Source organism: Halomonas sp. 72, from assembly GCF_052379785.1.
Taxonomy (GTDB): Bacteria; Pseudomonadota; Gammaproteobacteria; order Pseudomonadales; family Halomonadaceae; genus Vreelandella; species Vreelandella citrativorans.
In genome coordinates this window covers 1-57338 of sequence record NZ_JBQSYY010000003.1, presented here as the reverse complement: position 1 = coordinate 57338, position 57338 = coordinate 1, and the positions used below count along the sequence as shown (strand labels likewise).

The window sequence follows — 57338 nt, the reverse complement described above, 5'->3', positions numbered from 1 at the left end:
TGCTGCCCAATATGCAGCGCCGTTATCGGGAAACCGAGTCCAACATGGTGCGCGAAGACCTGGCCAAGTACATCGCCCTGCAGCCCTGCGCCACGTGTCACGGTACGCGATTGCGCAAAGAGTCGCGTCATGTGTTTGTGGATGACCGTAATATCGCCGACGTAGTGCGCACACCGATTGGCGAGGCGCAGCGTTACTTTGCAACGCTTAGCCTGCCTGGCCGCAAAGGTGAAATTGCCGACAAAATTGTTCACGAGATCCAGGCCCGCCTGGAGTTTCTGGTTAACGTGGGGCTTGATTACCTGAACCTTGAGCGTAGCGCCGACACCCTTTCCGGCGGCGAAGCCCAGCGGATTCGCCTGGCAAGCCAGATTGGCGCGGGGTTGGTGGGTGTCATGTACATTCTTGATGAACCCTCCATTGGCTTGCACCAGCGCGACAACGACCGGCTATTAAAGACCCTGGAGCGCCTGCGCGACTTGGGCAACACCGTGATTGTGGTAGAGCATGACGAAGATGCCATTCGCGCCGCTGACCACGTATTGGACATTGGCCCAGGCGCCGGTGTGCACGGTGGCGAGATTGTCGCCCAGGGCACGCCTCAGGACGTTATGGACAACCCCAACTCGCTGACCGGCCAGTACTTAACCGGCACCCGCGAGATCAGCGTGCCGCCCTACCGTATTCCCGGCAACCCCGAAAAACAGCTGGTGCTACGCGGTGCCACTGGCAATAACCTGCAGGATGTAACGCTCAGCCTGCCACTGGGGCTGTTCATTGCAATTACCGGCGTATCCGGGTCGGGTAAATCCACACTGATCAACGGCACGCTAATGCCGATTGCCGCGCGGGAGCTGAATCGCGCAACAACCTTGACGGCTGCGCCTTACGAGAAAATCGAAGGGCTCGATCAGCTTGATAAAGTGATCGATATTGATCAAAGCCCAATTGGCCGCACACCACGCTCCAACCCCGCCACCTATACCGGCATTTTCACACCTATCCGTGAGCTGTTTGCCGGTACCCAGGAAGCTCGCTCGCGTGGCTACAAGCCAGGCCGCTTTAGCTTCAACGTTAAGGGCGGGCGCTGCGAGGCGTGCCAGGGCGAAGGCATGATTAAGGTCGAGATGCACTTTTTGCCGGATATCTATGTGCCGTGTGACGTTTGTAAAGGCAAGCGCTATAACCGCGAGACGTTGGATATCCACTACAAGGGTAAAACGATCCACGAAGTGTTGGAGATGACGGTTGAGGATGCGCTTGAGTTCTTTAGCCCGGTACCGGCGATCGCGCGCCGCCTGCAAACGTTACTGGATGTAGGGCTTTCCTACATCCGCTTGGGCCAGAGCGCCACCACACTGTCAGGTGGCGAGGCGCAGCGGGTCAAACTTGCTCGTGAGCTTGCCAAACGTGACACCGGCAAGACGCTGTATATCCTGGATGAACCTACAACCGGGCTTCATTTTGAAGATATTCGTCAGCTACTGACCGTATTGCATCGTTTGCGCGACCACGGCAATACCATCGTGGTCATCGAGCACAACCTGGATGTGATCAAGACGGCTGACTGGATTGTCGACCTGGGCCCGGAAGGCGGTTCCGGCGGCGGGCAAATCATCGCCGAAGGCACGCCGGAACAGATCGTCAAGCAGCACGTTTCACATACCGGACGCTTTCTCTCTCCGCTACTTGAACGCGGCAACCGCGCCGCTTCGTAATCGGGCGTTTCAGGGTGGGCATGCGCCCACCCTGAACGTGATTTTATGCCATAATTTAGCCGATTCGCCCCTGTATCAAGGTCATCGGGCAGTGCAGTGCGCGATTAATTGCTTATCGTCATTCGCCAAATAACTTGATATTTGTTAGGCAACACTCATGGAGATCAAGCTGTGAGCGAAGATCAAAGCTGCATTCTTCACCACTTCAGCCACTACTGCTCATTAAGCACGGCAGATAAAGCCCTGTTAGCGTCCCTGGAAGAGAGCCCTACGGATATCACAGCGGGCTCACTGCTATGGGAACTCGGTGATCCGGCTGGCGAATTTTGCACCTTGAAAAGTGGTTGGGCCTACTCCTATCGCCACCTTGAAAACGGTGATCGACAGATTCTGGAAATTTATTTGCCTGGCGATATTATTGGCCTGCGTGAGTTCGCGTTTTCGCAACGTCTGGAAAGTGTTCGCATGATTACCGATGGCGTAATCTGTCATTTTCCGCACAAACGCCTGCTTGACGTATTTCGTCAGTCGGTGCCACTAACCTCGGTGGTATTTGCGATCACCAGCCGTCACCAGGCACTGCTCACCGAACGACTAGTAACGCTTGCCCGACGCAGTGCTCGGCAAAAAACAGCGCACTTCCTGTACGAAATGTATTTGAGACTGCGCCAGACCAATAGCCATACCGACGGGCAGCTTCGACTCCCGCTCTCTCAAGAGCAGCTAGCTGACATTCTGGGCTTAAGCCCTGTACATGTTAGCCGCACCTTTAGCTTGCTGAGCGAAGAAGGTCTGGTATTTCGTGATCGTCACAACGTTACGATTCCTGATCTTCAAGCACTGGCGGCAGTCGGCGAGTTTGATGACTGTTATCTTAATGACGACGTTAGGCCATTATTCGAACTTTCTGCCTAGTGGCCATTACCACTACCATTACCACGTGCTGCCACGGGCGGTAGTGGTTTATAGAAAGCACCCGGCGCCTTTGCTGCGGGCAAACCCGTCATAAACGCTGGGCTTTTCTTACCCAACCTTGATGTGCTGACATGACACCCTATTCAACAGCCTTGGCAAGCGCCACCCTTCTACTTATTGCACCGTTAACACAGGCGGCGAACTTTAATATGGAGGACATACAGTCGCATGGCCAGTGGCAATCAATGGCGTTAACGCTGGGTAATGAGCACCACTTTCGCGCCGTTGAAACCCATAGTTATTCCGACGCGACACTCAGCCTGAATGCCACCCAAAACGTGTGTGATTTACCGTGGCTTGAAGTGCGTGTCACGCTGGAGGAGCAGCAAGGCGAAAGTAAAACCGTCAACCTGGTGCCGACCCGGCTGCGTATCGATGAGCAGCCCGCGGTCGATACCATGGCAGAATTCATCACCGAGCGAGGCGATAACGGCTTTTACGTACACTTTTATCTTGCTGATATGCAGACGCTAATGCACCAGATGGAACAAGGCGAGCAACTTTTCCTGGGGTTTGATCGAGGCGAACAGCCCCCCTGGTACATGACGTTTCAGCTTGAAGGCGCCGATCAAGCGATTGAGCGCATGCAAACGCTATGTGAAACCGCGTCGCCCTGAAAGTCGCTGGATTAAACGCGTCCCCAGCAATTGGGTTAACGTTACCGATTGGCGTGAGAGTCCCATCAGCGCGGCCAGATTTGTACTGGTCGCCTGGATGCGCCGACGATCGACATCAAGCACCAACAGGGCAGCATACGACTGCAGCAGAAGGGGATGCTTAGGCACAACCCCAGCCTTGAGCAGTCCACTCACCCTTCTGGCTGTTGTCGTAACAACAGTTCAACGCGCCGGTTAGCAGCTCGCCCTTCAGGTGTTGCGTTGCTCTCCATAGGTTGAGTATCCGCATAACCAACGGCCCGCATTCGAGAAATCGCTATGCCCTGACCTTCCAGGTGGCGCATAACGGCAATCGCACGTCCGGCGGAGAGTTCCCAGTTGGAAGGGAACCGAGTGGTCGCAATAGGAAGATTGTCAGTATGTCCTTCAACGGAAACCTGACCATCAAAGGCCGCGAACACATCGACAAGACTTTCTATCACCTCTTGGCCTAGAGAGGTGAGCACTGCCTCGCCACTGGGAAATAAAAGGCTATCATCAATGCGTAGCGTTACGCCCTCCTGGCCCTGCGATACGCTGACGCCGGGAATATCCAATGCCGCCATCTGGGGCTGCAACCCGCTATGGCGCGGGTGAATACCGGTGGCAAGCGTTGCCAAGGGCAGTGAGCTAATCACGCTGGCCATGGACGCTTCCTCACCCTCAAGTGCTTCATTACCACCGGGGGGAGCCAAAGCCAGCAACAAAACAAACAGCGTAATCAGCAGGGTGAGCACGTCCAGATAACTGGTCAGCCAGCTCTCATCGCTTTCACCCTGCCCGGCGGGAAGCTCCAGCGCATGGCGCGTATTGTTATCCAGCATCGCCTTAGCCCTTTGCCGTCGCGCTTGGTGTATCAGGCCGGGGCTTTATAGTGGCATCGCGAATCTCATCGTTATAGTTGGCGATAAATGAATTGAGCGTTTCCTCAATAAAAGAGGGCAGGCGGCGCTTGGTGATCAGTGAAATACCTTCCAGCACCATGTTCATGGTAATCAGGCGCTCTTCTGTACGTCGTTCTAGCTTCACCGCGATGGGTTTAAACACCAGATTCGCCAGCAAAATACCGTAGAAGGTGGTGAGCAGCGCCACCGCCATACGGGGGCCAATGACATCCAGGTCACCGGCATCCATGACTTCCAGCATATTAACCAATCCCACCAGCGTGCCAATCATGCCAAACGCTGGCGCATAGGTCGCCATGGTGCGAAAAATCTGGGCTTCTGCGTGCTCGCGAGCCTTGAGCCGGGCAATCCGCCAACGCAGCATGTCGAAGATCTCATCTTCTTTGGTATTGGCAATGACTAACTGAATACCGGTACGTAAAAACGGATTGCGCGTATGCTCCAACTCTTGTTCGACTGCACGCACATCGCCTTTAAACCATAGCCGGGACATGGCGACCAGCTCGTTGATATCGTCGCGTATATAGGTATTTTCACGCCGAAAGACAAGCCCTACCAAGCGTACAACGCGTAACACCTCTTTTAGCGGATAGCTTATAAAAGTAGCGGCCAGAGTACCGGTTATAACAATCGCCAGGCCCGGCAGATTGATAAAACTTTCAGGGGACTCCGCAGTAAAGAACAGCACGCTTACTAGCAGCAGCATACTGGCGAATATACCTATCAACGTGGACGGGTTCATCAACGGCTCCTCGCCGGTTATTGTGAGTTAACGTATCGGTTGTTTAGGCTGAATCATGCAACCGGGCACGCAGACGGCTAATGGCTTGGCTATGCAACTGAGACACACGCGACTCGGTCACGCCCAGCACGGCGCCCACTTCTTTTAAATTCAGCTCTTCCTGGTAATAAAGTGCCATGAGCAGTTTCTCGCGCTCTGGCAACGCCTCAATGGCAGCAACCAATGTTTGGCGCTGCTGCTCATCCAGCAGCTTTTCAAACGGCAAGTTGCTCACATCAAAACTTACCGGCTCACCACCATCGGCAACCAACTCTTCAAACGGCAATAGCTGACCGCTATTGGTGTCGTTGAGCAGCTGTTGGTAATCACCCAGCGGCATCTCAAGCGCCAAGGCAATTTCACTCTCTTCCGGCGAGCGCCCGAGCTGCTGCTCTAGCCGCCGGATCGCGTCGTCCACAGCGCGCGCAGCGCGGCGCACGCTGCGTGGCAACCAATCCCGCGTACGCAGTTCATCGACCATCGCCCCACGGATACGCTGGCTGGCAAACGTCGCAAAGCTGGCACCATGAGCGGCATCAAAACGGCCCAGTGCTTCTAAAAGCCCTACCGTGCCCGCCTGAATAAGATCATCAAGTTCAATACTGGCTGGCAACCTGACCTGCAGTGTTAAGGCATGACGTCTTACCAGTGGCATGTATTGTGTGAATAGCTCGCCTTGCTTGATTCTGCCTTGTGCTGTGTACATCTTTTTGCCTCGCGGCTATACAACTTTTACTGATAGTTCACAATGACTTGCAGACCCTGAACACGAACAGGCCGCTGTCCAGGCAGTAACTTAAAACGAAACTGCAAAGGAGCACTTACCTGCCTTCCCGCCAGCTCGGTGACCGTTCCGCGCCCTCCCGAGAGAGCCACACACTGCTCCGGATGGCATAGCCATGCGTTGATAGCGCTGCCCGGCGGCGCCTCAAGCTGCCAGTGTATCCGATCAATCACACGATTGTGCACCTGTACAGAATCGGGTGGCGTCATTGACTGGCTACGGGTTTCCCGGTCACTCATGGCCACCATCACGCCCGGCACCGAGGTGCTCCAGCTGCCCGCCGCCTGAGCGCTACCGATGAGACCTATCAACCCGCAAACACCCATCATCTTGAATAGCTTGCTTAACATGTCGAATATTTCCTTATCAGCGCGCCAGCACCAGAAGATCGATGGCCAAATAGTGGCTAGCGGCTTCACGCAAGTTTTCCAACAAGCCTTGGCGCGACAAAGAGGGCTCGTGCAGTGCCAATAATCGGCGAGGCCCGCCATTGTCACGCGCCTGGCGAAGTAGCCGGTACATCTCGGCAAATGCGTCCGCATCGCTGTTAACCCAGAGCGCCCAACGCGCATGCCGAGCACTTAGCTGAGCCAGATCAGGCGCATTAACGCTAACCGCCTGTATATCCCAATCGTCAGGTGATCCTGCCCAGTGACGGCCCAGCGCAGACCATTGAGCCAGGCGATGTTGAGCCTGTTTGACAGCCTGCGCGCCCTGCCCTGGCAAACCAATAATATACAAGGGCTTTTTAGGTCGCGAAGGGGCTTTCGCAACCGGCTGCTCGTCAATCGTGGGGGTGGGCGAAACAGCACCTGGCGCGGGCGCAGGCGCTTCGCTCATCACCTCCATATCACTTGCCAACGGCGCATCAGGCTGGCTGGGTGCCTGCTTCTGACGCTGGCTGTCGGCCCATTGGCGCAAGCCCGCCGCCTGATCCTGACTCATACATTCACCTCTCGGCTAACGCTGCCCAATTGGCGAATGGCGTCGCGCGCCATAAAGGCGTACATCAACGCATCCAGCATGGCCGTATCGCGGCGTTTTCGGCGCGTGCCCAACAGGCTGAGTAGATCGCTACGCAGACTGGACGCCTCATCATCATCCGCGTTATCCAAATGCCCGACCACTGACGCGACGCCGCTGGCTAACAGTAGACGTACTTCTGGATCCACGTCCCCGCTATCGGCCTCTTTAAACTGCTGCAACGCGCGTTTGGTGAGCGCTGCCAGGCCCTCACTTTGCAGCTGAATGACCAGTTGGAAAAGTACATCGGCGCCTAAACGAGCCGGCGTCAACCAGTAGCGCCGGGCAACGACCTTGGCACTTTCGGGGTCACGAACCTCCCCATACCACGCAAGCAGTACACTGCCCGCCTCATTTTGCACTTCGGCATAAGCGGTCCATAACTGCATGGACTGGCCACGAAACCGCACGCTGACATGATGGCTGAGCGTGCTTTGTTCAAATAGTCCGCGTAGCGCAGAACGCTCGCCATGAAAGTATACACGCTGTGCGGATGTCACAAGGCTGACCCAAGTCAGCTGTTGCTCATTCAGCCACTGCACGGTTTCTGCCGGAGGCAGCACGGGCAATAGATGCACCGTGGCGCCCGCCTCCATTCGTGTCTCAAGCCTGGCCTGCCAACCCGCAGGTTGGCGATGTTGAAGCATGGGGACGGCATGCCAAGCGCCCCGTTCGTCCATGCTGATATCCGGCATCGACCAATCACAGCCACGCTCGTTACGGCGTGCCGCCCACACCACACCAGGGGCGGGTAACGCGTGCGGCAACAGACGAGTAAGCTGCGCGCTCTGTAGCTCGCTCGGCAAAGCGCTAACATCCCACATGGCTTCCAGCGTGGCGAAGCCTGCCAAACGCTGGCGCAGCCGCGTCAGTAGTAGCGACAGCCTCCGCCCTTGGCCAAGCACATCTCGCGACCAGCGAGGCATGCTAGCCGGTGCCGTGAAGCCAGGCTGCGGCGCTGCTTTCGCCTGGCTTTCCAACGCCTGGTTGATCAGCGCATCCGGCAGCGCCACGCTCATATCTTCGGGCACTTGCTGCCCATGAGAGCTAAACAGCACGCGCATACCATGACGGATAACAATATCCAGCACGGGGGCTAGTCGGCCGGCTTCATCCTGCTTGGTAATAATACAGTCATCAAGCTCAGCGCCTGCCGCCCGCGCGGCCTGACGATAACGCAGCACGACTTCTTCCAGGGTTTCTGGCTGGCTAGCCGCGTTCAACAGCAGTACCAGCCTTACCGTGGAACTTCCGCCCTGCAAATGAGCAATTTGATCAATAACACGCTGGTCACGCTGGCTCATCCCAACCGTATCAATCATGACCCACTGCTTGCCGTGAAGGCGGCCCAGCAGATCATCGACCGGCTGCTCAGCATCAAGGGCGTACATGGGGGTATCCAACAGGCGTGCGTAAATCCTGAGCTGCTCATGGGCGCCGATACGAAAGCTATCCGTGGTGACCAGCGCGACAGGGCGTGTGCCATGTCGCATCACAAAGCGCGCCGCAAGCTTTGCGGTGGTCGTGGTTTTGCCTATTCCGGTAGGACCGACCAAGGCGACGATGCCCGTTTGGTCAAAAAAACTGGCCTCGTCATTTAACACATGAAGCCTGCTTGTCAGCTGCTGGCGCAGCCAATCAAGCGGTTGCTCACTTTCAGGGCCAAGCGCTTTCAATGATGCTGGCAGACCCGCGAGTACTTCATCGCCAAGCTCGGCGCTAAAGCCAACTCGCGTCAACAACTGAGAAAGCCGCGCGCGCGTATCGGAGGCTTGTTGCACCGACTCGGCGGGCCGAGGCGCCTGCTGGCTCGTTACCTGTTGGTTAGTTAAAAGCGCGCGCATATCTTGCATTTCACGCAGTAGGCGCTCACTCATGGCCTGAAGAGGGTCCGTCGCTGTAGCGGGTTCTACCGTACTTGCGGTTACCTCTAACGCGGCGTCGACAGGCTCGACAGCCTCATCGGCCATCGCCATGATTTCAACGCCGTCATCAGTACGGCGGTTCGCCAAAATTAGCGCATCATCTCCCAGCGTTTCACGCACCTGGCGCATGACATCACGACTGTTTGCTCCCGTAAAACGCCTAACGCTCATGTCTTACCTTTTGTTTGTACACATAGCTGACACGTTCGCTGCTTGCGGTCATGGTTAGCGGCCACCCACTGTGGTGGTCACACGCAGCGTGCGGTCATCCGGAATTTCTGCTTGTGACATGACCACAAGATGCCGCAAACGACGGCGCAAAAAGCGTGATAGCACGCCACGCAGCGAGTGCTGAACCACCAATACCGGTGCCTCCCCGCTACTTTCATGCTGCTCCAGAGCCTGCTGCGCCTGATCCATCAAGGTTTCAGCCAAGCCTGGCTCCATCGCGCCATTCCCGTTCATCGCCTGTATCAGTACCTGCTCCAGTTGGGCATCCAGCCCCATCACATTGAGGGTTTCCTGTCCGGCAAACCACTGCTGCGTAATGGCCCGGCCTAATGCAATACGCACCAGCGCGGTAAGCTCATTAGGATCTTTTTGCTGACCGGCATGCTCTGCCAGGGTGTCCAGAATCGTGCGCATGTCACGAATAGACACATCCTCTTCCAGCAGATTCTGCAAAATACGTTGCAGAATGGTCAGAGAAATTGCCTTGGGCACTACTTCTTCTACCAGTGATTTCTGCTCTTCGCCCAGCTTGTCGAGCAGCTTCTGGACCTCCTGGCGGCCCAGCATTTCGGGTGAATGTCGATGTAGCAAATGATTAAGGTGAGTCGCAATAACGGTACTGGCATCGACCACAGTATAGCCATACACCTGGGCGTGCTCACGCTGATTGGTGTCGATCCAAACCGCGGGTAAACCAAAGGCAGGGTCGTGAGTGGCAGTCCCTTGCAGTTCCCCAGAGACCTGCCCCGGGTCAATGGCGAGCCACTTGCCTGTCTGCGCTTCGGCGCGACCTATTTCAGCGCCTTTCATGGAGAGCACGTAGGTATTAGGCGGCAGTTCCAGGTTGTCGCGGATATGCACCACCGGTGGCAGGAAACCGACCTCCTGAGCAAACTTTTTACGCACGCTTTTAATACGCCCCAGAAGCTCGCCTTTTTGGCGGGCATCGACCAGTGGGATTAAACGATGGCCCACTTCAAGTCCAAGGGTATCGACCAGATGGACATCTTCCCAGCTGGCCTCAGGAGTTTCCTGGGTAACAGGTGCTTCTGTAGCGATCTCCTCTTTCACTTGGACTTTCTGATTGTGACGCATCAAGAGCCAAGCCAAACCGCCCAGCAGTGCGGTAAAAAACAGAAAGACAAAGTTCGGCATGCCCGGCACCAGGCCCAGCAGCCCCATAACCGCGGCCGCCAGAATCATCACCTGAGGGTTCACGAACAGTTGGCTGATCATTTGCTGGCCAACATCCTGCTCGGTATTAACGCGCGATACCGTTACACCAGCCGCGGTGGAAATGACCAGTGCCGGAATCTGAGCGACCAGGCCGTCGCCAATCGTTAGCAGCGTATAAGTACGGCCCGCATCGGCGAAGCTCATATCGTGCTGCATCATACCAATCAACAGGCCACCGATAATATTAACCACCATGATGACCAGACCCGCCATGGCATCACCGCGTACAAACTTACTGGCACCGTCCATCGAGCCATAAAAGTCGGCTTCCTGGGCGACTTCTGAACGACGCTTTTTGGCTTCTTCTTCACCAATCAAGCCAGCATTTAAATCGGCATCAATGGCCATCTGCTTGCCAGGCATTGCATCCAGCGTAAAACGTGCGCCGACCTCAGCAATTCGCCCAGCGCCCTTGGTGATCACCATGAAATTGATAATGACCAGTATCAAGAAGACCACTAGGCCAACGGCAAAATTACCCCCTACCAGAAAGGTACCAAACGCTTCGATGACCTTACCGGCCGATGCGCCGCCCGCGTAGCCATCCATCAATACTACCCGCGTTGAGGCGACGTTAAGCGAAAGACGCAGTAGCGTGGTAAATAGCAAAACAGCAGGAAACGCAGCAAAATCCAAAGGCTTTTCGGCAAACATGCTGACCAACAACACCATGATGGCCAAGGCGATGTTAAAGGTGAACAGCATATCCAGCGCAAAGGGCGGCAAGGGCAGGATCATCATGCCCAAAATCATTAAAATCAGCACCGGCCCGGCAAGCAGCTTCATGCGTACCTCGCCCATCCAGCCACGCTGAGAGACCAGTTGGTTTAAACCTTTCATGGCGGTGCCTCATTGCCACTGGCCTGACGGCCAGGGGTTTGCATTTCCGGGGGTACCGGCAGATTATCGGGAGTTGGGGGCACCTCGCCTCCTTGTTGTCCAACATGCTTTAAGCGGTAAGCCCACGCCATCACTTCTGCCACCGCTGTATAAAGCTCGGCAGGCACTTCGGCCTCTAGATCCACATGATGATAAAGGGCGCGCGCCAGCGGTGCAGCCTCCAAGCGAGGAACGCCTGCCTCTATGCCCAGCTCGCGTATTTTTACCGCAACGGCATCCGCCCCTTTGGCCACCAGTCGCGGTGCTCCCATGCTGCCCTCTTGATACATCAAGGCCACGGCATAATGCGTTGGGTTGGTAATAATAACGTCGGCCTCTGGCACCTTGCTCATCATTCTACCCCGAGCCATCGTCTGCTGCTGTTGACGAATGCGTCCTTTAACATGGGGGTCACCTTCTGACTCTTTATGCTCGCGCTTCACCTCTTCTTTACTCATGCGCAGCTTCTTGGCGTTACTCCACAGCTGAAAAGGTACATCGATAAGAATGACGATCATTAGCGACAGTACGACCAAACCAGCCGCCTGGGCCGCCATATTAAGCGCACTGACCAGTGCTTGATGCACGGGCTGATCCATTAGCGCTAAAAACTTACCCAGGTTGAGATACAAAAACGTCCCGGCCACGCTACCCACCAGCACCGACTTGGCAATCGCTTTCGCCAGCTCAATCAACGCTTGGGTCGAAAATATCCGCTTAACCCCTGCGATAGGGTTTAGCTTGGAGAGCTTGGGCTGCATGGACTTTGCGGATATCAGCCACCCCCCCAGTAAGGCAGGAGCCGTTAACGCAATGACCGCCAGCAGTAGAAATAGCGGCATCATGGTAAACAGCGTCCGCTGCCCCAGGTTTAGCGCATTGACCAGCATGGGCATCTCTTCCATGGCTTGGCGCCGGTCAAACATGAAAGCCTGCTCCATGACCATTCCCAACTGGTCATAAAAAATCTGCCCCATGCCCCATAACCCACCGACACCGCCCAGCAGCAGCAAAAACGTGGTTAGCTCACGCGACCGAGGTACCTGCCCCTCTTCACGCGCTTTGCTTTTGCGCCTGGGCGTGGCCTCTTCGGTCTTTTCCTGATCGCTATCGTTATCTGCCATGCTACATCCGGCTTAGCGTGCGTGGCGCACCATAAAGTCAGCCGCCCCAAGGGACGGCTGAACAAAACGCTTATATTGCCAGATACGGCTTTTTACAATGCTCTAATAACGCCGCATTAAAAGCCCAATTCGTCCAATAAGTCGTCCACCTGATCCTGACCAGTGACGATATCGGGCGCACTCTCCTTGATTTGCGGGCCGTTCAACAAATCCTCTTTACGTCGTGCACTGTCGTTTTTCCACTGATCTTCGGCCTTGCGCTGCATCGATTCGCGTACCTGAGCACCCGGTACGTTGTCGATCAGCACCTGAACAAGCTGATATTCGATCTCACGGATCACGTCCATCATTTTCTTGATCACCTGGCCGGTCAGATCCTGGAAGTCCTGAGCCATCATGATTTCAAGAAGCTCTTTACTCGTCGCCGCCGTCATCGTAGGCACATCGCTTAAGTAGCTGCGCGTATCCTTAACGAGCGCCTTGGCATCTTCCAGATCCTTGGGCGCTTCAAACCACTCAGCCCACTGCTTATCAAGCCCTTCAGCACGCTCAGAGAGTTCATCCTGAAGTGGCTGAGCACGATCAATCGCATTCAATGCGCGGTCGGCTGCCTGCTCGGTCATCGTGGCAACATAGTGCAGCCGATCTCGCGCATCAGGAATGGCTTCAGCCGCTTTTTCGATCTCTTTATCCAATCCCAGCTCGCGCATATTATCGCGTAGCATGCGAGTAAGCTTGCCGATGCGATGAATTAGCTCTTCAGCGCCTTCCTCGGATAGCGGGCTAGAGTCGATCTGCTCATTCTGACTCATGGTATTATCTCCTCGCTCACCAGGCCCTTCGGCCCAGCCGCTTTATTTACCCATTTTTTCGAAGATTTTATTAAGCTTCTCTTCAAGGGTAGCCGCGGTAAATGGCTTAACGACGTAGCCGTTAGCACCCGCTTGAGCGGCCGCGATAATATTTTCTTTCTTGGCTTCTGCCGTTACCATCAATACCGGCAAATGCTTCAAGCCGTCATCCTGACGAATTTCCTTGAGCATTTCCAAACCGTCCAGGTTAGGCATATTCCAGTCAGAAACAACAAATTCAAAATCACCTGCACGCAGCTTATTAAGCGCGTCCTGACCATCTTCTGCTTCATCGACATTGGTAAAACCCAGCTCTTTAAGCAGGCTACGTACAATCCGGCGCATGGTAGGAAAGTCGTCGACTACCAAAAAGCTCATGTTCTTGTCGGCCATTGCTCATCCTCTTATCAATTCACGTCTTGATGACGAGTTATATAGTCAGGGTTAAAAAGCTTCCCACTCTGCGTGGTCGCTGTGGGTTGGCGTTGATCGTGGCGCGGAGGCCGCCGGTAAACTTTTTTCCGCAGCGCGAGGCGGCGTAGAATTCGTTTGCTTAGGCAATGAAGTGCGCTGAGGCGTCTGAGATCCTAGCAACTTAAAGACGGCAACCGCCTGCTCTAACTGATTGGCCTGCTCTTCCAATGAGGCAGCAGCCGAGGAAGCTTCCTGGACAAGGGCAGCGTTTTGCTGGGTGACCTGATCCATCTGCCCAACCGCATGGCTCACCTGCTCAATGCCATCGCTTTGCTCCTGTGAAGCGGCCGATATCTCATCCATGATGTCAGTCACACGGCGCACGGCAGTGACAACGTCTGACATGGTAGAACCTGCTTGCTCCACGAGCGTTGAGCCTTGCTTAATCTGGCTCACCGAGGCATCAATTAGCGTTCTGATTTCCTTGGCAGCATCGGCACTACGACTAGCAAGATTGCGCACTTCACCCGCCACCACCGCAAAGCCACGACCCTGCTCACCGGCACGTGCAGCCTCCACTGAGGCATTCAGTGCGAGGATATTGGTTTGAAACGCAATGGAGTCAATAACACTGGTGATATCGGCCACTTTTTGCGAACTTGTCGATATACCATGCATCGTTTGAACCACTTGGCTGACCACTTGGCCACCGTGCTCAGCAGTTGTCGAGGCATCTGCCGCCAGCGTGCTGGCTTGACGCGAATTATCTGCGTTCTGCTTCACGGTGGCCGTCATCTCTTCCATGCTGGCTGCGGTTTCCTCAATGGCCGCCGCTTGCTGCTCCGTACGTGAGGAAAGGTCGGCATTGCCGCTAGCGATTTCCCGCGTACCATAGTGGATTTCAGAACTGCCCTCTCGGACCCGAGCAACAATCCCCGTCAGGTTTTGCTGCATGGTGGCCATCGCCGAAAACAGGCGACCAATCTCGTTATTGCCCGCCTCAGGTAGTGGTTGGGTAAGATCCGCTTCGGCAATTTTATTTAACCGTTTAACCGCATCGTTTAAGGGCGTCGTCACGGTGCGGCGTAAGCCAATATAAATGGCAAGCGTAACCAGCAACGCTATACCCAATGCAATGGTGCTAACCAGTTTAAAAAAGTTGCCTTGGGCGTGCGCCTCTTGGCCAATACCATCAACCCGCTGGAAGCCATACTCAACGAACGCCGTCGTGCTGGCTGCAAGGCTCATCAGCGGTTCACTTAACGCATCGCGCAGGTCGTTATAGGTATTCATATCCATCTGCTCAAAGCTTTCGTGCTGCTGCTTTACCAATGTCATAACGGCGCGAAAACTTTCGATTAACTCACTTCCTAACACTTCACCCTGCGGCGTACGAGGAGTCGCCACAAAGTTCTCAAAACGCATCTCGGCACGCTCAATACGCTCGGCGGCAATCGCCAACTGCTCGTTGGTTTGGCTCATCTGGCCAACCATTAAGTAGTTTGAAGCCACCTCCATAGCCAGCATGGCCTGGTTGAGTAGCGAATCGGCCCGATTAATCTCATTCAACTGAGCGCTACTGATAAGCCCGTAAGTCGCCAGATTTTCCTGTGATCGTTCCTCTGATAGAAAACTGATGCTCGCCAGTATGATAATCAGCATGGTAAAACACAGTAATGCTGCCACAACAGCCGCATGGATACTCAGGTTACGCAGTAAACGTGTCATTCGATCATCCCCTTCGCCAAGCATTTTTATAGTAAAAAGGTTTATACCCGCTGGGAGCGACCGGAGGCAGCTACCATTGCCATCAACCGGGCGGGAATATCATCGAGTGCCGCAACTTCCACGGCGCCCCCCACGGCTATCGCTTCACGCGGCATACCAAAGACCACACACGTCGCCTCGTTTTGGGCAACGGTAGGCGCGCCAGCCTGGCGCATTTCCAAAAGCCCCGCAGCCCCATCTTTGCCCATGCCGGTTAGAATCACCCCGATGGCGTTACGCCCAGCCTGTTCAGCGGCGGAATGAAACAGTACATCGACGGATGGCCGGTGCCGGTTGACCGGCGGCCCGTTGTCCAGGCGTGCCACATAGTTTGCTCCGCTGCGTACGAGCTTTAAGTGCTGGTCGCCAGGGGCAATGTAGGCGTGGCCCGGCAGCATACGTTCACCATCAGTCGCCTCTTTGACGGTTATTCGACACAACCGATCCAGGCGCTCGGCAAACGAGCGCGTAAACCCTCCCGGCATATGCTGGGTGATCAAAATGGCAGGGGAGTTGGCAGGCAACGGCTCTAATACCGCACGGATGGCTTCCGTGCCGCCCGTGGATGCGCCGATGATAATCAGCTTTTCGCTTGAGACTAACGGCGCTTTTAACTGTGCAGGCGGTGGAGCATTTTTATGGCGCGCCTGACGCGGCCGTGAACGTGCGGCCGCACGCAGCTTTTCGGCGATTTCATTGGCGTACTCCATCATGCCATGCCGAATACCCAGGCTTGGTTTGGCCACAAAGTCCAGCGCGCCAAGCTCAAGTGCACGCAGCGTGATTTCCGAACCGCTTTGCGTGAGCGATGACACCATCAAGACCGGCATGGGCCGCAGGCGCATCAGGCGTTCCAGAAAATCGAGCCCATCCATGCGCGGCATTTCAACGTCAAGCGTGAGCACATCAGGGTTGTGTTGCTTAATTAAATCCCTGGCAACCAGTGGATCAGGCGCCACGGCAACCACTTCCATGTCCGGCTGAGAGTTGATAATTTCGGTTAACAAATCACGAATCAGCGCCGAGTCATCGACACACAATACTTTGATCTTGGCAGCGCTCAATGCACGCCTCCTTTGCAGTTAATGCCGGGTATACTGCCTTGTTTGCACGGATAACCACGCATTAGGCGTATGAAAAGCACGAAAATGGTTCCATTAAGCCCGCGTGTATACCGTCTGGCCCCGCAGCTTGAACGCATCACTAATATACGAAAAGTTTTCAGAGTGGCCGGCAAACAGCAGGCCATCCGGCTTCATAAGGGGCGCAAACCGCTTAAGAATCTTTGCCTGCGTCTCTTTATCGAAATAGATCATGATATTTCGACAAAAAATGGCATCAAACGGGCCTTTAATCGGCCACTGTGTCGACAGCAGATTAAGTGGCATAAACTCAACCAGCTCGGAAACTTCCGGGCGCACACGAGCGAGACCCTGTTGCTGCCCGGTGCCCTTCTGAAAAAAGCGCTTTACACGGGCTTCGTCTAATTTGCGCACCTGCTCTTGCGGATAAATACCGAGGCGCGCACGGCTTAGGGCATCGGTATCTATATCGGTGGCAATAACTTTCGCCTGCGCGGCTTTCGGCCCTAACGTTTCTAACAGCGTCATGGCCAATGAATAAGGCTCTTCCCCTGTTGAGGCAGCCGAGCACCAAATAGTGAACGGACCTTGCTTATGGCGAAGATGCTCTGCCAGAAGAGGGAAATGGTGCGCCTCGCGAAAAAACGCGGTCAGATTAGTCGTCAGCGCATTGGTAAACGCCTCCCACTCTTTTGCGTCAGGCTGACGCTCCAGACGCAACAGGTAATCGGTAAAACGCGTCAAGCCATGATGCCGAAGGCGCTTGGCTAACCGGCTATAAACCATCTCGCGTTTATGCTCGGCCAACACGATGCCAGCACGCTGGTAAATAAGCTCTCGTATTCGTAAGAAATCCGCATCCGTGAGCATCAGATCTCGTTCAATCTGATGACTAGACGCCCACTGATTGGCGTCGACACCTGGTTCGCGTTGTTCGCTCAAAATTCTTCCCATTCCTCTACAGGTGTCGCTTGTCGCTGCACAGCAGGCGCGGCTACTTTGTTGCGCGCTGCGGGGCTGGCAAGCGTTGTTGCTTGTTTAGCAGGTAACGTGTTCGCCAAGGCAACAGGGCGTTCTGGGCTCTTCTGGTTAAGCCGAACGGCTTCAACCGATAACGCCAGCAGGCTTGCCTGTTGCTCTAACGCGGCAGCCGCGCGGGCGGTTTCCTGGACTCGAACAGCATTTTGCTGCGTTGCTTGATCCATTTCGGCGACTGCCTGGTTTACCTCCGCAATACCACTGCTTTGCTCTTCAGACGCTGCCGAAATTTCGTGCATGATATTGGTAATACTGCGTGCCGCCTCAGCGACCTCACTGATCGCGGCTTCTGCTTTTTCAACCAGCCCAGCGCCCGCATTGACTTCCTTGTTAGAACCGTCAATCAACCCTCGAATTTCCTGGGCAGCGCCGGCGCTTTGTCCGGCTAAATTATGCACTTCTTCGGCCACCACGGCAAAGCCACGCCCATGTTCGCCGGCGCGCGCCGCCTCCACCGAGGCATTCAGCGCCAGGATGTTGGTTTGGAAAGCTATCGAGTCGATGGTATTGATGATATCGGCCATCTTTTGAGAGCTTTGGGTAATGCGTTGCATATTGTCTACCAACTGCGCCATTAGCTCGCCCGTTTGAGAAACCCGAGTAGAGTTATTATCGGCGAGTCGGCGGGCTTCTTGAGCGTTGTCGCTATTCTGACGTACGGTAGCCGTCATCTCTTCCATACTGGAGGCCGTTTGCTGTAGCGAAGCAGCCTGTTGCTCGGTACGTGAAGAGAGCGCTTCATTACCTGTCGCAATATCTTGTGCGGCAGGCGTTACGATATCTATCCCGCCTTTTACGTCGCCAATAATGCTGCTTAAGCTTTTACGCATGGCATTAAGCCCATCAAGTAGCTGGCCCACTTCATCGTGCTGACGCTTGGGCGCGGAAGCCGCCAGGTTACCGCCCGCGATTTGCAGCGTAAAACGTGATGCGCCCTTTAGGGGACGTATAATTGCGCGGAAGGTTAACCAACCAATCGCTATCAGCAGCGCCAACCCAACCCCCAGCACCACCGCTTGCGTTGCGATAATGGTGTTTTGCGCGTGCTGGGCATCAACCGCCATTTGTTCAGCCGCTTGCTGTTTTTGCTCAATGAGCTGATTCACGCTTTCAGAAAGTGCCCGCCCCTCATCAGACATGACGCTGATGACGGCGTCCAGCCCAGTAAACGCTTGGTAGGTCTCTTCGGCTTGCAGCACACGGGCCGCCTGACCCATTCCCTCCTCAAGAAAGGCCTGAAGTTGATCGTTAAACGCACTGGCAAGCGGCGTGTTATTGACCGCACGGGTGTAATAGCCCTGCCATACGGTGGCTACTTCTTCAGCACGCTGCTCAATGGTTTCACCTATTTCAAAACGCTGATTGATCAACTCCATACGCTCTGGTTCAATCATTCCCTGGCGCGTATTGGCGATCATTTGGTCAATTTGTTGCAGCCTGACGACGTCGCGCAAACCATCGCTATTAAGCCTCTCAAGCCGCTCACTTGACGCGTTAAGACCGTAAAGACCCAAGCCCCCGCTAATCAACAGCAACGCCGCAGCGACCACAATCATGCCAACCAGTTTGGCGCGGATGGTATTCAACTGAATCCTTTTCAGCCACTGGCCGACACCACGCTGTCGCAGACGCCCTTTGTCCAGGTAGAGATGCTTGTTACGTCCTTCCCGTATCTCAGCATAAGCCTGTTCAGCACGCTTTATGGCCTCACGTGAGGCTTGAACGCGCACCGAGGCGTAACCAACAACCTGTTCGTCTTCAATAATTGGCGTTACGCTGGCGTCCACCCAGTAGTGATCACCATTTTTACAGCGATTTTTAACCAACCCACGCCAGGTATCTCCGCCCTGTACGGTTTGCCAAAAATTCTCAAACGCGGCAGGCGGCATATCCGGATGGCGAACCAGGTTATGCGGAGCACCTATCAACTCGTCATGCGTGTAGCCACTTATCTCAATAAATGCCGGGTTCGTGTACGTAATACGACCTTTTAAATCCGTACGAGAGACCAGAAAATCGTCTTCTTTTAGCTCGATTTCACACTGCGAAATGGGTTGGTTATTGCGCATTTAGGGGCCTTATTGTTCAGTTCTTAAACTATCGTTGTTTATAGCGTTTGCTATTAAAATGCTTCCCAGGCTTCTGTTTCCACCTTTCTTGAAGCAGTGCCGATAGAAAGAGGCTTGGAAGTGACGGACGCGACAGGCCCCGCCGCGGATGAGGCGGATACAGGCGTTGGGTTATGAGCAACCTGAAAACGCTCAACGGTATTTCTTAACCGCGCCGCTTCATCTTCAAGCTCATTGGCGTTATGAGCGGCATGCTGAACAAGCTGGGCATTTTGCTGAACCACTTGGTCCATTTGTGCAACCGCTTGATTAACCTGAGCAATACCGTTGCTCTGCTCTTCGGAGGCTGCAGCAATTTCATCCATGATATCGCTGACCCGCTGCACTGCATCCACCAGCGCTTGCATGGTCTCACCTGCCTGATTGACCCGCTGCGTGCCGGTCTCTACTTTACCCAGCGAGGTATCAATGAGCGTACGAATCTCCTTCGCCGCGTTAGCACTGCGACTGGCCAGGCTACGCACTTCCTGAGCGACCACAGCAAACCCCTTGCCATGCTCACCCGCGCGGGCAGCCTCTACCGATGCGTTAAGCGCCAGGATATTGGTTTGAAACGCAATATTATCAATCAACGTGATGATATCGGCCACTTGATGAGAGCTGGCATTGATATCCTGCATGGTTTCAACAATGCCGCTCACTTCTTCACCGCTTCGCCTCGCTGTTAACGTAGCGTTTTGCGCAAGCTGGCTAGCCTGACGTGCGTTATCGGCATTGTGGCCCACCGTTGAGGCAAGCTGTTCCATACTGGAAGCGGTCTCTTCAAGCGAAGAGGCCTGCTGTTCAGTACGCGAGGAGAGGTCGTTATTACCGCTGGCAATCTGTTGAGAGCGCGCATAAATGGACGACCCACTGCCACGCACAACGCTCACTGTTTCTGATAAAGAAGCCTGCATATGCGCCATCGCAACGTATAACCGGCCTATTTCATTATTGCCCGGTACCGAGATCTGCTGGCTTAAATCGCCCTGAGCCATGCGTTCGAAATAGCCAACCAAACGATCCAGTGGCTTAAGTACATTGACCGTCACGCCCCAAATCACCACCACGACGGTCGTCACTGTGATCACCACAATGGCAATGAGCGCCCAGCGAATGCGGCCGGTAAAGTCCGAGAACTCTGCCTGTTGAACGTTGCCGTCACTGGCGGCCTGTATGATGGCTGCGCCATGCTGAAGGGCATAAAAACCGATGCCACAGGCCACAATCACCAGTAACGAAAAGGAAGCAAGCACCAGCCCCCAACTGAGCCGCACGGTCATGTTTCCCAACATCTGCCGCATTAGCTGTGTCACAATGTTTTCTCCAAACACAACGTCACTCGCAGGCGCATTCCTTGGCGCTAGAGGGGCCGTTCAACTTGGAAAGACACGTTCCGTGTGGCCTTTTTAGTACAAAGTAGCGGCAGTCGCCTTAACGATTGCTGGTGCTATCCACCAATGCCATCTCTTCACTGGTAAGCAGCTTATCGATATCGACAAGTACCAGCATGCGGTCATCCAGGCTGCCAAGACCGCTCAGGAAATCAGACGACAGGGTGACGCCAAATTCAGGCGCCGGTTTAATTTGCTCAGGGTTTAATGTCATGACGTCAGAAACGCCATCGACCACGATACCCACGACGCGATCGGCGACGTTAACCACAATCACCACGGTCTGGCCGCCGTACTCCACGTTGTCAAGATGGAATTTGATACGCAGATCGACAATCGGCACAATCACGCCGCGCAGATTGGTAACCCCTTTAATAAAGTCAGGCGCATTGGCAATACGCGTTACATTTTCGTAACCGCGAATCTCCTGTACCTTCAAAATATCAATGGCGTACTCTTCTTCGCCTAATGAAAATACTAAAAACTCACGGTTTTCAGCTTCATCCGCGGCGAGAACCGCCTCATTATTTGCTTGACTCATGACGGCTCAGCCTCCTTATATAAAGAGATAGGTTGATTATTAATCACTTTGCTCGCTTCTTTCTTGACCCTGCTCAAGCGATGCAGTCCTGTGATATCCAAAATTAGCGCTACGCTGCCATCCCCCAGGATGGTTGCCGCCGAAATCCCCGGCACCTTGCGGTAATTGTCTTCAAGGTTTTTCACCACTACCTGCTGCTGCCCAACCAGCTCATCAACCAGCATGGCGTAACGACGCCCTTCGCCCTGCACAATGACCGCGATACTTTGGGTAGGGTCCGTAATGGCGTTTTCTACATCCAGAACTTCATGAACCGCAATAACAGGCAGGTATTCGTCGCGCACCTTTAAGACAACGTCGTCTCCGGCCATCGCGTACATCTCGTCTTTGGTTGGCTGTAACGACTCAAGCACGGTAGAAAGCGGCAGAATAAACGTCTCCCCACCGACCTTAATCGACATGCCATCCAGTATCGCAAGCGTTAACGGCAGCACGATCCGCGTGTTGGTGCCTTCGCCTTTTTTGGACTGGATCTCAACACGACCGCCCATTCCCTGAATATTACGTTTAACCACATCCATGCCCACACCACGTCCGGAGACGTCGGTCACGGCCTCAGCGGTTGAAAAACCTGGCGCAAAAATAAGCTGGTAAACGTCTTCGTCACTCATGGTGTCAGAGACGCTAAGGCCATTTTCACGTGCCTTGGTTAGCAGTCGCTCACGATCCATTCCGGCGCCATCATCGCGCACCTCAATCAGGATATTACCGCCTTGATGGCGAGCAGAAAGTACAAGCTTGCCCATACGGGGCTTGCCAAGCGCTTCGCGCTTATCCGGCATTTCAATGCCGTGATCAAGGCTATTACGCACCAAGTGAGTTAAGGGGTCGGTAATCCGCTCAACCAGGCTCTTATCAAGCTCCGTGGACTTACCCTCGGTCACCAGCTCTATCTCTTTACCCAGCTTGCCCGCGGTATCGCGTACAACGCGCGGAAAACGGCTAAACACGAATTCCATGGGAATCATGCGGATAGACATGACCGCTTCTTGCAAGTCTCGGGCATTACGCTGCAAAAGGCTCATGCCATTTTGAAGCGAGCTGTTGCCCACCGACTGATCGTCCAAATCGCTAACCGTTTGATCAAGCATCGATTGGGTAATGATTAGCTCGCCCACCAGATTGATAATCTGGTCGACTTTATCCACCGAAACGCGAATGGAAGAGGACTCGGCGGCCGCCTTTTTCGACTTAGTACTGCTATCGGGTGCCTTTTTGGCCTCTGCAGGTGGGCGCGCAGCTTCTGGCTCAGGTGTTGCAGGCTCCGGTGTTACTGGAGCAGGCGGCGGCGTGCTTTTAGCCTCCTCTTGTGCAGTTGCAGGGGCACCACTCGCTACACGAATCTCAATCTGCTCTGGTTCAATGATGAAACACATGACGGCTTCAATATCGTCAGCGCTGACATCGCCACTCAGTATGACTTCGTAACATTTCTCATCGCCAGACTGCGACTGAACATCGCCCAGCTGCTCAAGCTCTTCAACCAGCAACGTACGCTCTTTTTCAACCACATTAAGCAGGGCGACAATCAGCTGGTTTTGACCGGCTGAGGCTTTCGCTGGTTCTTCAGCCTGGACGACCGGTGCAGGTGCCGCTGCCTCCACCGGCGCATCCAATGTTTGACCAATTTCTTCCAGAGCTATCTGCTGTAATACTTGGCAAATTCTTTCGTACGCCTCTTGATTGGGCGCTTCCTCGTTGCGATAGGCATCGAGTTGCTCATGCATGATGTCTTTAGCCTCTAAAAAGGTATCCACGAGCTCGGCACGCAGTACAAGCTCCCCTTTACGTGCATGATCCAGCAGATTTTCGAGTATATGCGTTGTCTTTTGTAGCACGCTAAAGCCGAAGGTACCTGCTCCACCTTTGATCGAGTGCGCCGCGCGGAAAATAGCGTTTAGCTGCTCAATGTCGGGATTATCGACATTGAGCTCCAGCAAGTGCTGCTCCATATCAGCAAGCAACTCTTCAGCCTCTTCAAAAAAGGTGTCAAAAAAATCCGCTATATCCATGCACCACTCCACTCTAACGTCATATTTTTGTCACAAGCCAACGCTAATCCGACGCATTTGTCGGCAGGGGCTCTTGCGTTAAGTCTTCGACCAGGTCATCCGCAGAAGCAGGCAGCGTGGCATCAGAACTCATCGTTCCCGGGTTGCGAATCGCCTCTGCGATTTCGGGTAGCAAGACGACAAGTTCAATACGGCGATTAACCGGATCCCGAGGATCCGTATCGGGTAACACGACACGGTTAGCAAAGCCTGATACGCGCAGCAGTTGATCAGGATCAAGCCCCCCGGTTACCAGCTCGCGGCGTGAGGCATTGGCACGATCATTAGAGAGTTCCCAGTTGCTATAACCCCGATATCCTCCGGCATAGGGCACGTTATCGGTATGTCCACTAATACTAAGATCGTTAGGCAATTCGTTAAGCAACGGCGCAATAGTACGCAGTAAATTGCGCATATACGGGGCTACCTGATCACTGCCCAACTCAAACATTGGGCGTTGCTCGGTATCCAGCAATTGGATACGAAGCCCTTCACGGGTTAAATCAAAGCGCATTTGCCTGCGTAGCTGACGCAGCTCGGGGTCTGCCTCAATTGCGCGTTCGATGCGCTCCTGTAGATCGGTGAAGAAACGTCGCTCCTGCATGCTTGGCCGGGTCTGCTGCATGGTATCGATGCGCGCTCTTTCACCATCACTGTGTGTCGGGTCCGGGCCACCGCCAGGAATAACCCTGGTACTGCCTGATTGATCACCACCAGTGATCGCCGTCACCAGTGGCGTACTGAAATATTCTGCCACGCCGCGCCGCGTTTCTTCACTGGAGACACTTAAAATCCACATTACCAGGAACAGCGCCATCAGCGCGGTCATGAAATCCGCTAGAGCAATTTTCCAGGCGCCGCCGTGATGCGCATGCACCACCTTTTTACGCCGGATAATAATCGGGCGCTTTTCACCGCCCTTACTCATGCAGTACCGCCCTTCCTGGCATTTTTCACATACTCTTCAAGCTCGAAAAAAGTTGGACGCTCGGCGGTATACAGCGCTTTACGGCCAAACTCAACGGCCAGCTGAGGTGCGTAGCCGTGCAAACTTGCCAATAATGTTATCCGAATGCATTGCATCATCTTTTCTGCTTCCTGGGCTTGCCGACCGGCGAAGCTGGCAATGGGGTTAATAAAGCCGTAACCCAACAAAATACCCAGGAAGGTTCCCACCAGCGCGTGGGCAATCATTTCACCCATCTGTTGCGCAGTGGCATCCGCATAGCTCAATGCCTTGATGACCCCCATTACTGCCGCCACGATGCCGAAGGCGGGCATGGCATCGCCCACTTTTGCAATCGCATCGACGGGGACATGAGCCTCTTGTTCAAATACTTCGATTTCGTGCAGCATCAGCTCATCAATTTCCATAGGCTCCATGCCGCCACTCACCATCAGGCGCAGGTAGTCCGTCAAGAACGTCATGACATGCGGATCAGCTAATACAGCAGGATGTTCTTGAAAAAGGGGACTTTCTTGAGGGTTATCAATATCTCGCTCTATGCCCAGCATTCCTTCACGGCGGATTTTTGACAATAGCTTGTACTGCATTGCCATCACTTCCATGTAAAATGCTTTGTTATATTTTTTTGCTCCCCTGAGCCTGGGCAGTAGCTTGAAGGTGGCTTTAATCGCTTTGATGTTGTTGGCAGCGATAAATGAGCCAACACCAGCACCGCCGATAATGACTAGCTCAAGTGGTTGGTACAGAGGGCCTAGACTGCCACCTGCCAGCACATAGCCACCAAATACACATAACAAAACGACTACATAGCCTAAAAGTATCAGCACAAGCAGGGTCCTTGCGGTGTTTCAGTATTAAGTAGGGAACCAAAACTTAGCCATCTGTTCAGATGGCTGAGTGGCGTTCCAGCTCAAGTACAAATTAGCTTTATCATACCAGGGCTAATGTACAGTCTAATTAAAAAGTAACGCCGCCTTTTAACGCTATCTATTCGTTAAAGGCGCATTTGATAATTCTTTTACCCTTCACTGATGCCGTGGCTATCTTCCTTGGCTTGCTGCGCCTTACGGGTTTTACCTGCCCGCGATGGCGGCTGACAAATACCACAGATATAGTCGTGGGACGGGCTATGGGCATGAGCCACAAACTGCCCACCACAGCGGGTACAACGGCTAAACTCAAGCAGGTCGCTTTCAAAAAAGCGCACTAACGTCCAGGCACGCGTCAAACCCAATACGGGCTCGGCGCCCTCCAACATCATCTGCTCGTTGTAAAGTCGATAGGCTTTTACAAACGCTTCGATTCTCTCGCAGCAGGTGTCTCGCAGCAGGCTGGCGTAGATATTGTAAAAAAGCGATGAATGAACATTGGGCAGCCAAGTAATAAACCAATCGGTCGAAAACGGCAGCATGCCCTTAGGCGGCGACATTCCACAGACTTCTTTATAAAGCTTGATCAGTCGCGTACGGCTTAATTCGGTTTCCGTTTCCAGCACCTGCAAGCGTGCGCCTAGCTCAATCAGCTCAATTGCCAGCTGCACTTGGTGCATTTCATCCACCAGGCTTTTCTGGGTCACCCCTTATCTCCTGATAATGACTCAAATGTATCGCCAGCTAACAGTAGCGAAGCGTGTAGACCAGCGAGCCCCTGATCGCGCGGATTCTCAGTGATCTGACGTAGCCGCTGAGCACTCGGCTGACTGAATCGACATATCAGCTGGTTAGTACGCGCCAATTTCGTCAATTGGCGAGCACTCAGCGAAGACAGCAGTTCAGCAACGTCATTATCTATTTTTAAACGAAATAGTGCTGTTTCGCGGTCTTCACTTAACAGGCGCTGCGCGAGAAGCAAATAGGCTAAATTAATTTCTTCAATTTCATCGAGATAGTTGGTGTGACTCATAGTGTTCCATCAAATGACACAGGCGCTATCTTGTAACCGTTATGCGGACGCCTTGATGACTTTTCTGCCCCTTCGCCATGGTTGCACACTATCTATATATTGGCTACTTGGCTCAATCATGGCGTTTTAGGCCCTCGTCTGACAGCTCAAATACCCACACCAGCAGCTCTGCCACTACTTGATAGAGGCGCGGGGGTATCTCTGCGTCTAAATCCAGCTGCATTAAAAGTGCTACGATCTCAGGTGCATCATGCACATAAATCCCTTGCCGGTGGGCTTCCGCCATAATGCGCTCGGCAAGCTCGCCGTACCCCTTTGCGATAACACGTGGTGCGCGTTCGCTTTCCTGGTAAGCAAGCGCAACCGCCTGGCGGTTACGCTCATTCGGCACGGACATCACTACTCTCCAGCGGTATATACCGCGCACGCACCTGCACTTTGTCCAAATCCAGCGCATTCAAACGCTGCTCTAAAGTAGGGATACCTTGCTCAAGATACTGATGCGTGGCTTTATCGGCCGTTGTTAAATCAATACTTAACACCGCTCGATAAAACCACAATGAGACGCTAAAGGCTCCTAAATTAGGCACATCCAACTGCATCTCAGAGCGCCACCCATCCTCCTTTTGGCTATTATCACCTTCACCGTCCCCCTCTTTTTCTTGAGCAGGCAGATGGATCACGAGCGCCATAAAAATGCCTGCCCAAACGTCACCCTCCCAACGAACCACAGGCATGACCAGCATGTCCAACTGCTGACGTACGATACTTTGCAAACTTTCATGGACCACTTCACGGTGCCCACGACTGCTGAGAGCTTCCATGCCGCGCTCATAGGCCATGGCATCGCGCGTCAACCTGGCATTATCCTCCATACTGGGCGGCGCACTTTGCGTAAAAGCTGCTGTATTCGGCATTGGGGCTGCACGCGTGGCGGCAGTCTGATCGTTGGATACATACTGCAAAGCGCTGCCGGGCACTATTGCTTTGGTCAAAGGCGACTCGGAAAAAGACGCCTTTAATAAAAACGGCACATTAGGCGATAACGGCTCGGCGGGCTGTAACGGCGCATGGAGCTGCAGCGGTACACTTGGCAGTGATGCACTAGGCTGTAGCGCAGCGCCTGAGGGCAGTGCGAGTGGGCGAGGGCCGGGCTGCATTTGCGGCTCTCGTAGCAGTTGCTGACGTGCCATATCGCCTTGAAACCAACGCTTTAAATGGGACTCATAAAACAGCCCGCTATCGCGTATGCTGGACTCCAAACGTTCCGCAACAACCGTCGCCGCTGGCGCCTCTTGCGCAGCCAACAAGGGCGCGGGTGGCCGAATGACAGCAGGTGGCGCAGGGAAGCGCAGTAACACATCCGCAATACTGCGCGCTGCTGGACTGAAATGGGTCTGTGTTGACCCCGGCGGCGCACCCTGCGCATCACCTCGCGCCAATAGCCTGTCACCGTTAAGTGACCCCGGCGCGCGCTTTAAATCATTCAGCAATGCCGGTTCAGTACGTCCATCAAGGCGTGAATCGCCCTGTAGAGCGCGCGGCCCCTCACCAGGAGGAATCGGCTTAACAGGTTCGCTCAGCGCATGCTTTAACGACACCTCCCCCTGTCGACCCAGCACTTGATGCATAAGCGTATCAATCAACGGTGTGATACCACTCACTTGGCCGCTTCTCCATCGTCAGAACCCAAGGCACTAAAAGAAGCGCCCTGCTGGGGTGCGTAGGCACGATGAAGATCTCGCTGACGCTGAGAAACACCAATTAGCTTGCCTAACTCATCTCGCCTTGCCATCAAGCGACGCCGAATTTCCACATCATATTCTAAAATGCGCTCAAGTAACTCTGCCTTACGCTGCTTGGCGGGATCATCCAGCACCACCACGCTATCGAGCTTGCGCACCTCCTCGACCAGCAAGACATAATGGGTGCGCTGCTCAATCAGTTCTACCCACTGCTCGGCGCTGGCCAGCTCATGCATTTGAGTAACATGAACCAGCAGCCCCTCATACGCATCTAACAGTACGTGCGGTGCGTGATCGTGGGCATTTATGGAAGCTGCCATGAGGGCCTCATACGCTTTGCTGTTGTCCAATTTCACGCCATGCAGAGGCAATATTTTCAAGCAGTTGCTCCGCTTGGTTTAAGCTTTCCTCGTCATTTCGCAAATTGGCGGTGAGTAATAAGCGAGCGATGTAGTCATAAAGTGACGCCAATCGCTCAGCAATATCGCCACCTTTTTCTTGGTCAAGGGCGGCGCCAAGGCCGTTATTGATAATATCCAACGCTTTGGATATTGCTTTGCCTTTCTCACTCGTGTTGCCGCTTTGCATGTGGATACGCGCAGCACGAATAGATGTTTGCGCTCCCTCAAACAACAAGACAATAAGCCTATGCGGATCAGCTGACATCACGCCACTTTCGACACCAACGCGCGCATAAGCGTTAGCACCTCTTCCGTAGGCAGCACTGCCGCGAGAGTATGTCACTAGCTTAAACTCCTAATTTATAGCGGTTACTGGTCAGACAACACGGTAACCGCCGCCCGTCTTTTCTCATTTAACACGAGCACACCATGCTCATCTATAAAATGATATCGGCGCAATGGCGCCTGACTTTAATGGCGCGGCCAACTTTCTTTGCAACAAAAAAGAATACGTGATCAAGCCATGTCACGTCGAAATAGCCACTTCCTGCGTTGGCTTACCGAGCCGCTCCTGCACATCACTACGCACCGTATTCCCAAGCGTATCGCGCATGGGAGGAACGGCCTGCTGAGTTAATACCACCTCGACGAGCATGCCATCGGCATCCAGCCGCAACACCCAAGCTAACTGCTCACTCGAAAAGCGGACCAAAGAGCCGATCGGCAATGTTGTGAAATGCTCGATATAGCGCTTTACCCAGCGCAAATCAAACTGATGCGAATGCTGTAACAAGTGTCGATAAATTTGCTGCGTAGTTTTAGCCGGACGATCAGCTCGGTCTCGGCGCATTGCCTCTACAACATCAACCACCGCACTGGCCTTGGCCAGCTCATTGATATCGCTCCCGCTCACGCCCTCTGGATAACCACTGCCATCCAGGCGCTCATTAATGCCACCAATTACCGCCTGAACAACGCTGGTCGAAAGCCATTGACAGTGCTGAAGGCGGCCCATCAGTAAGGACACATGCTCACTCATTGCCTGCCGATGGGGTGCTTCAAAACCAGGCACCCTAAACACAACCTGCGGCACCAGCGCCTTGCCCAAGTCATGAATCAAACCGCTAGCCACAATGGCTTTACGCGCCTCGCGAGGCATATTAGCGCCGACCAGATCAAGCAGGTGCACCGCCACCGCAATACCATGACGTACCAGCAAGGGCTCAAGTGACAGGCAACGCGAGGCAAACAACAAAGACTCTCGATCCTCCTCGTGAAGCAGAAGTACACGATCAGCGTTACGCGATAAGCGTCGCGCATCAATATCGCTACCCTGCTGTAACAGCAGGATTTGGGCATCCAGATAGGCAGCCACTTTCACAAGCCGCCGCGCCATGGGCGTCGCATAATGCTTGATATCTCGCCGACCAACACGCTCGCTACTCATACGTTGGCGAGACCGTTCAAACAGCGGTGATGACTGTCGGTCATTCGGACGATCCATTTTATAGCGGGCAGCCTCGCGCTCTATCTCACACACGAAGTACCAAATCTGGCGCTCTTGCTCTGCCGTAAAGCCAGAAAACTGAAACCCGATGCGCAGCAGGTGCTTTTCAGGATCAACCTTTTGGTGGCGAGCAACACCCTGCCCCTCAAAATAGGTGCCGTCAGGAAAATTTAGCATTAGCTTTAGAGGGCTATCCGTTTCCGGCAGTACACCACTCGCTGCCATCGGCAGCTCTAACTGACACCCCTCTTGGGAAAGATCGCGTAGCTCACCTATCACCTCTTCACCCAGCGCTCCAACAATAGAGGCCGTTACTATCATCCCCATACGCAGTTCGGCGCGAAAGGATTCGCGCCTCTGTAGGACATCAAGCGCCGCCGGGTAGTCACTGCAACATAAAAAACGCCCCCCAGAACGGCGCGCCTCAGTCAATGATAAAAGAGGGGTACGGATTAATTTCCCCTGCGTCTGACCGCGCAGGTAGAATTTTTCGCCCTTCTCCAGGCGCCCAAGCAGAAAATCAACAGACGACAGATCCATGACGAGTGTCTGGCCAACGTGCTGCTCCATAAGAACAACAGGCTCAGGGGTTGCGTCAGACGAAGCCATACAAAGAGACACACCACCACTTTCAATCATTGTATTTAGTAGCAACTCAATCGCCGCCGCATTGGCAATCGTTTCGTAATCGTCTCGCTGCGCTAGCATGCTCGCCTCACTTTTCCAACACGTTAATCAAAGGCTACTTTTTCAAAAACACCCCAAGAGCCTGTTCAAAGAGCTGTTTTAAATACCACTTCAAAACGGCAAAGCATAGCAGACGCGCTCTGGTTAGCGCAGATACTGCAAAGGGCCAGTCATCTTAAGGCACCCTTATAAAAGCCAGACATGACAGCTCACTGACACCGGCACTGTTAAGCCGGATCACATACAGAACGATTTCGTTATATAAAGTTTGTGGCGTATCAGCCGACAATAGTAAGGAGGCTCAGCTATAGAGGCAGGGTTGATGCTTTATCCAAACCGACTTATCCATGGGTTGTTACTACTGAATCACTAATACTTAGCCCTTATCTTTACGAGGAACGGCTGTCATGACATCACCGCTAACGGATACCATAACAACACTATCAGCCACACCCCGCCTAACGCCGCAACAACGCCTGGACAGCACGCTTGCCCAGCTGTCAATGACAGACAATAGCGGCGCTCAAACTGGCTCAGGAGCTGTCTCAGGAACTACCGCCGTAACAAAAGGCGAGCTGATTGAACCCATCCAGCGCATTAACGCGGCGATGCAAGCGCATGGAATAGAGTTCGATGTTAGCGATGAGTCATCACGTATTGTGACACGCGTTATTGACCGGGAGTCTGGGGATGTCATTCGCCAGATCCCTTCAGAAGAAGTGCTGGCCATTGCTGAGCGCCTAGAAGAAATGCAAGGACGCCTTATTTCACTGGAGGTATAAAGACTCGGCAAAGCCTTCTTCAAACAAGCGCCAGCTAACGCAACACTTACTTATTTCTGGCGCCTTGTTTGAAGGAAGCTTCAAGCCACTACACTTGCATATTCATTACGTCGCGATACGCAGTCACCACACGGTTACGCACCTGAAGCCCCATCTGGAAGGCAACGCTCGCTTTTTGCATATCCACCATAACGTCGTTCAGCTCAACGTTCGGCTCTCCTGCCTGAAACGCCATGGCTTTTGCATCAGCCGCTTTTTGAAGACGATTAATACGCTGAATTGATGCCTGTAGCTCGCTACCAAAACCGCCCTGCCCTACTGCCGTCGAGACATGCTCACCTTTTAACGGTTGCGCTGCCGCTTGCGTCGCGAGCCCTTGCATTTGTTGAAGCGCTGCTTGTATTGCCGGCGTACTCATACATAAGCCTCATCAGCTTTAAATAAAGTAATGGGCAAAGCCTAACACTGCTGGCACTGCGCTCATACGTACAATTGCGCACTAAAAGCCAAGCTTTTCGTTCATTTATGCTCGACACACCTCGGGATAATGGCGCCCATCACAATTCCGCCTTTTCTTCCAGGCGGATAACCGCGATTGACGGATATAGCCTATGCCTTCTTTGGTGATGCGCCTGGGCCGGCATCTGTTTTGCTTACCCCTTTGGAGGGATGCATGAGTGAAACCGGTGCAACGGCAGGCCGTCAAAATAGCACGACACAAAGCACTCCCCGTAATGGTCCAACAGACAGCGATGTAAAAAGCAGTCCTATGGTTGAGCGCCTGTTAAAACAGTTACGTGGTAACCCGCTGGTAGTGCTGCTGATTGCAGGAGCAGCCTCTATTGCTCTCGTCGCCGTACTATTCATGTGGGCAAGCAGCCCCGAGTACCGCGTTTTATACAGCAATCTTACCGAGGCGGATGGTGGCCAAATTATTGCAGAGCTTGATAGCCGCTCCGTGCCCTATCAGTTTAGCCAAGGCGGCCAGGCACTACTGGTACCAAGTGATCAGATATATACACTGAGGTTGCAGCTTGCCGAGCAAGGGCTGCCTCGTGGCGGCAACCTCGGCCTTGAGTTAATGGATACCCAAGCGTTTGGTATTAGCCAGTTTGCTGAACAGGTTAATTACCAGCGTGGCCTGGAGGGTGAGCTTGCCCGCTCAATTGAGTCACTAGGGCCTGTTGAGCGTGCTCGCGTTCACCTTTCGCTGGCCAAGCCATCCGTGTTTATTCGTGACCGCGAACCAGCCAAAGCCTCCGTCATATTGACGCTGCTACCCGGTCGAGTGCTCGGCGAGGGGCAGGTAAGCGCCATTATCCATATGGTATCCAGCAGTGTTCCCGAGCTTGCCGCAGAGGATGTCACGGTTGTTGATCAAAATGGTCGCCTTCTGTCTGCCAATACCTCGAAAGGTAATGATCTTGACGGCTCCCAGCTTGAGTATATCGCGGAAGTAGAGCGCTCTTATCAGCAGCGCATCGAGCATATTCTTACGCCTATCCTGGGCCAAGCCAATGTGCGCGCGCAGGTCGCCGCACAAATCGACTTTTCAAGCCGAGAGCAAACCTCTGAGCGCTATGGCCCGAACCAGCCGCCCAATGAAGCGGCCGTACGTAGTCGCCAGTTGAGCCTCTCCTTTGACGGTGACGACCCGTTGGCAAGCGGCATTCCTGGGGCACTAAGCAATACGCCGCCCGGCACGGCCCCCTCTCCCATTAATCAACAAGAAGGTGAGGAAGGCGACGGGGAAGTAGCCGATGACGTGCCGCCTGAAGCATTGCGTAGTCTGCGTCAGGAAGATGTGGTCAATTATGAAGTCGACCGTAGCATTGAACATGTACAGCATCGACTGGGGCAAATTCAGCGGCTTTCTGCGGCCGTCGTAGTTAATTACCGCGACACCGTTAATGCCGAAGGTGAGCTTGAGCGCATCGCATTAACGGACATTGAAGTTGCCCAAATCGAGCGTTTGGTACGCCAGGCAATGGGCTTCTCTGAAGTGCGAGGGGATCAAATTGAAGTGGTGAATTCACCCTTTGCCGATACCCGCGAGGATGCGGCTGAAACCGATTGGTGGAAAGATCCAGGCACACTCGCGATTGCCAGCACTCTGGGGCGCTACCTGCTTGTCGCGCTTGCTGCCTTGTTGCTTTATCTACTTATTTTACGCCCCTTGATCAAGCGTTATACGCAGACACCCGCTGTAGCACCAGCCCTGCCAGGCCAAACGCTTGCGACCAGCGTAGGTGGCGGAGTGGAAGACGAGGCTGAGGATGAAGCGCTTAATGAGGAAGGTAACACCTACAGCAACAAGCCCAAGCGAAACCGCAAAACGTCGCTATACGAACACAATCTTAATGACCTGCGTGACATGGCACAGGATGACCCACGCATGATCGCCATGATTATTCGCAGCTGGATGAATGCCAATGAGTAGCGAACTAGCCGACATGAGCGGCGCTCGCAAAAGCGCCATTCTTCTGCTCGCTCTTGATGAAGACAGCGCGGCAGAGGTGTTCAAGTACCTAAGTGCCAGCGAAGTACAAGATATCAGTATGGAAATGGCGCGCCTGAATCAAGTATCCCATGAGGATATGAAGGCCGTACTTGAAGCGTTCCATAAAGAGACCGAAGAGTTTGTCGCGCTCAATCTTAATTCCAGCGAGCATATCCGTTCTGTGCTCACCAAGGCATTGGGTAGCGAACGCGCGACCAGCCTGATTGAAGATATCATGGAGACAACCGGCGGCAACTCAGGTATTGATGCGCTCAACCTGATGGAAGCCACCATGGTTGCAGAGCTGATCCGCGATGAGCATCCGCAGATTATCGCGACGGTTCTGGTTCACCTTGACCGCCATCAAGCGGCAGATATTCTTGAGCACTTTGAAGAAAAACTGCGTAACGATGTCGTCTTGCGGATCGCCACGTTTAGCGGTGTTCAGCCCGCCGCACTGCAGGAACTCACCGAAGTGCTCACCAGCATGCTGGATGGTCAGAACCTTAAGCGCAGCAAGATGGGCGGCGTGAGAACCGCGGCCGAAATCCTCAACCTGATGAACTCTTCTCAGGAAGAGACAGCCATCGAAACCGTTCGCGCGCACAACGAAGACCTGGCTCAAAAGATTATCGAGGAAATGTTTCTGTTCGAAAATCTGCTCGACCTGGACAACCGCGCTATCCAAATGGTGCTTCAGGAAGTCGAAACCAATTCGCTGGTGGTGGCGCTCAAAGGTGCACAGGATGCATTGGTCGACAAGTTCTTGCGCAACATGTCCCAGCGCGCCTCAGAGCTCGTTCGCGAAGACATGGAAGCACGCGGACCCATTCGTGTTTCACAAGTTGAAACGGAGCAAAAAGCCATTCTACAAGTGGTGCGCCGCTTAGCCGATTCAGGTGAGATCGTGCTGGCCGGAGGAGATGACGAATATGTCTAATTCGTCGTCTCCTGAGTTTGACCGTCATCGTAGCTGGCAACGCTGGCAAATGGATGAGCTTGTCCCGCAACACAAAGAGGCCAACCAGGCGCCTGCGGTGCCGTCTGCGCACCAGCGCAAAGTGCTGGCTGCACAAAAAGCAGCCGAACAGGCACATCAGCGCGAACAGCAGGAGCGCGAGGAGCTTTATGAACGTCTTCGCCAGGAGGCTGAAGAGGCGGGCTATCAGGCTGGGTTACAACAGGGTCATGAAGAAGGGTTAGCAAAAGGTCTGGAAGAGGGTCGCGCCCAGGCAAAAGAAGAGCTCCAGGAACAGATTCATCAAGCGGTTACGCCTTTGCATACGTTGGCTAAACAGTTTGCAGATGCCCTGGAGCGTATTGATGAAATCGTTGCTCACGATCTTGTGGCGCTGTCATTGGCGACAGGCAAGCAGTTAGCTGGGGAAGCCCTGCAAGAAACACCCGAACAAATTCTGAATATTGTCCGTGAGCTTCTACATACGGAGCCACCGCTGGTTGGGCAGCAGCGTCTGTGGCTAAACCCTGAAGACCATACTCTGGTAGAAACTCACCTAGGTAATGAGCTTAGCGCCGCTAACTGGAAATTACAGCCTGACGACCAGCTGGCGCGAGGTGGCTGTCGCGTCACCAGCGCTCAAGGTGAATTAGATGCCACCTTTGAAAGCCGCTGGCAGGCGATCCAGTCCCAGGCCCGTAAGCGTCATTCACCCAATACTACGTCTTCATAGGCGGACCGCGCATGTCTGACTCAACATGTCCTCATCAACACCGCTGGCATAAAGCAATACGCCGCACCACGCAGCGGATAAGCCGCTTACCGCACCAGCGCAGTAGCGGCCGCGTAACACGCGCGACCGGCATGGTGATTGAGGTCGTTGGGCTGCGCGTAGCCGTTGGCAGCGCCTGCCGTATAGAGCTTCCTGGCCCTGATGGGCGCCTTACCGACAGCGACAAACATGCAGAAGCCGAAGTGGTCGGCTTTGCGGGCGACAAACTCTTCCTTATGCCGCTGGAAGAAATTTCCGGGCTGATGCCTGGCGCCAGAGTCTCTCCACTTGGCGATGGAAGCGGGCACAGCGCACGCCGTTTTCCCATCGGAGATGAATTATTGGGCCGCGTTTTAGACGGCAACGGCAACCCTTTGGATGATCGTGAAAGCGTTGAGGAAGTAACCCATGCAACGCTTAGCTCGGCGCCACTGAATCCGCTATCCCGCGCGCCGATTGAAGACCAGATTGATGTTGGCATTCGTGCCATCAATGCGCTTTTAAGTGTCGGTAGAGGCCAGCGAATGGGCCTGTTTGCAGGCTCCGGTGTCGGTAAATCGGTGCTACTGGGCATGATGGCTCGCTATACCCAAGCCGATGTTATCGTGGTGGGCTTAATTGGTGAACGTGGTCGAGAAGTACAAGATTTTATTGATCACATTCTAGGGCCGGAGGGCCGACGTCGTTCTGTAGTCGTCGCTGCGCCAGCCGACACCTCGCCGCTGCAGCGCCTCCAGGGGGCCGCTTATGCGACACGGCTGGCCGAAGGGTTTCGCGATGCTGGGCGCAATGTGTTGCTGATTATGGATTCGTTAACTCGTTATGCTATGGCCCAGCGTGAAATCGCCCTCGCCATTGGTGAGCCACCAGCAACCAAAGGGTATCCACCCTCCGTATTTGCCAAGCTACCAGGCCTTGTTGAACGGGCAGGCAATGCTGAGCGTGGCGGCGGATCCATTACCGCATTTTATACCGTGCTTACCGAAGGTGATGATCAGCAGGACCCGATTGCCGACTCTGCTCGAGCAATTCTGGATGGCCATATTGTGCTATCTCGCAGCCTTGCTGAAGCGGGCCACTACCCGGCTATTGATATTGAAGCCTCCATTAGCCGTGCGATGACGGCAATTGCCACACCGGAACAACTGCAGGAAGCCCGCGCTTTTAAGCAAATGTTTTCTCGCTATCAGCGTAATCGGGATTTGATTAGCGTCGGTGCTTATAGCCCAGGCCACGACGCAAGGCTTGACGAAGCGGTGAACCTTTTTCCCGCGCTTGAGCGCTTTCTTCAACAAAACATTAGCGAGTGTGCCACGCTTGAGGATTCACGCCAGGCACTGCATACCGTAGTGGGAGGTCGAACATGAGCCATTCACAGCTAGAAATGTTAACGGGTTTAGCCAAGGATGCTCGCGACCAGGCAGGTCAATTGCTTGCACATGAGCGACAAACCGAGCAGCAGACGGCCGCTCAGTTGCAGTCGCTTAGCCAGTATCGCACGGAGTATGCCGAGCGTTTGCAAAAGGCCATGCGTGAAGGTATTGACCCCGCTACCATGTACAACTATCAGCAGTTTCTGGCCTCACTTGACGCTGCGTTAAGTCGTGCTCGCCAAGCGTTAATCGCTCAACAGCAGCGCGTTCAACAGAGTCAACAGCACTGGCAACAAGAGCAGCGCAAGCTCTCTTCCTACGATACACTGGCCACCCGTCGGCTATCAGAAGAGCACCGTCGTCTTGAACGCCATGAGCAAAAAACCAATGATGACTTGGTGACCAGCCGCTTGGCTCGCCAGCACAATGAAAAACCGCATTAGTGGCACTGAGGAACGATAAATGAACATACAGCTATTGCTGTCAGGTGCACAGAATCAGGGTTCTGCCTCAATGGCCAGCTCGCCTCTCTCCGCGTCTGTAAACACGCCGGATCTTTTTCGCCAAGCGTTATCTCAAGCAGCTAATTTGCCATCAACTAATGCGCCATTACGTGCTACGGAAGTAGACAGCCAAACGCCAGTAGAGTCTCAAGAGCAGCTTGCCTCATTACAGGCCAGGTTATCACTCGCAACAAGCGACACGTTAGCGTCACAGCAGCCGGTTGATCCATTAAACAGCGAGTCATTAACGCCTCTTAATGAAATTGCTGCCCGCATGAACCTGCTTGCTTCCTTCGAAGAAACAGCTGAGTCTACTGAAGCGCTGCAAGGTGAAGCAGGCAGCCAAGCGCCAGCACAGGTTCAAAAACAGCTTGCCTCATTACAGGCCAGGTTATCACTCGCAACAAGCGACACGTTAGCGTCACAGCAGGCGGTTGATCCATTAAACAGCGAGTCATTAACGCCAGAGCTAGCGTCCAACAGCGAGCCATTAACGTTTCTTGATGAAATCGCAGCCCGCATGAACCTGCTTGCTTCCTTCGCAGAGCCAGCCGAGCCGGCTGAAGCGCTTCAAGGGGTAGCGCCCGAGCTTGAGGCACTGCTCCAACAGCTCGACCTGAGCCAAGAGCAGACCGCTGAATTGCTCAGTGCACTCGGCATAGACCCCCAGCCGGGTATGGCGTTAGAGCACTCAGACAACGCCATTGAATTACTCTCGCATCTTAGCGAAGAGGAAGCGGGTCAGCTTGTTAGCGCGTTAAGTGTCATGCTTACCGCTACGACACAAAGCAGTACTGGGGCATTAGCTACTCACAAAGGGCCGCAGAGCCAACCGTTGAGCAGTGGCGCCTATCGTCACGATGCCTCAAGCACTCTTTCTACAACCAACGCTATTGCGACAAAGCTGGGCACCGCTAACGGCCAACCAACCGTTGCCAACAGCCAGGATGTTTTGACAAAAATTGGCCCATTGACGCCCTCAGCGCCGCTGGCAACGCCAGACGAGCTTGAACCGCTTTTACGTGGTGGCCAAGCAACCGCTGCTGGGTTCCCGAACTCAGCCTCCGCCGGTAATGCCCCTGTAGCAGCGTCCTCGTCGATGCCATCTTCACACGCTTCGCTGGGAACACCAGTCAGCAGTCCTGCCTGGTCTTCACAGCTTGGCCAGCAGTTGGTTCAGTTCGCTCAGCGCGGAGGCGAGCAACAGATTAAGATGCAACTACATCCTGCTGAGCTTGGGCCACTGTCAATTACCTTGAAAGTCAGTGAGCAAGGGACACAAGCACACTTCTTATCGTCGCACATGCAGGTTCGCCAAGTGGTTGAACAAGCGATTCCTCAGCTTCGTGAAGCACTAGCAGAGCAGGGTATTTCGTTAGGCGAAACCTCCGTTGGCGAGCAGCATAATTCCAATGAACAGGCCTTTGCTGAAAAAGGCAATAACGCTGGTGCGCAGGTGGGCAGTAGCGTAACGGACAGTGATCAGGACACGCTAGCGCCCGTTGCGGAGAATATTTCACCCCCCCTTGATGGGCGGGTTGATCTTTACGCTTAAATATTCGTTGTACGAGTAGCGACTCACGCGCCCAGGTGCGCAAAACCAAAAGATAGGCTCGCCAAGCGAGCCTGTTCATTTCATCACCGCCCACCATATTAGGCATAATGCGTAATCAGTGGTGTGTGGCGATTATGGGAACGGAACGACTAATGGCTGAAAAAAGTGGCGGATCCAAAAAACTGCTCTGGATAATGATTGTTCTGGTGCTCCTTTCCTCAGCAGGGGCAGCAGCAGCCATTTATATGGTGCTTGACCAGCGTAATGAACAGAGTGCTGATGGCGAATCACAGCTACCAGCAGAGCGTGAAACGCCTGTATTTACGCGAATTGATCCTTTTACGGTCAACCTTGCAGATGATCGCTATGGTTCTCGCCTCTTGTATACAGGAATTACGCTGCGTGTTGGCAATGAAGAGAGCAAAGCGATTATCGAAGAGCACATGCCTCAAGTGCGTAGCCGTCTGCTGATTTTACTCTCAGGCAAGCAAGCCAGTGAACTTACCTCCACAGAAGGTAAGGAGCAGCTAGCACAAGCGATTATCAGTCGCCTTGGCGTACCCCTGACGGAAAATCAGCCGCCGCTTGATCTACGCGAAGTGCTGTTTACTGAATTTATTGTGCAATAACCCGGGCACTGGAGCCGTTCATGTCGCAGGACGATCTACTGTCCCAGGAAGAAATTGACGCCTTACTAAAAGGCGTCAGTGGTGATGAAGAACCATCGCCCTCCTCTTCGCAGCCAGCTAGCGAGACGCGCATTCGCCCTTATGACCCTTCAACACAACATAGGGTCATCCGTGAGCGCTTACATGCATTCGACTTTATTAATGAGCGATTTGCCCGCTATTTCCGAAATGGCTTGTTTAACTTGATTCGGCGTAGCGCTGACATCACGGTGGAGTCCGTCCGTTACCAAAGCTTTAGCGAGTTTTCGCGTAACGTGCCGGTACCTACCAACTTAAACCTGGTAGCAATGAAGCCACTGCGTGGCTCGGCATTGGTGGTTTTCCCACCTAACCTTGTTTTTATGGTGGTAGACAACCTGTTTGGTGGCGATGGCCGTTTTGTTACCAAATCAGACGGCCGTGAATTTACCAATACAGAACAGCGTATTATTTACCGTCTTCTGAACTTGGCAATTGATGCCTACCAGGAAGCATGGAAGGTCGTGTATCCGGTCGACGTTAATTTTGTGCGCTCTGAAGTCCAGGCCAAGTTTGCTAATATCACCAATTCACCGAACGAAATTGTCGTCAACACCAAGTTCCATATTGAAGTGGGCAATCTCTCAAGTAATTTCCAGATTTGCATGCCCTACGCCATGATTGAGCCTCTGCGGGATCTGCTCGCCAATCCTATTAACGACAGTAATCAGGACCATGACGGCACCTGGTCCCGACGCATGGCCAGCGAGATACGCCAATCAGAAGTAGAGCTGGTGGCAGAGTTTGCTCAAATACCTAGCCGTATTGCACAGGTAATGGGGCTAAAGAAAGGCGATGTATTGCCGCTGGATATTCCCGATACGATTACCGCTCGTGTTGATGGAGTCCCGGTCATGGAGTGCGAGTATGGTAGCCAGCGCCAGCAGCATGCGCTGCGCGTTCTCCATATGATCGACCATGCCGCTATGAATAACGTATCGTCACTGGACTTTATTAAAGGTTCGAAGCGACAGCAAGCCAAGGAATCCAAAGCATGACTGATCCTAATAAACCCGATCAAAATGTCTCCGATGACGATTGGGCGGACGCCATGTCTGAGCAAGAAGAGACGCCAAACGCTGCCGATACGGCTAGCGAGGAAGATCCTTGGGCAGCAGCAATGGCTGAACAAGAGGAGACGACAAACACTGCCGATACGGCCAGCGAGGAAGATCCTTGGGCAGCCGCAATGGCTGAACAAGAAGCCGCCGAGGAGGAGGCCCCACCCCCTGAGGATGCCGCGCCAGACACTTCAGCCGCGAAACCCGCCAGCGATGAAATATTTAGGCCGCTAAGCCCCGCTGACGAAAGCAAGCAGTCGCGCGACCTTGAAATGGTCATGGATATCCCGGTAAAACTGACCGTGGAACTTGGCCGGACGAAGCTTACGATCAAGCAACTGCTTGAGCTTGCCCAAGGGTCAGTGATTGAGCTCGAAGGCTTGGCAGGCGAGCCGATGGATATTCTCATTAACGGCTACTTGATCGCGCAGGGTGAAGTCGTTGTTATCGAAGACAAATACGGTATTCGTATTACCGAAATCATCACACCCTCTGAGCGCATTCACAAGCTTAACCGATGAGTGCTGACACCTCTCCATTGCAAGATGGAACTATCGATGCGCTAGGCAGCAGCGGTGATGCGTTTATCGGCATGGCCATGTTCGGTAAAACCGCCGCTGCCTTGGCATTGGTTATAGCCATGATTCTACTCTGCACAGCGCTCTTAAAGCGCTGGCAGAATGCTCGCCCGCAACTGGGGGCCCACCTACGCGTCATTACGAGCACGGCGGTCGGCAACCGCGAGCGCGTCGTCGTCGTCGAAATTGAAGACACGTGGCTGGTTCTTGGAGTAGGCAATGGCCGAGTCACCAAGCTGCATGAGCGCCCGGCACCTGACGACAGACCTGCTCCTTCCCCTCGTTCTGATTCGCCGCCTTTTGCACAACGGCTTTCTCAGGCGCTGGCAAAGCGTCGGCGTAAAGGCTCCGATACCGACCCACATCAAACACCATGAGGCATAGGATGCACTCCGTTAGGTCCTACTGGCAGCTTTGGCTGCTGTTTGGCGTTGCTGTCGCACTTTGTATGTTGACTAACCCCGTGCATGCACAACAATTGCCAGGCATTATCTCTCAACCGCTTGAGGATGGCGGTCAGCAGTGGTCGCTATCGCTTCAAACACTGCTGCTTTTAAGCTCGCTGGCGTTCCTGCCAGCGATGCTACTGATGATGACCAGCTTTACACGGATCATTATTGTGCTGAGCCTGCTGCGAACCGCGATGGGCACGCAGGCAACACCACCCAACCAGGTGCTGCTGGGTATCGCGCTGTTCCTAACCTTTTTTATCATGTCACCCGTTCTTTCTCAGGTGTATGACACAGCCTGGCAGCCTCTATCGAACGAGACGATTAATTTTGAAGAGTTTTTGCTGCGTGCCCAGCTACCGTTTCGTGAGTTTATGCTTGCCCAAACGCGGGAGCCTGATTTAGCCCTATTCGTCCGCTTGGCAGACGTAGGACCTTTGCAAGGTCCTGAAGAGCTCCCCATGCGCGTGTTATTGCCTGCCTTTGTCACCAGCGAGCTTAAAACTGCCTTTCAAATCGGTTTTACTATTTTCATTCCCTTTTTGATTATCGACCTGGTGGTCGCCAGCACGTTAATGGCGTTGGGAATGATGATGGTGCCGCCCGTGACAATTTCATTACCGTTCAAATTAATGCTTTTTATACTGGTTGACGGTTGGCAGTTAATCGTTGGCTCACTCGCCCAAAGCTTTTACGTTACCTAGGTGCCGCGCCAGCGGCAAGGAGCAAGCATGACCCCTGAGGTGGTAATGAGCATGGCGTATCAAGGCATGCGCGTCACACTATTTCTAGCAGGCCCCATACTGCTGGCGGCGCTTTTTACCGGTTTACTTGTTAGCCTTTTTCAAGCGGCCACGCAAATTAACGAAATGACGCTCACCTTTATCCCTAAAATCCTGGCGGTGTTTGCCGTTCTGGTTTTGGCGGGCCCGTGGTTGATTAGCTTGATTACGGATTTTACGACACGACTGTTTACTAACATTCCCAACATGGTGATGTAGTGCCATGGTGGAAATCACCTTTGCTCAGTTGCAAGGCTGGTTGATAGCCTTTTTATGGCCCTTTGCGCGCATTACAGCATTTATGGCCGTTTCCCCGCTGTGGGGACATTCCAGCATCCCTAACCAGGCAAAAGTGGGAATCGCCGCGTTAGTGACCATTGTGATTGCACCGATTCTCCCAGCCATGCCGAACGTCGCCATTATGTCCTGGGCAGGCATAGGGATCATGGTAGAGCAAATAGTGATCGGACTAGCCATAGGGCTGGTCATGCATATTATATTTGCGGTTGTTCAGGCGGCAGGTGAGTATATTGGCTTACAAATGGGGCTTGCGTTTGCCACGTTCTTTGATGCTTCTAGCGGCACCAATATTATGGTGCTATCACGCATTTTATATATGATCACATTGCTCATGTTTTTAGCGTTTAACGGCCACCTAATGGTGCTTGAAACGCTGGTCATGAGTTTTGAGACACTGCCCATCGGGATAAGCGGCTTGAACCCGGGGGCCTTCGATCTTCTGGCCCGCTACGCAGGCACTATCTTCGCCGCGGGTATGCTTCTAGCACTACCCGTTGTGGGCGCGTTACTGATTATCAACCTATGTCTCGGTATTCTTAATCGCTCCGCCCCTCAGCTTACCGTGTTCAATATTGGCTTCCCCACCTCACTCACCGTCGGGCTAACGCTCTTGATGGTCTTAATGACGCGTATTGACCGTTTTCTACAGGCCCTCTTTAGCCAAGGACTGGGAATGATGCAGAACCTGATAGAAGCCATGGCTCCTTTAAACTAACAGCGCCTATAAACTAAAAAGCCCTGTTACGGTAAATAACCGTGACAGGGCTAATATCATGCTCTTATCTGTTTTTACATATAGTTAAACAGTGATAACCCCTTCACATCGACAAACGTCTTCTGCGCGGCCTGCATGCCCACTTGGCGCAGGCTATACTCGGAAATAGCCTCCACATAATCCAGATCTACTAGATCCGACAGCGTTTGCGTATAGTTCATCATGCGGTTACTGCCCACCGCATCAATAACGTCCAACTCATTAAGACGTGCGCCTGCAGAGGCACGCACGGTCAGCACGTTATCCAATGCGTTATCCAGTTCCCGCATCGAGCTATTTAAGGTGTTACGCATAGCCGCTTTTTCAGTATCCGTTTGTGCGGGATTTTCAAGCACGCCAATCGCCGCTTCCAGGGTCTTAAAGAGATCTGCGGGCTGTTCCGGAGTTCCTGGACGGGCCATCGAAATTTCGTCGCCGTCTGCCGGCTCCCCTGTAAGGGTAATGCTGATACCACCAAACGATAGCTGCTGCCCATCGCCAACATATTCGCCGGTTTCAATCTCGCCGTCAGTCCCCGTTACCGTGTAAGCAATATCACCGCTATCATCATCGACGTTGAACTCGACGGTGAATGCCTGCCCGTAATCATCATTGGTGACATCTTTAATATTAGGGCCCGAAAAAGTCACACTGCCAGCATTTCCTGGCGCTGCTTTCGCCACATAGCTAGCACTGCTTGGCACACTCTGGAAAATGGTTTTACCATTTTCAGTCACCGGCATTAACCGAGATGAATCAACCTGCTGCTCGCGGCTATTCGCATCACCATTATATTCAACGCTGCCTTCTGCATTTTTAGCAAACGGAGGCGCATTATCCTTGTAACCGCCAAATAGATAACGTCCACTACCATCGGTCGCATTTGCCTGACCGATGAGCGTTTCGTAAACGCCTTTTAATTCACTGGTAACCGACTCACGGTCCACATCGCTAAGCGTATCGCTAGAGGCTTGGATGAGCAGCTCTTTTGCGCGGATTACCGCATCGCTCACGCTATTGAGGATACTCTCTGTTTGTGCTACTGAGTTGCGAGCCGAGACACGCGAATCAGCGTATTGCTCAGTAATAGAGATTGACTGATCAACGCCCACCGCACGTGAGGCCGCCTGCGGGTCATCCGAGGGGTTGACTACCCGACGACCACTGGCGAGTTGCTGACTCACCTTTAAGAAATCACTTTGCTGGCGATTCATGGAGGCCGTGCTTTGCTCAAACATCGTTACGCTGCTAATACGCATAGCCTAGACTCCTGGATTAACCGCGCAGGTTCAAGATAGTGTCCATAATCGAGCCAGCCGTATCAATAACACGTGCGTTGGCCATATAGTACTGCTGGTAGCGAATCAGATTGGCAGCCTCTTCGTCCAGGTTTACACCAGACTCAGACTGCTGCACCGCACGCAGCTGATCGGTTAGTCCTTGACGCGCATCCAGGTTGACTTGAGTAATATTGGCACGGTTACCCACATCACTCACAATGGAGGCGTAGGCAGAACTAACGGAGGCTGAGCCTCCTACCACAGCTTCACTCTGCAACTTTCGCAAAGCCAATGCGTTACGGTTATCACCCGAGGCCGCGATAATGTTTTGAGCAACCGTTAACGTCGCCGTTTCACCATCGGCAGGACGTGAGGAAAGTGTAAAGCTCATCCCATCAATTTCAACCGCTTGGCCTTCCTCTAATTCACCGCTATCCACATCAAACGGCTGACCATCAACGCGGACCGTTGCCCCCGCTGGCTCTACCTTTAGCGCACCCTCTGAATCCAGCGTTAACGTATACTCTTTATGGTTAGAGAACGCCCCTGGCGACATCTTCAGATCATCAACGGCTAAATCACCCGAGTGTTTAAATGAAGTAAGAGAACTGCCTTCTTCACCGTCTAAGCCTGCATCACCTGCGGCTATTTTATCCCCGTCCGTAATCGCCACCTTCATATCCTGGCCGGCGCGACGAACAGGCTGAATTTCGAACTTATCGCCATTCTGTGGCGTGCTCTCAAAGGCAACATTAACGCCACCAAAGGACAGCACGTCGCCATCCCTTGTGAAGTCCACCTCATCACCACTGTCATTACGCGTCACGCTAAACGCGTCATTGCGATAACTGATGGTGTAATCGGTAGCGCGTAGCTCATCAATATTATCCGTATCGAATTCAACGGATGCTATTTCAGAGGCATTGCCTTGATAGCTGTATCCTAGAGGCTTACTTAGTTCAAAGAAGTCCCCACCCAATTCGCCATCCAGGTCCACGCCCTTTTTATGCTGATCGTTAAAAGCAACCGAGAGCGAAACAGCCAACTGACCAATCTGATTCTGGGTTTTATCCAACGTCTCGGAACGGAACGACATTAGCCCACCCAACGTACCGCCTTTTATCGTCAACTCATTCAACGCAACAGTGTTCCCACCACCGTCGCGATAGCCGACGATGGTGCGTTGTGGGTCGTTGTCAGCCTGTACCGCCTCCAGTTTAAAGGAGTCTGTGCCCGTCACAAGCGGCTGGCCGTTAGGAAGGCTAATGTTATAGGTTTTACCGTCCTGAATATTCAGGCGCAGGTCCATTCGCTCGTTAAGCTCAGAAACCATGTGGTCGCGCTGATTAAGCAGGCTATTGGGGGCATCCCCTGTACGCGCACGCGCCAGAGAAATCTCTTTATTCAGCCCCGCAATCTGCTCAAGCGTATTATTAATCTGGGTCACTTCATCCTTGATTTGGCCATTAATATTGCTCTGCATATCCTGCAGATAGCCATCAAAGGATTTAAACTGCGCGCTAAGTGTGTTTGCGGTTCCCAACACGCCTTGACGCGCGGCCGGGTCAGACGGCGCGCTTGCCAGGTCTTCAAGCGAAGAAAAGAAATCCTGCATCAACGGCGCCAAACCAGCAGCCCGGTCAGCCAGCAGGTTATCGATTTGCGAGACCTGATTGTTATAGGTCTCAAGCGCACTCGATTGTGTCTTCGCGCTATTAAGCTGATTAGCGACGTAGGTATTAAACTGTCGCTCAATGGCATCCACTTTCACACCACCGCCCACATTGCCCTCACCCAACTGAGTGAGTTCGCGGTTGTAGCCCGGCGTGTAAACATTGCTGATGTTATTACTGGTGGTGTTTAAGGCATTCTGGGCAGCATTAAGGCCGCTTAAGCCAACAGAAAACATGCTCATGGTTGATATCCTTAGGCCGATACCTAATATATCGGCAGCACCCTAAAAAACTTGAGCCCTACCTAGCGTGAATCCGCCAGGTAGGTGCTCTCTGTTGTTAGCGACCCCATGGTATTCATAACGGCGATCAGCTTTTGGGCGTAGCGCGGGTCTGTGGCATAGCCGCCTCGCTGCAACGCATGCGCGGCTTGCTCGGAATTGGGCGCCTGCACCACCGCTGCGTAACGCGAATTTTTGCCGATCAGGTTGGCATAATCAGTAAGCGAATGCTCAAATGAATCATAGACACGGAACGTATCAACCACCTGTGTGCGGCGCCCGTTAATATATTCATGCGTCACAATATCGGTGGTTTTACCCTGCCAATGGCTACCCGCTTTAATCCCGAACAGGTTATGGCTGTTGCCTCCCTGACGGGTGGCTATTTCATGCTGCCCCCAGCCGGTTTCCAGGGCTGCCTGGGCTAATATCAACTCTGCGGGAACACCGCTTGCTTTACTGGCAGCTTGCGCGGGAACCGCCAATTTATCGAGAAAGCGCTGCACATGCTCTGGCGCGTTGTTATTAGCGCCAGACATGCCAAGTGATGTCTGCTCACCAACGTCAGCACGCTTGCGTATCGCATCCAATTCTGACAGAAAGCGACCGCTTCCCGGAGAGTTAGAAGGGTGCTCTCCTTGCGGCTGTATGGCGCCATCCAGCACACGTGGAGTGCCGCGTGGAATACCGGCAATGAGCGCTTGTAGTTCTTGATCGGCTACATTTTCTTCGCCCACCACACCTTGGCGCTGAAGCTGCTCGACCAGTACATCTGCCAGGCCTATTCCTTTGGATGCAATGACCTGCGACCACTGCTGGTCCAGCATCTGCTGATAGGTATCCGTCGTCGTGCTACTCATCAGATCTGAAGAGGGAATAGCGTCACGCATGCTCTTCATCATCATATGTACAAAGAGCGCTTCAAACTGTTGGGCGGCTGAGTCTACCCCCGCTTCCGGGTCGATGCGTGCCGTATGCTGCAATCGCTGAAACCCCTGAACGTCTAACGCAAACTGGCCGGCCATATCATTAGAGACGCTCATTAAATCACCTCCAGCTCGGCACGCAGCGACCCAGACGCTTTTAGCGCCTCAAGAATCGTCATCAAATCCTGAGGTGTCGCCCCCAAGGCATTCAGCGCATTAACCACGTCTGTAAGCTGAGCACCCTCTACGATTTGTAGATACGCTTCCTGCTGCTCAATATCGATATCCGTATCCGGCACCACAACGGTTTGGCCCTGGCTAAACGGGCCTGGCTGGCTCACACCCAGGTTTCTATCGATAGTGATTGATAAGCTGCCATGGGCGACCGCTGCCTGGCGTAACGTCACGGCACTGTTCATTACCACGGAACCAGTACGCGAATTCAATACCACTCTGGCCGGCGCTTCAGTGGGCGTTATCTGAACGTTCTCTACGCGTGCCATAAAGTTGACCCGCGCGTTAGCGTCGACAGGGCCATCCAGCGCAATGACACGTCCATTACGGGCATAGGCCACCGATTGGCCAAATTCGTTATTAATCGCGGTCACCATACGCTGCACGGTACCGAAGTCTGATTCATTTAACTGCAGCTCCAGCATCCCGCCATTGCCGCCCAGGTTAAGTGCTACTTCACGCTCAACCAGTGCGCCGCCGGGGATGCGACCCGCTGCCTGCTGGTTAACCTGTACGCTGCTACCACCTGCTTGGGCACCCGCACCGCCTACCAGCATATTGCCTTGAGCAATCGCGTAGGTATCGCCATCCGCACCTTTTAACGGTGTCATCAATAGCGTCCCCCCGCGTAAGCTACGCGCGTTGGCAATAGATGAAACCACAATATCCACACGCTGACCTGGACGCGAAAAAGGCGGTAGATCTGCGGTCACCATTACCGCCGCTACGTTACGTAGCTGCATATTAGTGCCCGGCGGAATAGTCACGCCAAGCTGAGACAGCATGTTGGAGAGGCTTTGGCTGGTAAAGGGGGCCTGGGTTGTTTGGTCACCCGTGCTATCCAGCCCGACCACCAAACCATAACCCACCAACTGGTTATCGCGCACGCCTGCAAAGCTGGCTAGCTCAATCACGCGCTCGGCATAAACGGGTAACGCAAGTAGGCACATCAGTAGCAGAGCGCCCAGTTGCGCCAGCCGCACTTTAATTAATCGAAAACCGTTTAGCTGCATGACGATCACTCTAGGCCACTAAGTTGTTTAGCCATTCCAGGTACCATTAGAAGGGCGAAATATTCAAGAAAAAGCGTTGCAGCCATCCCATGTGCTGAGCTTCATTAATATAGCCATCCCCCACATACTCTATCCGCGCATCCGCTACTTGCGTGGAGGGCACCGTATTCTGGGTGGTAATCGTGCGTGGATTCACGACGCCTGAAAAACGTATGAACTCGGTCCCTTGGTTAATGCCGATCTGCTTTTCGCCCCTAACGCGCAAGTTACCGTTATTCATAACTTCTAAAACCGAGACGGTAATAGTGCCGGTAAACGAGTTGTTCGCTTGCGCACCGCCGCCGCCGTTAAAATCGCTGGCCCCGGCAATATCGAAACCATATTCAGCCAGGGTGTCGAGTACATCAGGCAACTGGGCAAGATCCAGCGATGCGCTGCCGTTACGCGACGCATTGGTACGCGCATTTTTGCTGGCGCTTACCTGCTCATCCAACACGATGGTGAGGATATCCCCCATTGCTCTTGGTCGACGGTCTTCAAACAGCGGCTGATAGCCTTGCCGGGCTTGGTAAATTGAGCCATTGGGAATAGGCGGTGGGCGATCCACAATTTCAATCTGCTCTTGTTCACCCACTACTGAGGCGCGGGGTATCTGGGCACAGCCGGCCGCCAGTAAGGTAAAAAACAGCAAAGCAATAACGCTTAGCCGACGGCTAACATGGTAAAAATCCCGCATGGTTCAATAAACCTCAACGCGCTCTTTATAGCTGGCTCAAACGTGCCAACATTTCATCGCTGGTAGATACGGCTTTGCTGTTAATCTCATACGCGCGCTGGGTTTGGATCATGCTAACCATCTCTTCCACAACGTTCACGTTCGAGGTCTCGACGTAGCCTTGGAACAAGCGCCCGGCACCGTTAATACCCGGTATATTTTCATTGGGAGCACCGGAGGCACCGGTTTCCAAGTAAAGGTTTCCACCTATGCTTTCTAAACCAGCGGGATTAATAAACGATGTCAGCGTAACTTGGCCAATGTCGTTGTCTACCGCAACGCCTGGCTGACGAACACTTACCGTACCATCTTCAGCGATAGTCACAGCCAAGGCATTTTCCGGCACAAAAATAGCTGGCTCCAGCGGGTAGCCGTTCGCCGTTACCATCTGACCATTTTCGTTGAGCTGGAAGCTTCCGTCCCGGGTATAGCCACTTGTACCATCAGGCAACAGCACTTGGAAAAAACCTTCGCCGTTGATAGCAAGGTCACGCGAGTTTTCGGTTTGCTCCAGGCCACCTTGAGTATGTAAACGCTCGGTGGCCACGGCGCGAACGCCGGTACCGACCTGCATACCTGAAGGCAGTCGGTCCTGGATATTGTTCTGTGCACCTGGCTGACGCATATTTTGGTACAGCAAGTCTTCAAACACGGGGCGCGAACGCTTAAAGCCATTGGTACTAACGTTGGCCAGGTTATTGGATATAACATCCAATTTCGTTTGCTGAGACTCAAGCCCGGTTTTAGCAGTCCACAAAGAAGTAATCATGAGTGTTCGTGTTCCCTTGTTAGGCGGCTGCTATCAGCCCTGAATAGAGAGCATGCTGTTGGCCCGCTGAGCATTCTCATCAACGGTGCTGAGCACTTTCATTTGCATATCGTAACGTCGCGCGACATCAATCATCGCGACCATGGCATCCACCGCGCTGACATTACTGCCTTCAAGCGCACCGCTGACCAAACGAGCATCCTCGTTTGCTGGCAGCACACCAGGTGCTCCCTCGTCATTGAGCGGAGCACGAAATAAGCCATCGTCACCGCGTGTCAGAGCCTGCTCGTCAGGCGTTACCAATTTGATCCGGCCAACATCAACGAGCGCTTCTGGGCCCTCGCCTTCAGGAATAGCGCTGATCGTGCCGTCAGCGCCGATGGATACCTGCGCCCCTTGAGGCACCGCAATAGGACCACCATCGCCCATCACAGGGCGGCCTACGTTGAGCAGAACACCATCGCTATCCAACTGCAGGTCGCCACGGCGTGTGTAGGTTTCCGTACCGTCATCGGCTAACACCGCCACCCAGGCATCATCCTGCATCGCGATGTCCAGCGCACGTCCGGTAAACTCAACCGGCCCTTGTGAAAAATCACTCCCCGGCGTGGTGGTCATAACCGACGTACGCGTTGCCAAGAACGCTTCGCCTTGAACGGGCACCGAGCGCGCGGCCTGAAGCTGCCCACGAAAGCCGGTGGTGGTCACGTTCGCCAGGTTATTACTGACCACCGACTGCTGATCCATGGCGTTTTTAGCACCGCTCATGGCGGTATATAGCATCCGATCCAAGTGATTTACTCCTTACAAGAAAGGCCCATTATTAAAGGTTAATAATAGTTTGCAGGAGCTCATCCTGGGTGCTGATGGTTTGCGAGTTGGCTTGATAGGCACGCTGCGCGATAATCATGCTCACCAGTTCCTGGGCCATATCAACGTTGGAGGTTTCAGTGGCGCCAGCTTGTATTAAGCCTCGCATTCCTGTCCCTGGAGCGCCCACCAGTTCCTGACCAGAGGAGGCTGTGGCCGTCCAAAGGTTATCGCCGCCTGGCTTCAACCCTTCTGGATTACGAAAACTCGCCATAGCTACTTGGCCCGCAGCAAGCGATTGCTCATTAGAGTAATTGCGCATAATGGTGCCATCATCCTGGATAGTAACGCCAACTAAAGAGCCGGATGCATACCCATCTTGAGATACATCATTGTCTACCGAGGCATTACCAAACTGAGTGCTACCCGCCAAGTTTATATCAAAGCTAAGCGCTTCAGTTGCTCCCCCAAGTGGAGTAGAAGGGTCGCTGGCATAATTAATATTTGGGCGGTTATTGGCTACATCTACGTACTCTACACCACCACCGTCAGCCAGCTGCGGCTGCCCTACTCGCTTTAAGGTACCGTTTTGATTAAATTCAATAACAAAATCGTTAACACCATAGGCCTCAAAAGCTTCTCCCGGATCTGCAGCTTGTGCAGCTTGCACGACTGCCGAAATTGATCCTGTTGCGGATGCTGTAGCGGCTATTACGTTATTCACAGCGTCAGCAACGTCCGGATCATTAACACCAACTAAAGCTTGTTGTGCGAGATTGTTTGCAACTGCTTGGATCTCCGCAATAGTATTTGCGTCTGCCTCCAAATCTGTCGCTTGAGCTGCGTTATTTTGAGCAGCGATATCACCGCCTGTAGCTGCATTAACAATAAGGTCGGTTGCACTCTGAACTGCAGAAGCCAACTGCACAGGCGCTTCACCTACAATCGCTGTTTGACGAGTTGCAATGAAGTTATTAAATGCTCCAACTGTTGAAGGGTCATTTAATGGATCAATAGATGTTGCTGCAGTAACAACGCCATCTGCGTCGGTAGCGCCATCCATCTGCGCTTGAACTTCAGCAATGTAAGCTGCGTAGACAGCATTAGCCCCAGGTGTTACTTGCTGACCATTTAGGTATTTATCCAAAACCTCACTCAGAGAAAAACCTGCGCTTGAGGCAAAACTCTGTGCGGCACTGTTTACAGCTGCAATAACCTGCTCTTGAGTAGCCCCATTAGTATTTGCTGTGGTAGCGGCATTTTCAATGGCTGTTTGCAAACTTTGCAAACCAGTTTGAACATCGGACATGCTACTTAGCAGGTTATCGTACGAGTCTTTAACAACTTCTTGAGCATCAACAACTCCCTCAACCACACTGCCTGCGGCCAAGCCAACAGGATCCGAGTTCGTACTGTAGTACCCATCCATTACTACTTTTCCCAACCAGCTATTTTCAGCTTCTGGGCGCTTTTCGTAATAAACTGTCATATTTCTTGGATTACCCAATGAGTCATAGACGGTAAAGTTAGAGCTAAAGTTATAGCTCAGGTCTTCTTGGCTCGTTGGATTATCAGAGTTCATCAAATCAGTAGTTACTTGTACTTGCTGTAGTCCAGTACCGGCCTGCACTCGTGAATCCAAATTAAGAGATGTAGATGCAGAAGTAGTCGCATTAGCAGCCAAGTTACCCGCATCTACTGTCAATGCTTGCACAGCGCCACCTGCCTGTACATTGCCTTCAGCGTCTGCTGCGTACCCCATGATTTGCGCGCCTTGGGCATTTACTAAACGTCCGTCCGCCGTCATGGTTAGCTGGCCGTTACGTGAGTAACCCACTTCACCATTGGGCTGCTGAAAGCGGAAGAATCCTTCCCCTGAAATGGCCAAGTCCATATTACGTGATGAAGACTCAACATTGCCTTGGGTAAAATCTTGCAATACGGCAGATGTGCGTACACCAAGCCCTATGCGTGATTCAGCAAATACGTCGGCAAATTGTACATTTGAACTTTTAAAACCGACTGTCTGCGAGTTAGCAATGTTGTTACCGATCGCGCCTAATTTCTCACGCTGAGCGTTCAGACCACTAAGTGCTTGTGAAAAGCTCATGATGTTCCCCTGAAAAAGATATTGTTTAGCGAATAATCAAAGAATTTGTTTAATTTGATCAAGAGCCACTTGGCCATAAACAGCTCCCAAATCCAGGCGAACATCACTGCCACCAGCTCCTGGCGATACCCCTTGTACCAGCGCATAGTTAAGCGCTCGTGACTCAAGAAGTTCACCGTCTGCATTCATCGCCTTGAAGTTAACGCGGTAGGCACCTTCCGGCACTGCCACGCCATCGTTGGTTAAGCCACCCCAGCTAAAGGATTCGACACCTGCAGCAACAGCACCGAGATCCTTGGTATAAACTACCTCGCCTGCTTTGCTGACTACGGTTACCTCAACATTTTCAGCAGCGCTATCCAGCTCAATACCAAATGGTGTCGCGTAAGAGCCACTTTCTTCGTCAACACTGACCATCACGTTATTGCCAGGCACCAATACAGCCTTATCAATCAATCCTGCGGCCTGTAACGCCTGATTGGCATCCATTTGGCTGGTAATACCTTCAAGTGTGCTATTCAGCTCTTCAATGCCACTTACCGTGTTGATTTGCGCCAGCTGCGAGGTCATTTCCGCGTTTTCCATTGGATTCAGCGGATCCTGGTTCTGTAACTGGGTGACCAGCAGGGTCATAAAGCTATTGCGAAGCTCGTCTGACTGGCGAGCCGATAGACCGTTGGAGCCACCACTATTCACAGCGTTAACGACATTTGCATCGATAGTACTCATGCTTATCCCTCACCCAGTGACAGCGTCTGCATCATCATCTGTTTTGTGGTATTGAATACCTCTACGTTCGCCTGATAAGAGCGGGACGCGGAAATCATATTCACCATTTCATGCACAGGCTCTACATTGGGCTTGGCCACATAGCCCTCTTCATCAGCTGCGGGATGATTGGGCATGTATTCCAGACGCAGCGGTGAGTCGTCTTCCACAATATCGGAGACTCTCACGCCACCAATACCAAAACGGGTGTTTTGTGCCTGCGCTTCAAACATCACGTGTTTCGCGCGGTATGTTTCACCATCAGGCCCGGCAATACTATCGGCGTTGGCCATATTGCTGGCGGTGACGTTCATTCGCTGGGATTGAGCACTCATGGCAGAGCCAGCAACATCAAACGCTGAAAACATCGACATTAGTTATCTCCTACGCAGTTTGCTGGCCTACTCAGGCTGCATTGCGTTTTTTAGACCCTGGATACGGCGATTCATGATCGTAAGCGCCGCTTGGTAACGCACGGCATTATCAGCAAACTGAGTACGCTCGCGATCCATCTCAACCGTATTGCCGTCCAGACTCGGCTGGGAAGGAATTCGGTACAGTAACGCCGCATTACCGGCGCCTTGCCAAGCAGGCCCGGCACCGGCCAAATGCTGTCCAGACGTCCGAGCGAGCGTTAACCCCCCTTGGCTGCCCTGTTGTGAAACGCCACCGTCAACGGCTTTTTTAAGCTCGTTGGCAAAATCAATGTCCCGCGCCTTATAATTTGGCGTGTCGGCATTCGCAATATTAGCGGCCAGCACTTCATGACGCGATTGACGCAAGCCTAATGCCTGCTGGTGGTAGTTAAAGGCAGATTCTAGTTGATCAAGCATGCCGCGCCCTCGCTCGCCGGGAGGCAAAAAAATTAAATTTATCGATGGTGAAGAATACGCTTACGGCTGTCAGCCCAAAGCATGGAACAGCTAGCGTTTACACCAGCATTTCGTCTGTTTCATCTACTTCTTTTTCGCTACACTTACTGACTAAATCTCGTTATCCCCCGCCTGCTGAGCTGCCCCGCCATGTCACATCCGCTGCACATAAAACGTTGCTTCTCAGCACTGCTCACGCGCTATTTTTCACTGGTGGCCTGTTTGGCGTGTTTCTCAAGCGCACAGGCAGACGATGCGCTCATGCAGGAAGTGCATCAGTTTTTGTATCAACAAACGCAGCCTCTAGGAGAGGAGGTGGTCATTGATGTGCGCCCTCCTTCTCCTCACTTACCGCTCTGCGTTCAGCCGGAACCTTTTTTGCCCAATGCGGGTCAATCACCACTAGGACGTGTTTCGGTAGGTGTTCGCTGCGGTGAAACACATCAGCAAGTGCGCTATTTGCAGGCCCAAATTGATGTTATTGGCAACTATTGGGTAGCCCAACACGATATTAATCGCGGCACGCTGATTACCCCTGATATGCTCGTTGAGCAAAGTGGTAATTTGGGGGAGCTTTCGTCGCAGGCCCTAACCAATGAAGAAGAAATTGTTGGCAAGGTTGCTCAGCGGCAGATTCGAAGTGGCAGTACCTTTTTAACCCACTTCTTACAAACGCCTTCGGTTGTTGAGCGCGGTCAGCGGGTTACGGTCATCGCTCAAGGCAATGCTTTTCGCGTTTCACGCGAGGGAGAAGTGCTGGAAAGCGGAGGGGTAGGAGACCAGGTTCGCGTGCGCTTTGATACCCGTGAAATAGTAACGGCACGAATTAATGAACAAGGCATTTTAGTGGTGGATTTTTAGATCTGGTCTAAAGTTTTAACCACCAGGGCCGATAGTTGTTATCACTGACGCCGAATACACAGACGTTGACCATAAGGCACACAACGTGAACATTGATAACCTCAATTCATTGTTACGCTCGAACCAAGCGCAGCAACGTGATGAAACACAAAAGATGGGCGGCCCCAAGGCGACTGAAGTCGCTGGTCAAACGCGTGAATCTACTCAGCTTAGCCATTCTCATTTCGATGATACGCAGGATATCGATATGGCAAAAGTTCAAGAGATTCGCGACGCTATTCGTGAGGGCCGTCTTGAAATTCGAGCTGACCGTATTGCAGATGGCTTGATTGCCAATCTTTCAGAGTTATAAGGTAGCGTATTATGAGCCTTGCCCATTTGCTTTCCGACCAGCAGCAACGTATTGATGAGCTAGTGGCGCTATTATCGAGTGAGCAAACACTCTTAACGCAGGGTGACATTGACGGAAAAGCGCTTGCCGATACAGCAGAAGGTAAACAAGCGCTGCTGGCCGATATAGAGCGCATTGAAACGCTACGCCGCAATGTTCAAAAGCGACTTGGCTATGAAGACAACGCCAATGGGGCACGCTTGGCTGCTCGTGATGCTGGCTGTCAAACGGCTTGGGAAACGCTACTCGAAAAGAGCGAGCGTGTTGCGCGTATGAACGAACTAACCGGTCAAATGCTGTCGGTACGCATGAAGCACAATCAGGAAATGCTGGACTATATACGCCAAATTGCGGAAAAAACACTCTATAAACCTGATGGGCGTAATAGCGCGCAGTCGGGAAGAATCAACGCATCCGCCTAGTTTATCCCCTTTAGACAAGTATCCCTTCTACAACTTCAATAAAAGCCTACCTTTTTATTACTGGCTCAGTTGTCCGAACGTTATACCGCTCCAATTGCCAGGGCCAACGGCAGCACCGGTCATGCCGTAATGAATGGGCTTTTAGCCTCAACCGCACCACGCTTGTTAACGGTTAACTGCGTAACCTCCCCCCATCTAGGCGCTCATGCACGTAAATGCTTTCACGCCTGCCGATACTGGTAGCTTTTTAGGATTAGGAAAGAAAATCTATTGAATAGTGATGGGTTCTACTTTTCTTACACGCAAAAAAAAATCCCCCGAGGCGCA

General features: G+C 53.1%; 59 protein-coding genes (1 of these 59 running past the window's edge). 20 read left to right on the top strand and 39 right to left on the bottom strand.

Going from position 1 to position 57338, the window contains the following annotated elements; genetic code table 11:
* From uvrA to ACT3T6_RS04085, 3 genes are all read left to right on the top strand, one after another.
* Positions 1–1718, top strand: the 3' portion of a protein-coding gene (gene uvrA / locus ACT3T6_RS04095) for an excinuclease ABC subunit UvrA (RefSeq protein WP_193053665.1). Its footprint begins 1126 nt before the window's first position; only the last 1718 of its 2844 coding nucleotides appear in the window; its start codon lies beyond the left edge, outside the window; the stop codon is at positions 1716–1718.
* Between the two features lie 171 nt (positions 1719–1889).
* Positions 1890–2633: a Crp/Fnr family transcriptional regulator gene (locus ACT3T6_RS04090; RefSeq protein ID WP_193053666.1), complete on the top strand. Its 744-nt coding sequence runs from the start codon at positions 1890–1892 to the stop codon at positions 2631–2633.
* Positions 2634–2764: 131 nt separating this feature from the next.
* A complete protein-coding gene (locus ACT3T6_RS04085; RefSeq protein ID WP_193053667.1) occupies positions 2765–3310 on the top strand; it encodes a hypothetical protein in 546 nt (181 codons plus the stop codon).
* Here ACT3T6_RS04085 and ACT3T6_RS04080 read toward each other — a convergent pair.
* From ACT3T6_RS04080 to ACT3T6_RS03950, 27 genes are all read right to left on the bottom strand, one after another.
* Entirely contained in the window at positions 3287–3478 is a 192-nt protein-coding gene (locus tag ACT3T6_RS04080; protein WP_193053668.1) for a hypothetical protein, read from the bottom strand. The genes ACT3T6_RS04085 and ACT3T6_RS04080 overlap by 24 nt on opposite strands.
* A gap of 23 nt (positions 3479–3501) precedes the next feature.
* A complete protein-coding gene (locus tag ACT3T6_RS04075; RefSeq protein ID WP_193053669.1) occupies positions 3502–4173 on the bottom strand; it encodes an OmpA/MotB family protein in 672 nt (223 codons plus the stop codon).
* Between the two features lie 4 nt (positions 4174–4177).
* Positions 4178–4996, bottom strand: a complete 819-nt coding sequence (locus tag ACT3T6_RS04070; RefSeq protein ID WP_087109028.1) for a motility protein A — start codon at positions 4994–4996, stop codon at positions 4178–4180.
* A gap of 43 nt (positions 4997–5039) precedes the next feature.
* Complete coding sequence (locus ACT3T6_RS04065; protein WP_087109031.1) at positions 5040–5741, bottom strand: RNA polymerase sigma factor FliA; 702 nt, start codon at positions 5739–5741, stop codon at positions 5040–5042.
* 26 nt (positions 5742–5767) lie between these two features.
* Positions 5768–6169 (bottom strand): flagellar protein FlhE, encoded by a 402-nt coding sequence (locus ACT3T6_RS04060; RefSeq protein WP_193053670.1) that lies wholly within the window; start codon positions 6167–6169, stop codon positions 5768–5770.
* A gap of 16 nt (positions 6170–6185) precedes the next feature.
* Complete coding sequence (locus tag ACT3T6_RS04055; protein ID WP_193053671.1) at positions 6186–6764, bottom strand: hypothetical protein; 579 nt, start codon at positions 6762–6764, stop codon at positions 6186–6188.
* The gene (gene flhF, locus ACT3T6_RS04050; protein WP_193053672.1) at positions 6761–8938 is read right to left on the bottom strand and encodes a flagellar biosynthesis protein FlhF; all 2178 of its coding nucleotides are present in this window, start codon (positions 8936–8938) and stop codon (positions 6761–6763) included. Before flhF ends, ACT3T6_RS04055 begins: the two co-directional genes overlap by 4 nt.
* A 54-nt stretch (positions 8939–8992) precedes the next feature.
* Complete coding sequence (gene flhA / locus ACT3T6_RS04045; protein ID WP_193053673.1) at positions 8993–11074, bottom strand: flagellar biosynthesis protein FlhA; 2082 nt, start codon at positions 11072–11074, stop codon at positions 8993–8995.
* Positions 11071–12237, bottom strand: a complete 1167-nt coding sequence (gene flhB / locus ACT3T6_RS04040) for a flagellar biosynthesis protein FlhB (RefSeq protein ID WP_193053674.1) — start codon at positions 12235–12237, stop codon at positions 11071–11073. Before flhB ends, flhA begins: the two co-directional genes overlap by 4 nt.
* 116 nt (positions 12238–12353) lie before the next feature.
* A complete protein-coding gene (gene cheZ, locus ACT3T6_RS04035; RefSeq protein WP_193053675.1) occupies positions 12354–13049 on the bottom strand; it encodes a protein phosphatase CheZ in 696 nt (231 codons plus the stop codon).
* A gap of 42 nt (positions 13050–13091) precedes the next feature.
* Positions 13092–13481, bottom strand: coding sequence for a chemotaxis response regulator CheY (cheY, locus tag ACT3T6_RS04030; protein WP_172117759.1), 390 nt, complete (start codon positions 13479–13481; stop codon positions 13092–13094).
* A gap of 51 nt (positions 13482–13532) precedes the next feature.
* Positions 13533–15230, bottom strand: coding sequence for a methyl-accepting chemotaxis protein (locus tag ACT3T6_RS04025; protein ID WP_193053676.1), 1698 nt, complete (start codon positions 15228–15230; stop codon positions 13533–13535).
* A 41-nt stretch (positions 15231–15271) separates the two neighbouring features.
* On the bottom strand, positions 15272–16333 hold the full coding sequence (locus ACT3T6_RS04020) for a protein-glutamate methylesterase/protein-glutamine glutaminase (protein ID WP_193053677.1): 1062 nt from the start codon (positions 16331–16333) through the stop codon (positions 15272–15274).
* A 93-nt stretch (positions 16334–16426) separates the two neighbouring features.
* Entirely contained in the window at positions 16427–17293 is an 867-nt protein-coding gene (locus tag ACT3T6_RS04015; RefSeq protein ID WP_193053678.1) for a CheR family methyltransferase, read from the bottom strand.
* Positions 17290–19458 carry a methyl-accepting chemotaxis protein gene (locus tag ACT3T6_RS04010; protein WP_193053679.1) on the bottom strand — a complete coding sequence of 723 codons (2169 nt, stop codon included), beginning with the start codon at positions 19456–19458 and terminating at the stop codon, positions 17290–17292. The genes ACT3T6_RS04015 and ACT3T6_RS04010 overlap by 4 nt, the downstream gene beginning before the upstream one ends.
* A gap of 53 nt (positions 19459–19511) precedes the next feature.
* Positions 19512–20801 (bottom strand): methyl-accepting chemotaxis protein, encoded by a 1290-nt coding sequence (locus ACT3T6_RS04005; RefSeq protein ID WP_193053707.1) that lies wholly within the window; start codon positions 20799–20801, stop codon positions 19512–19514.
* A 130-nt stretch (positions 20802–20931) separates the two neighbouring features.
* Entirely contained in the window at positions 20932–21432 is a 501-nt protein-coding gene (gene cheW, locus ACT3T6_RS04000; protein ID WP_193053680.1) for a chemotaxis protein CheW, read from the bottom strand.
* Entirely contained in the window at positions 21429–23504 is a 2076-nt protein-coding gene (gene cheA, locus ACT3T6_RS03995; RefSeq protein WP_193053681.1) for a chemotaxis protein CheA, read from the bottom strand. The genes cheW and cheA overlap by 4 nt, the downstream gene beginning before the upstream one ends.
* 43 nt (positions 23505–23547) lie before the next feature.
* A complete protein-coding gene (gene motB / locus ACT3T6_RS03990) occupies positions 23548–24471 on the bottom strand; it encodes a flagellar motor protein MotB (protein ID WP_087109056.1) in 924 nt (307 codons plus the stop codon).
* Complete coding sequence (gene motA / locus ACT3T6_RS03985; protein ID WP_193053682.1) at positions 24468–25337, bottom strand: flagellar motor stator protein MotA; 870 nt, start codon at positions 25335–25337, stop codon at positions 24468–24470. The genes motB and motA overlap by 4 nt, the downstream gene beginning before the upstream one ends.
* A 191-nt stretch (positions 25338–25528) precedes the next feature.
* The gene (gene flhC, locus ACT3T6_RS03980; protein ID WP_087109060.1) at positions 25529–26086 is read right to left on the bottom strand and encodes a flagellar transcriptional regulator FlhC; all 558 of its coding nucleotides are present in this window, start codon (positions 26084–26086) and stop codon (positions 25529–25531) included.
* Positions 26083–26412: a flagellar transcriptional regulator FlhD gene (gene flhD, locus ACT3T6_RS03975; RefSeq protein ID WP_087109062.1), complete on the bottom strand. Its 330-nt coding sequence runs from the start codon at positions 26410–26412 to the stop codon at positions 26083–26085. The genes flhC and flhD overlap by 4 nt, the downstream gene beginning before the upstream one ends.
* A 112-nt stretch (positions 26413–26524) precedes the next feature.
* Positions 26525–26809 (bottom strand): EscU/YscU/HrcU family type III secretion system export apparatus switch protein, encoded by a 285-nt coding sequence (locus ACT3T6_RS03970; protein ID WP_193053683.1) that lies wholly within the window; start codon positions 26807–26809, stop codon positions 26525–26527.
* Complete coding sequence (locus ACT3T6_RS03965) at positions 26793–28076, bottom strand: flagellar hook-length control protein FliK (RefSeq protein WP_193053684.1); 1284 nt, start codon at positions 28074–28076, stop codon at positions 26793–26795. Before ACT3T6_RS03965 ends, ACT3T6_RS03970 begins: the two co-directional genes overlap by 17 nt.
* A complete protein-coding gene (gene fliT, locus ACT3T6_RS03960; RefSeq protein WP_193053685.1) occupies positions 28073–28477 on the bottom strand; it encodes a flagellar protein FliT in 405 nt (134 codons plus the stop codon). Before fliT ends, ACT3T6_RS03965 begins: the two co-directional genes overlap by 4 nt.
* Before the next feature lie 7 nt (positions 28478–28484).
* Positions 28485–28901 (bottom strand): flagellar export chaperone FliS, encoded by a 417-nt coding sequence (gene fliS, locus ACT3T6_RS03955; RefSeq protein WP_087109068.1) that lies wholly within the window; start codon positions 28899–28901, stop codon positions 28485–28487.
* Between the two features lie 183 nt (positions 28902–29084).
* Positions 29085–30773, bottom strand: coding sequence for an HD domain-containing phosphohydrolase (locus tag ACT3T6_RS03950; RefSeq protein ID WP_193053686.1), 1689 nt, complete (start codon positions 30771–30773; stop codon positions 29085–29087).
* A gap of 386 nt (positions 30774–31159) precedes the next feature.
* Between ACT3T6_RS03950 and ACT3T6_RS03945 the strand changes: the two genes are divergently transcribed.
* Positions 31160–31534, top strand: coding sequence for a flagellar protein FlaG (locus ACT3T6_RS03945; protein WP_193053687.1), 375 nt, complete (start codon positions 31160–31162; stop codon positions 31532–31534).
* Between the two features lie 88 nt (positions 31535–31622).
* On the opposite strand, the gene fliE is transcribed toward ACT3T6_RS03945, so the two are convergent.
* Positions 31623–31952: a flagellar hook-basal body complex protein FliE gene (fliE, locus tag ACT3T6_RS03940; protein WP_087109075.1), complete on the bottom strand. Its 330-nt coding sequence runs from the start codon at positions 31950–31952 to the stop codon at positions 31623–31625.
* A 255-nt stretch (positions 31953–32207) separates the two neighbouring features.
* On the opposite strand from fliE, the gene fliF reads away from it, so the two are divergent.
* The 13 genes from fliF (at position 32208) to fliR (ending at position 43787) form a co-directional block, all read left to right on the top strand.
* Complete coding sequence (gene fliF, locus ACT3T6_RS03935; RefSeq protein ID WP_193053688.1) at positions 32208–33974, top strand: flagellar basal-body MS-ring/collar protein FliF; 1767 nt, start codon at positions 32208–32210, stop codon at positions 33972–33974.
* Positions 33967–34974, top strand: coding sequence for a flagellar motor switch protein FliG (fliG, locus tag ACT3T6_RS03930; protein WP_193053689.1), 1008 nt, complete (start codon positions 33967–33969; stop codon positions 34972–34974). The genes fliF and fliG overlap by 8 nt, the downstream gene beginning before the upstream one ends.
* Positions 34967–35725: a flagellar assembly protein FliH gene (gene fliH, locus ACT3T6_RS03925; protein ID WP_193053690.1), complete on the top strand. Its 759-nt coding sequence runs from the start codon at positions 34967–34969 to the stop codon at positions 35723–35725. Before fliG ends, fliH begins: the two co-directional genes overlap by 8 nt.
* A gap of 11 nt (positions 35726–35736) precedes the next feature.
* Positions 35737–37131 carry a flagellar protein export ATPase FliI gene (gene fliI / locus ACT3T6_RS03920; RefSeq protein WP_193053691.1) on the top strand — a complete coding sequence of 465 codons (1395 nt, stop codon included), beginning with the start codon at positions 35737–35739 and terminating at the stop codon, positions 37129–37131.
* Positions 37128–37580: a flagellar export protein FliJ gene (fliJ, locus tag ACT3T6_RS03915; RefSeq protein WP_087109085.1), complete on the top strand. Its 453-nt coding sequence runs from the start codon at positions 37128–37130 to the stop codon at positions 37578–37580. Before fliI ends, fliJ begins: the two co-directional genes overlap by 4 nt.
* 19 nt (positions 37581–37599) lie before the next feature.
* Positions 37600–39195 carry a flagellar hook-length control protein FliK gene (locus ACT3T6_RS03910; RefSeq protein WP_193053692.1) on the top strand — a complete coding sequence of 532 codons (1596 nt, stop codon included), beginning with the start codon at positions 37600–37602 and terminating at the stop codon, positions 39193–39195.
* A 152-nt stretch (positions 39196–39347) separates the two neighbouring features.
* Positions 39348–39824 carry a flagellar basal body-associated protein FliL gene (fliL, locus tag ACT3T6_RS03905; RefSeq protein WP_087109089.1) on the top strand — a complete coding sequence of 159 codons (477 nt, stop codon included), beginning with the start codon at positions 39348–39350 and terminating at the stop codon, positions 39822–39824.
* Positions 39825–39844: 20 nt separating this feature from the next.
* Entirely contained in the window at positions 39845–40900 is a 1056-nt protein-coding gene (fliM, locus tag ACT3T6_RS03900; RefSeq protein WP_193053693.1) for a flagellar motor switch protein FliM, read from the top strand.
* Positions 40897–41484, top strand: coding sequence for a flagellar motor switch protein FliN (gene fliN, locus ACT3T6_RS03895; protein ID WP_172117779.1), 588 nt, complete (start codon positions 40897–40899; stop codon positions 41482–41484). Before fliM ends, fliN begins: the two co-directional genes overlap by 4 nt.
* Positions 41481–41918, top strand: coding sequence for a flagellar biosynthetic protein FliO (gene fliO / locus ACT3T6_RS03890; protein ID WP_087109095.1), 438 nt, complete (start codon positions 41481–41483; stop codon positions 41916–41918). Before fliN ends, fliO begins: the two co-directional genes overlap by 4 nt.
* Before the next feature lie 8 nt (positions 41919–41926).
* Entirely contained in the window at positions 41927–42694 is a 768-nt protein-coding gene (gene fliP, locus ACT3T6_RS03885; protein WP_140398986.1) for a flagellar type III secretion system pore protein FliP, read from the top strand.
* Positions 42695–42721: 27 nt separating this feature from the next.
* Positions 42722–42991: a flagellar biosynthesis protein FliQ gene (gene fliQ / locus ACT3T6_RS03880; RefSeq protein WP_087109097.1), complete on the top strand. Its 270-nt coding sequence runs from the start codon at positions 42722–42724 to the stop codon at positions 42989–42991.
* Between the two features lie 4 nt (positions 42992–42995).
* Entirely contained in the window at positions 42996–43787 is a 792-nt protein-coding gene (gene fliR, locus ACT3T6_RS03875) for a flagellar biosynthetic protein FliR (protein WP_193053694.1), read from the top strand.
* Between the two features lie 74 nt (positions 43788–43861).
* On the opposite strand, the gene flgL is transcribed toward fliR, so the two are convergent.
* From flgL to flgB, 11 genes are all read right to left on the bottom strand, one after another.
* Positions 43862–45085, bottom strand: a complete 1224-nt coding sequence (flgL, locus tag ACT3T6_RS03870) for a flagellar hook-associated protein FlgL (protein ID WP_193053695.1) — start codon at positions 45083–45085, stop codon at positions 43862–43864.
* 16 nt (positions 45086–45101) lie between these two features.
* Positions 45102–47021: a flagellar hook-associated protein FlgK gene (gene flgK / locus ACT3T6_RS03865; protein WP_193053696.1), complete on the bottom strand. Its 1920-nt coding sequence runs from the start codon at positions 47019–47021 to the stop codon at positions 45102–45104.
* A 62-nt stretch (positions 47022–47083) separates the two neighbouring features.
* Positions 47084–48103 carry a flagellar assembly peptidoglycan hydrolase FlgJ gene (gene flgJ / locus ACT3T6_RS03860; RefSeq protein ID WP_193053697.1) on the bottom strand — a complete coding sequence of 340 codons (1020 nt, stop codon included), beginning with the start codon at positions 48101–48103 and terminating at the stop codon, positions 47084–47086.
* Positions 48103–49233: a flagellar basal body P-ring protein FlgI gene (locus ACT3T6_RS03855; protein ID WP_193053698.1), complete on the bottom strand. Its 1131-nt coding sequence runs from the start codon at positions 49231–49233 to the stop codon at positions 48103–48105. Before ACT3T6_RS03855 ends, flgJ begins: the two co-directional genes overlap by 1 nt.
* A 46-nt stretch (positions 49234–49279) precedes the next feature.
* Positions 49280–49969, bottom strand: a complete 690-nt coding sequence (locus ACT3T6_RS03850) for a flagellar basal body L-ring protein FlgH (protein WP_087109109.1) — start codon at positions 49967–49969, stop codon at positions 49280–49282.
* 25 nt (positions 49970–49994) lie between these two features.
* Positions 49995–50777, bottom strand: a complete 783-nt coding sequence (flgG, locus tag ACT3T6_RS03845; protein ID WP_087109111.1) for a flagellar basal-body rod protein FlgG — start codon at positions 50775–50777, stop codon at positions 49995–49997.
* 33 nt (positions 50778–50810) lie between these two features.
* On the bottom strand, positions 50811–51569 hold the full coding sequence (locus ACT3T6_RS03840; RefSeq protein WP_193053699.1) for a flagellar basal body rod protein FlgF: 759 nt from the start codon (positions 51567–51569) through the stop codon (positions 50811–50813).
* A 31-nt stretch (positions 51570–51600) separates the two neighbouring features.
* Positions 51601–53697, bottom strand: a complete 2097-nt coding sequence (locus tag ACT3T6_RS03835) for a flagellar hook-basal body complex protein (RefSeq protein ID WP_193053700.1) — start codon at positions 53695–53697, stop codon at positions 51601–51603.
* A 36-nt stretch (positions 53698–53733) separates the two neighbouring features.
* The gene (locus ACT3T6_RS03830) at positions 53734–54426 is read right to left on the bottom strand and encodes a flagellar hook assembly protein FlgD (RefSeq protein WP_087109117.1); all 693 of its coding nucleotides are present in this window, start codon (positions 54424–54426) and stop codon (positions 53734–53736) included.
* Positions 54427–54428: 2 nt separating this feature from the next.
* Positions 54429–54839 carry a flagellar basal body rod protein FlgC gene (gene flgC / locus ACT3T6_RS03825; protein ID WP_087109119.1) on the bottom strand — a complete coding sequence of 137 codons (411 nt, stop codon included), beginning with the start codon at positions 54837–54839 and terminating at the stop codon, positions 54429–54431.
* A 27-nt stretch (positions 54840–54866) separates the two neighbouring features.
* Positions 54867–55298: a flagellar basal body rod protein FlgB gene (flgB, locus tag ACT3T6_RS03820; RefSeq protein WP_087109121.1), complete on the bottom strand. Its 432-nt coding sequence runs from the start codon at positions 55296–55298 to the stop codon at positions 54867–54869.
* 300 nt (positions 55299–55598) lie between these two features.
* Between flgB and flgA the strand changes: the two genes are divergently transcribed.
* The 3 genes from flgA (at position 55599) to ACT3T6_RS03805 (ending at position 57011) form a co-directional block, all read left to right on the top strand.
* Positions 55599–56198, top strand: coding sequence for a flagellar basal body P-ring formation chaperone FlgA (flgA, locus tag ACT3T6_RS03815; RefSeq protein WP_406565427.1), 600 nt, complete (start codon positions 55599–55601; stop codon positions 56196–56198).
* Positions 56199–56283: 85 nt separating this feature from the next.
* The gene (gene flgM, locus ACT3T6_RS03810) at positions 56284–56550 is read left to right on the top strand and encodes a flagellar biosynthesis anti-sigma factor FlgM (protein ID WP_087109125.1); all 267 of its coding nucleotides are present in this window, start codon (positions 56284–56286) and stop codon (positions 56548–56550) included.
* An 11-nt stretch (positions 56551–56561) separates the two neighbouring features.
* A complete protein-coding gene (locus tag ACT3T6_RS03805; RefSeq protein ID WP_172117788.1) occupies positions 56562–57011 on the top strand; it encodes a flagella synthesis protein FlgN in 450 nt (149 codons plus the stop codon).
* Positions 57012–57338: the final 327 nt, after the last annotated feature.

Coding starts and splice junctions, on each gene's coding strand:
- fliM (WP_193053693.1), top strand. CDS start 39,845: ATGTCGCAGGACGATCTACTGTCCCAGGAAGAAATTGACGCCTTACTA.
- ACT3T6_RS03805 (WP_172117788.1), top strand. CDS start 56,562: ATGAGCCTTGCCCATTTGCTTTCCGACCAGCAGCAACGTATTGATGAG.
- fliF (WP_193053688.1), top strand. CDS start 32,208: ATGAGTGAAACCGGTGCAACGGCAGGCCGTCAAAATAGCACGACACAA.
- ACT3T6_RS04070 (WP_087109028.1), bottom strand. CDS start 4,996: ATGAACCCGTCCACGTTGATAGGTATATTCGCCAGTATGCTGCTGCTA.
- fliP (WP_140398986.1), top strand. CDS start 41,927: ATGCACTCCGTTAGGTCCTACTGGCAGCTTTGGCTGCTGTTTGGCGTT.
- ACT3T6_RS04085 (WP_193053667.1), top strand. CDS start 2,765: ATGACACCCTATTCAACAGCCTTGGCAAGCGCCACCCTTCTACTTATT.
- flgK (WP_193053696.1), bottom strand. CDS start 47,021: ATGAGCATGTTTTCTGTTGGCTTAAGCGGCCTTAATGCTGCCCAGAAT.
- fliR (WP_193053694.1), top strand. CDS start 42,996: ATGGTGGAAATCACCTTTGCTCAGTTGCAAGGCTGGTTGATAGCCTTT.
- fliN (WP_172117779.1), top strand. CDS start 40,897: ATGACTGATCCTAATAAACCCGATCAAAATGTCTCCGATGACGATTGG.
- fliO (WP_087109095.1), top strand. CDS start 41,481: ATGAGTGCTGACACCTCTCCATTGCAAGATGGAACTATCGATGCGCTA.
- flhD (WP_087109062.1), bottom strand. CDS start 26,412: ATGAGTCACACCAACTATCTCGATGAAATTGAAGAAATTAATTTAGCC.
- ACT3T6_RS03850 (WP_087109109.1), bottom strand. CDS start 49,969: ATGCGGGATTTTTACCATGTTAGCCGTCGGCTAAGCGTTATTGCTTTG.
- ACT3T6_RS03970 (WP_193053683.1), bottom strand. CDS start 26,809: ATGTCCGTGCCGAATGAGCGTAACCGCCAGGCGGTTGCGCTTGCTTAC.
- flhB (WP_193053674.1), bottom strand. CDS start 12,237: ATGGCAGATAACGATAGCGATCAGGAAAAGACCGAAGAGGCCACGCCC.
- ACT3T6_RS03855 (WP_193053698.1), bottom strand. CDS start 49,233: ATGCAGCTAAACGGTTTTCGATTAATTAAAGTGCGGCTGGCGCAACTG.
- ACT3T6_RS03830 (WP_087109117.1), bottom strand. CDS start 54,426: ATGAGTACTATCGATGCAAATGTCGTTAACGCTGTGAATAGTGGTGGC.
- fliI (WP_193053691.1), top strand. CDS start 35,737: ATGTCTGACTCAACATGTCCTCATCAACACCGCTGGCATAAAGCAATA.
- flhF (WP_193053672.1), bottom strand. CDS start 8,938: ATGAGCGTTAGGCGTTTTACGGGAGCAAACAGTCGTGATGTCATGCGC.
- flgJ (WP_193053697.1), bottom strand. CDS start 48,103: ATGAGCGTCTCTAATGATATGGCCGGCCAGTTTGCGTTAGACGTTCAG.
- ACT3T6_RS04025 (WP_193053676.1), bottom strand. CDS start 15,230: ATGACACGTTTACTGCGTAACCTGAGTATCCATGCGGCTGTTGTGGCA.
- ACT3T6_RS04060 (WP_193053670.1), bottom strand. CDS start 6,169: ATGTTAAGCAAGCTATTCAAGATGATGGGTGTTTGCGGGTTGATAGGT.
- flhA (WP_193053673.1), bottom strand. CDS start 11,074: ATGAAAGGTTTAAACCAACTGGTCTCTCAGCGTGGCTGGATGGGCGAG.
- cheW (WP_193053680.1), bottom strand. CDS start 21,432: ATGAGTCAAGCAAATAATGAGGCGGTTCTCGCCGCGGATGAAGCTGAA.
- fliQ (WP_087109097.1), top strand. CDS start 42,722: ATGACCCCTGAGGTGGTAATGAGCATGGCGTATCAAGGCATGCGCGTC.
- ACT3T6_RS03945 (WP_193053687.1), top strand. CDS start 31,160: ATGACATCACCGCTAACGGATACCATAACAACACTATCAGCCACACCC.
- fliH (WP_193053690.1), top strand. CDS start 34,967: ATGTCTAATTCGTCGTCTCCTGAGTTTGACCGTCATCGTAGCTGGCAA.
- ACT3T6_RS04055 (WP_193053671.1), bottom strand. CDS start 6,764: ATGAGTCAGGATCAGGCGGCGGGCTTGCGCCAATGGGCCGACAGCCAG.
- ACT3T6_RS04010 (WP_193053679.1), bottom strand. CDS start 19,458: ATGCGCAATAACCAACCCATTTCGCAGTGTGAAATCGAGCTAAAAGAA.
- ACT3T6_RS03910 (WP_193053692.1), top strand. CDS start 37,600: ATGAACATACAGCTATTGCTGTCAGGTGCACAGAATCAGGGTTCTGCC.
- flgA (WP_406565427.1), top strand. CDS start 55,599: ATGCAGGAAGTGCATCAGTTTTTGTATCAACAAACGCAGCCTCTAGGA.
- fliJ (WP_087109085.1), top strand. CDS start 37,128: ATGAGCCATTCACAGCTAGAAATGTTAACGGGTTTAGCCAAGGATGCT.
- ACT3T6_RS04075 (WP_193053669.1), bottom strand. CDS start 4,173: ATGCTGGATAACAATACGCGCCATGCGCTGGAGCTTCCCGCCGGGCAG.
- cheY (WP_172117759.1), bottom strand. CDS start 13,481: ATGGCCGACAAGAACATGAGCTTTTTGGTAGTCGACGACTTTCCTACC.
- motB (WP_087109056.1), bottom strand. CDS start 24,471: ATGAGTAAGGGCGGTGAAAAGCGCCCGATTATTATCCGGCGTAAAAAG.
- fliL (WP_087109089.1), top strand. CDS start 39,348: ATGGCTGAAAAAAGTGGCGGATCCAAAAAACTGCTCTGGATAATGATT.
- cheZ (WP_193053675.1), bottom strand. CDS start 13,049: ATGAGTCAGAATGAGCAGATCGACTCTAGCCCGCTATCCGAGGAAGGC.
- flgC (WP_087109119.1), bottom strand. CDS start 54,839: ATGTCGATGTTTTCAGCGTTTGATGTTGCTGGCTCTGCCATGAGTGCT.
- cheA (WP_193053681.1), bottom strand. CDS start 23,504: ATGGATATAGCGGATTTTTTTGACACCTTTTTTGAAGAGGCTGAAGAG.
- ACT3T6_RS03835 (WP_193053700.1), bottom strand. CDS start 53,697: ATGAGCTTTTCACAAGCACTTAGTGGTCTGAACGCTCAGCGTGAGAAA.
- fliG (WP_193053689.1), top strand. CDS start 33,967: ATGAGTAGCGAACTAGCCGACATGAGCGGCGCTCGCAAAAGCGCCATT.
- fliT (WP_193053685.1), bottom strand. CDS start 28,477: ATGGCAGCTTCCATAAATGCCCACGATCACGCACCGCACGTACTGTTA.
- ACT3T6_RS03950 (WP_193053686.1), bottom strand. CDS start 30,773: ATGCTAGCGCAGCGAGACGATTACGAAACGATTGCCAATGCGGCGGCG.
- flgL (WP_193053695.1), bottom strand. CDS start 45,085: ATGCGTATTAGCAGCGTAACGATGTTTGAGCAAAGCACGGCCTCCATG.
- flgB (WP_087109121.1), bottom strand. CDS start 55,298: ATGCTTGATCAACTAGAATCTGCCTTTAACTACCACCAGCAGGCATTA.
- ACT3T6_RS04005 (WP_193053707.1), bottom strand. CDS start 20,801: ATGCGGCAGATGTTGGGAAACATGACCGTGCGGCTCAGTTGGGGGCTG.
- fliE (WP_087109075.1), bottom strand. CDS start 31,952: ATGAGTACGCCGGCAATACAAGCAGCGCTTCAACAAATGCAAGGGCTC.
- ACT3T6_RS04065 (WP_087109031.1), bottom strand. CDS start 5,741: ATGTACACAGCACAAGGCAGAATCAAGCAAGGCGAGCTATTCACACAA.
- flgG (WP_087109111.1), bottom strand. CDS start 50,777: ATGATTACTTCTTTGTGGACTGCTAAAACCGGGCTTGAGTCTCAGCAA.